The organism is Chitinophagales bacterium, from assembly GCA_040877935.1.
Taxonomy (GTDB): domain Bacteria; phylum Bacteroidota; class Bacteroidia; order Chitinophagales; family CAIOSU01; genus JBBDNB01.
Genome location: JBBDNB010000019.1, coordinates 1 through 57,671 on the forward strand (window position 1 = coordinate 1; position 57,671 = coordinate 57,671).

Below are 57,671 nucleotides of genomic sequence, written 5' to 3' on the forward strand. Positions count from 1 at the left end.
TTTCTTTCAAAGGTACAAAATAAATACGTCATATTATACTTAACTTAACACTAGTTCAACAGTAGAATATTCAGTTGATGCTGGCAGTAACTGGAACAATGCACCTTCAAATTTCAGCATACCTTTGAGCTGGGAAACCAGGGCTATTGATTTCTCGTCTATTCCAGCTGTCAATGACAATCCCGATTTTCAAATACGGATTACTTTAGATGATGCTTCATCCCCAGGTACTGGAAACAACAAGTATGATAATATCAAATTAAATGGCGACCTAATTGTGGCCTGTCCTTCAAGTGATGACTTTTCAATGTCCACTGCAACAGGCACATATGATTCCAGCAGTTTTGTTGGTGTAAGCGGGGTAGAGTGGATTTACAATGATGCACGGGACGAAGGTACTTATGGTATTGATGCTGAAGGCTTAATTCTAAGAAGGGCAGGCAGCAGTTCTATTGAAGCATTTATTCCGGGTGGAATGGGGGTGTTTTCATTTGAGTACCGCAAAGCATTTACCAACAGCAATGAGCGCCAATTGGAGTTATTGGTGGATGGCCAGCAAGTGGCTGTTTCTCCTGAATTTGGGGCTTTTTCTGGTGCTGATGCTACCGTTTATACTTTTTCACATCCCGTAAATACACTGGAAGATGTAAACATAACAATCAAAAATGTTGGGACAACTGCTACTAACAGGCATGTTACCATTGACAACATCAGTTGGGATTGCCCTGTGGTCTATCACTGGCTGCCAACAAGCGGCACACACGATTATAATATTGCTTCCAATTGGGATCCGCCCAGAAATACGCCTGAAAACCACGATATCCTGATTTTTGACAGTGGCGGAAGTTCTGTTGCAAATAATGTAGCTACAGACACTGTAGGTCAGGTGATTGTGGAAAATACTGATATAAGTTTTATGCTTGTTTCCGGCTTTGGAGCACAGGAATATACCATACAGGGTGTTCCGGGGGCTGATGATTTTAAAGTAGATTTAAACAGTGCTTTTACATTCGATTCAGATGTAGATTTTGATTTGCTGATTGCCCAGGGCGCTACTGCCGAAATTTATGGAGACATAACGATGACTTCCTCTGGCAATTCTGCCAATCACCGCTTTTTAACAGAAGATATTGGATCAGTTGTTTTTAAAAACGGGGCCAGTTTTACCCAGGGTCCGCAAAGCGGGGGTAATGTATTCGGTACTTCAGGCGATAACAATGTGGTGGTATTTGAATCCGGATCGGTTTATATTGAGCGATCAGGAGGCAATCCTTTTGGAAAAACACAGCCCGATTCAAAAGTAGAGTTCCAGACAGGCTCAACATACAGGCATGAAAAAGGTGTTATTCCTTCTATTGCAGGCAGGGCTTATGCCAATATGGAATTCAATTTCAATGGTACTTTAGGATTTTTAAGCGGTTCCGTATCGGGTGTTGATTTGACTTGTGATGATTTTACAATTTTACAGGGCGATCTGGATTTTAATTATTCTACAATCAATGCGCCACTTAATCTGAACATCAACGGAGACCTTAGCATAGCTGCCGGCTCCAACCTTTATTTACAGCCCGATGATGTTGCGGCTTCCTCATCTATCAGGCTTATGGGTTCTGCTACCCAAAATATCAGCGGGGCAGGAAACATCCACATTGGCCAATACGGTAAACTGGAAATCGGCAATGACATTAATCTCAATTCACCTTTAAACATTTATGGATTGCTTGAGCTGCAATCGGCTGTAATCAATACCAATAACAACCTGACCATTGCGTCAGACTCTGAATCTACCGGCATAATTGATGATTTTTCTGCCGGATATACGGGTACATTAAATGGAGATGTAACGGTGGAGCGTTACGTAACCAACCCGAATAATGGTTTTCATTTTGTTGGCTCTCCAGTAGCTGCTGCAAATTTGAGCGATTGGGGAGGGGAGTTTAGTATTTCAGCAACAAATGGCGGCAGCAATAATGCCCAGGTAATTCCCGCAGCGGATTGCTCGGATACAGTAATTGCTGCCAATTCGCCCTATGGCGGCCTGTTTGATTATCGTGAAGACCAGGTTACAGATTGTCGTTTTTCAGGTTGGCATGTGCGTACCTCTGGAACGGTACTTAACGCACAGGGTTTTGCCGGAATTATTCCCAGTGGCACAACAATAGATTTAAGCGGACTTGCCAATACAGGTAATATCACTTCTTATGATTTGACCCGGACCAATACAAATACAAGCACCCACCAGGGTTTCAATATGCTGGCGAATCCTTATCCTTCGCCCGTAGAATGGACAGATGTTGCGACAGCCAATACGGGCATTGACGGTACGGCTTATTTATTTGAAACATCGGGGGCATACAATGGTACTTTTCAAACCATCAATGATATAACTGGAGGGACGATTGGTTCTTCACAAGCTTTTCAAGTTGAAGTGCTGAATATTGGCAGCACCAATGTGGATTTTATCAACAATATGCGCAGAACAACCGGTAACAATGATTTTTTAAGGCAATCACAACCTTATGACAGTCGCCTGATCCTTGAATTGCAGGGCAATGGTTTTGCCGATAGAACCATTGTGGCTTATGCCGATGATTTTACTTCCGGCTACGACCGCAGTTTTGATGCTAAAAAATTAAAAAGCAATCACGGACAACCGACCATTTACACCTTTTCAAACCCCGATATTGAAAAACAAAGCATCAATGCCATTGCCAACAGTGATAAGTTTCAGGTATTGCCAATAGGGTTTATTGCAGGTACTTCAGGAAATTATACTATTACAGCATCAGACCTGAATACCTTTGATCCGATGGAAATGCTTTTCATGGAAGACCTGAAGGAAGGTATTGTTCACAATCTGCGGGAAGGGGATTACAATTTTAACGCCAATAAAAATGAGGCTCATCATCGTTTTAATTTGCACTTAATGCCTGCTCCGGAAATTGTTGGTCAAAAAGTGAACTGTGATCTTGAACCCGGAAGTATCCATGTGGATTTTTCAGGTTTTCAAATCAATGGCCAAAATTTTGACTGGGACAAATTGCAATTAAAAGATTCGCTGGGAAATCCGCTTCAGGAAGTTCAAAATCCTGCCAATCTTGTTCAATTCCCGAATTTACAGGCAGGTGAATATGAGTTGTATCTGGAAATGGGCAATTACAATGCGAATAAAATTATAGAAATTGAAGCACTGGCTTTTGTAGAAGCAGATTACAATATGGACAAAACAGTTGCTGAACCCGGAGAAACTGTAGCTTTTACCAATTTAAGTTTCGGGGCGGCTGATTATGAGTGGGATATGGGAGATGGCACTGTGCTTTATAATTCTCTGAATCCTACGCATACTTATTTGGATGAGGGCATTTATACAGTGACTTTAAGTGCAAACTCTGATGATTGTACGGATCAATTCAGTAGTAATATTGAGATCAGGAGTAAAGCAACTTTCATTGCCGACCTGGAAGGAAATGCTGTGCATATTTACAGTTATGCATCTACAATTGTTGTGGAAGGCGAGAACCTGGCTGAAAAGGACATCAGGGTATTCAATATGCTGGGACTGGAAATGAATATCGACTACAATCAGCGGACAGCCAACAGGGCAGAAATACAGATGCCTATGGCTGCAAGTGGTGTGTATTTTGTAAAGGTGCAGGGTAATAGTAAAGTATATTCCTCACAGGTATTTATTGAATCTAATTAATGAAGCCCAAAACAAACAACTTGATGAAAAGCCTTATTATAATTGCCTTATTCTCATTGCTTTGTCCGGCTCTGCTGATGGCAGGTGGGGTAGGGCCACCTCCAAACCCTATGGGCGTTCCGCTTGATGGGGGCGTAAGTGTTATTCTGCTTGCTGCCGGGGCTTATATCGGTTACCGGGCATTGAAGAAGGATGATGAGAAGTGAGGGTTTTCACAATTCAAACAATTTTTAGACAGGCAACTTCTTTGTTTTTACTTCTGCATCTTTTATGAAGTATTAGCGCAATTCCCGATATTGCCCCAAATTTTTGAAAAATGAGCGAATTTACGGCTGAATTAATTGGAACCATGCTACTTGTGCTTTTGGGTTGTAGCGTTGTGGCCAATTGTGTACTTGAGAAGACCAAAGGAAACGGAGGTGGCTGGATTGTAATAACCACAGGCTGGGCATTGGGCGTATTTGTGGGTGTAACGGTAGCGGCCCCATATAGCGGAGCGCACATCAATCCGGCAGTAACGCTCGGCTTGGCTATGATAGGCTCCTTCCCCTGGGAAAGCGTTCCTTTATTTATTTTGGCCCAAATGTTGGGAGCTGCCCTTGGAGCATTTATTGTTTGGCTTTTTTATCAGCAGCATTTTGAAGTTACCGAAGATCATGATACCAAGTTGGCTGTTTTCAGCACTATTCCTGCCATTAGAAATCCAATCAAAAATTTGATAAGTGAAGTGGTAGGCACTTTTGTCTTGGTGTATGCTGTGTTGCACGTAGCAGAGCCTGAAATTAGTACTGAAGTGGGAAAGGTTTCCAAAGTGGGAATGGGTTCGTTGGGGGCTATCCCGGTAACATTGATCGTTTTGGGCATTGGGCTTTCCCTGGGAGGGACAACCGGATATGCCATAAATCCGGCAAGGGATTTAGGTCCGAGGATAATGCACAGCATTTTGCCCATATCGAACAAGGGCAGCAGCGACTGGGCCTACGCTTGGGTGCCGATTGTAGGGCCGCTTTTGGGAGCTGGTGTTGCCGTGGTTTTGACTTTGCTATGTGGGTGATGTTTTTGCAAGAGAAATTATTTATTGCTCAGTATTCCAGAAAATATTGAGATTCGACTGGAAATTACCTGTAAGAAATAACAATTTCATTCAAGACTGTTTTGATTTGGGCCATTTATTGCCCCATTTTTCTTGGCAAATGAAGAAATAAACAATGCATTGAAAAAGGCAAATGCTACCATGCCCATTTGGGTTTCAAAAAGGGATTCTGCCATCATATAGAGTATGATTGTCGCTAAAAAGAGCAAGTATGTTTTGCTTTTATTCTTGAATGCTACATTAAAGCAATAAATGAAAATTAAAAGCAAGCTCAGAAAACCAAAAATTCCCGTTTGTAAAAAGTTTTCTAAAAATTGATTATGACAATTGTATCTGTTTTTAATACCTTTTTTATAATCAATGAGTTTGTAGCGCTTTTCTAATACATTCATTGAATTGCCAACTCCCGTACCAAAAAGCCAATTTTCTTTGATCTGGACTATTGCTTCATGCCATATAATGCTTCTGGGCAGACGATTCTCTATGGATATATTTTCATGATTAGTGATTTGCCATATCAAATTATCAACTTTATTATTCAGGAATGGTACTTGATAATACCCAAACAGGGCATATATTGCTATAATAGACACAACGGTTAATCTTTGTAATTTGCTTTTACAGATAAAAAACACAGCTGTTGCCAAACTTAAGAATAATGCAACATAACCCAATTTGGAACCGAATAGAACCACCATTGATATTAGGACAAAAAGTATAGCCAGGTGTATGTATTGCCAGATTTTGTTTTTGAGTTTATGAAAATTCACAGAAAGGAATATTATTGCCAGATTAAAATAGAGAGAATGTGTGATTGGATTTGCTTTGACATGACTCAGTAAATCACTGTAAAAAAATGCTTCCCAACCTAATTTATGAAATGAGAAAAATGCGTGGTATAGTATATAAATGCTGAATCCAAAACATCCATAGACGTAAGACCGGAGTATAATTTCAGGTTTTATATTGATAATTTTTCTAAGCTCGAAAAACGGCAACCAAAATATTAATATCAGAAATTTTAATGAAAGTGAATTGCCTCCTTTAGTTGGGAAAACTAAATAATGGATGGTGTAATAAATAACCACTAAAAGAACTAGTATCGAGTAAGGATGCTTTAAAAATTTAAGGCTTTCAGATTTAAAAATGATATGGAAATCCTGTCTTTTTCTTATGAAATTACTGATTATCAGCAGGACAAATGAAAACAGGATCAATATTGTAGGGATACTGGTAGATACTCGATGAAAAGGAATGGATATTGCCAGTATAAAGAATGAAAGTGCGAAAAAGAACTCATATACCATTGGATTATTCAGTTCTTCTTTAATTTTTATGGCTTCATTAAATACGGTTTTTTTAGGGAGTTTTTTCCTGTATTGATTAAAAATGAAATAGTCCAGTGCTATGAGTAATGCAATATAGGTAAGGATAATAACAAATACGATTCCCGTATTTCCAATGTTTTGAACGCTAAGTGCAAAAATAATTAATAGTGCACTAAGGCCACTTAGCAATAAACTGATTTGAATATGGGATAAGCCAAGCCTTAGCAGCAAGTGGTGCAGATGGTTCCTGTCGGCCTTGAAAGGAGATTTTTGCAGGTAAAATATTCTTAGTGTGAAAAGCCTTAGAGTGTCCATTATTGGAATAGACATAGCTGCAATTGCTAACCCAAATGGTGAGATCAACTTCAGGGATGTTTCGCTGCCCAAATTTTGGTTGTATTGAATAAAAAGAATAGAAAAATAGGCTATAGAAAGCCCCATTAGCATTGAGCCATTGTCGCCCAAAAAAATCTTTGTGTTGAATAAATTGAACTTTAAAAAAACCAGTATTGAAGCACTCATGGCAAAGCAGATATAGGCATTGTTTTCAAATCCTGCAGCATAAAACCAAACCCCAAAACACATTATAGCTACCACAGAGAGCATTGCCGACAAGCCATTTATGCCATCTATAAGGTTGTAAGCATTGATTATAAAGACGATAAATACCAGGCTAATAATTTTCACGATCTCATCACTAATGGCCAATTGGGTGAAATAAGAAGAGTGGTGTACATCTGCAAAATATACAAGTAATGCAGCAGAGAGTATTTGAAAGAAGAATTTTTTGGCAGCATTCAAGGGTTTGATATCATCGTACAGACCAGTAAGAAACAGCAATGAAAAGGCAAGCAGCACAAAAATTTGAGGTAGAGGATTGCTAGGTTCCCAAAAAAATAAATTGCTTAGAATAAACACAATGTAAATCGGCACCCCCCCGAGCATTGAAATTTCTTTCTTGTGCCTTTTTCTTCCTCCGGCTTTCTCTTTTACATCGAATTTTTTTGAAAACTTTATTATTATTGGGATCAAAAGGAATGTTAAGCCTAATGACAACAGAGGTAGTAGTATATTTATATTGAGATTCAAATCAGTTTATAAAACAGGGGTTTGGAAAAGCACTATTTACTAAAAAAGTATTTATTATATAATAAGACTGTGAAAAAACCGAGAAACATGTTTCCCGATTGAGATTGTAATATAGATTCAATTAATGAAAAAACAAGTGCCATAAGCATGAAGAAAACAAGTGTTTTGTTCTCTTTTTTTATGGCAATAAAGAAATTAAAAACATAGAAAAGCAATAAGATGATAAAGCCTGAAATTCCTGTAGCCAGCCAATTTTCTAAAAACTGGTTGTGTGCATTGTAATGCAAGCGATACCCTTTTCCAAAACCTGACAGGTCGTGTTTGAGCCTTAAATGCACTTCTTTATAATCTCCAGTACCGTAGCCTGTCCAGGGCTTTTCCTTAATCAATGCAATACTGTTTTTCCAAATCATGGCCCTGTCATCAATTTCATATGTTTTAACAGCGGTGGCAGGCATGGTAAAAGATTTAATCATTTTATCAAACCGCTCATTAATAAAATCTACTTTCCATACAATTAGAAAAAGAACAAATGAAATGCCGAGTAAAAGGATCATTTTTTTTACCCCTTTAAAATAATTAAGTACAATACCAACAAAGACTAAAAACAATAGGATTATACCCAGGCGCGATGATAAAAGTATAATGGAAATCGAAAATAAAAATATAATGCTTAGCAATAAATACCATCTTTTACGAAAGATAGAATTGAATTTATTATTCAATAGCCAATAGGCTCCAAATACTATATATACACTTAAATACGTAGGATGGTGTATTGTAAACCATAGCAATTCCTGATTCATTGCTAGAGTACTATTAGCAGCCAGATTATAAGTGAAAATTGCAAGTACAAAAGCAGAAATAATTGTGCAGGAAGCGATATAGGTAGTAAAAATCTTTTCAATTGATTTTTGTGGCAATTCCTGTTTTATACAAAAACAAAGGGGAAGTAATAGTAATGGCAGCTTAATCCTCATGTCATCTATAGCATAGACCTTAAATTCAGATACAAAATATCCCGGGATTAAAATTATGTACATTATAAATACAATCGCTAATAAGTAAAGATATCTGCACGGAATATTTGACAGTTTTCTCTTGCTACCGATTATCGTTCCCAGTAATATCAATGTCAAAGCTATTGTAGTAGCAATCTTATGTAGTGGAATTAAAACGGCCATTAGCAGACACCCTATTAGGAATAATTGGTCGCCTGCGTTGGATATTTTTTTGATTTTTTGGCCGGTCATTAAAGAAGGAATCCAGAATTGAGATTAGTGTTATATTTGCACAAAATTAACCTAAAGTTTATGCAAGATAAAGAACTTGATTTAGGAGATGTAATTAAAATTTCTTCGAATTTTCTTAAAAGCAATATTTGGTATTTTGTGTTTTTTATTGTCTGTGGTGTTGTTTTAGGGGGGGTGAAATACTCCTTTGAGAATGATGCTTATAAAACAGATATATATGCAAAATCAGAGTTCTTGCCTTTAGAGTTGATCAGTGGAGAAATAAGCAGTATCAATGATTTGATCAAAAGCAATGATTACGATAACCTATCGAGTATTTTTAATAATCCTTCTTTAGATAGTATTGAGATAGAAAGTATTTCTTTTAAGACTGTATATGATGAAGATAAGTTTTTCATGATTCAGGTTAAGTCGACTGGTAAGGAGAATTTGAATGACGAAATTGTTTCTTCATTTAAAGAAATTTTAACCGAAAATCTATTCATTGCAGAATTTCTCCAAAACAAAAAAGATAAAACAGAAACACTTTTAGAAAATCACATTCAACAAAAAGAAAACCTCAATAAGATATATCAACAAATTGAAAATGACTTGAAAGTAAACAAACCGAACTCAATTATTATAGAGCCTGGAAGTATTGCCATAGATATTCTGGAAATAGAATCTGAAATTTTTGAATTATCAGCTAAATTAAAAAGAGAGGGAGCATTCAACATAGTGGATATTATTCACTCAATTCAAAAGCCGTCTTTACTAAAGGAAATGGCTTCATCAATTATTATTGTGCTTTTTGCTGGAACAGTTTTGCTCTTAGCTTATAAATTTATCAGACTCTCTTAGTACATCTTGGTATATTGAGTCCATCAATTCTACATTTCTTTTCCAGTCGTATTTTTCCAATACCCGTTTTCGGGCACTTTTCCCCATTTGTTTGGCCAAATTGGGATCTTCAATAATTTTCTCAATAGCTTCCAAAGCAGCAGTTGGGTTTTCAGCGGGTACTACAAAACCAGTGTTTCCCTGGTTAACAACCTCTGGTAAACCTCCTACATTGCTCACAACTACAGGCACTTCGCAAGCCATTGCTTCAATAATTGCGACACCAAAACTTTCTGACCTGCTCAATGCAAGATAAACATCAAATTGACTGATATACTCCGGTATTTTATGATTGGGGATATTCCCGGAAAAGACCACCTTGTCTACAATTTGCTTTTCTTTGGCCATTTTTTTATAAACTTCAGATTTACTGCCATCTCCTGCTATGTAGAGTTTAAAATTAGATTCAGGTCTTTTTTTAATCAACAATTCAAAGGTTTCCAATAAAGTATCAATACCATATTTGTATTCCAATGCTTTTACCGTACCAATTATGATTTCGTTTCCGGGAGGTTTCTCCCTTTTTTTAAAAACATCCGTATCAACACCAAAAGGCGTGATTTCCACTTTTTTATCAGTATATTTTTTGGTTTCAATACCCATTACTTCAGAAGTGGAAAGAATGCGGTCTGCTTTTTTTAAATTGTATTGGATTATCTTTTTAAAGATAAAGTTGTGGTTGGGAAAATCATATATATCACTTCCCCATACGGACAGAATAAATGGGTGAAAACCACAAAGCGCACCTAAAATCCCATAGCTTGATGCATAATGGGCATGGAGTATATCTGGCTTGAAATCATTGATTATTTGTTTTATAGTTGGAAGCGCCTTGATGTATTTAAGCTTCACCAGGGCTCCTTCACCGCTCTTGAAAATTTTATCTTTTAGCTGCAATGTCTTAATACTCAGACTTTCGCTATTTGGATAATTTTCTTTATTGAAACTTTTAAGCGAAAAGACATTGATGGTATATCCCCTGTCCAATAATGCATTTACCCATTTAATGGTATGTACGGAAGAGGCATCTGCTAAAATCAGTAGTTTTTTCATACCAGCCTTATTCACTTGTCAATGTTTTTATTATTGTGTTCACACGTGCTTCCCAGGTAATATCAGAATGTATTTTTTTAATATTGTTTTGTTTTTCTGCAATGCTTTCGGGGTTATTAAGAATAGCATTGAAAGTGCTCTCTATAGCTTTTTCATTATAATCAACCACCCAGCCCACATTGTGTTCATCTACGAATTTTGCTGCACGTGTACCTTTTGAAGCTATAACAGGAATTTGAAAGGATAAATAATAAAAAAGTTTTAATGGTAAAACAAAACTCCAATAATCCGTGGGTTTTACAATAATTGAAGCTAAATCATAATTCGGCATTTTTTTATCCAATTCATCTCCTGATTGGTGTATTAAATGTATATTTTTTGAAGGTTGTAGGATGCTTTCATATTCGCTTTTTACAGCATTCCAATCTTCCTTTCTAGTACAGATACTGAAGTCAATTTTACTAAACGATTGTGCAGCATTAATGAATTCATGTAATTGATAAAGCTTACCTAGTCCACCTACATAAATGATCTTAAGTTGATTCTTAGGATTTTCAAAACTCTTGTGTTCAAATACCTGATCTACTCCTGGCGGCAGCTCTACTATTTTAATATTTTCATCAAGTCCGGGAATATACTTTTTCATCTCATAACTTTGCAAGAATAGAACATCCAATAGCTTATTGTATTTTTTAATGTCAAAATGATAGAAAAAATGGGAATAAGCTTTTTTAATGCCAGAAAGGGGATAGTGGGCAAAATTCCAATGAATGTCTCTATAATATAACCCTACCGGAATTCCATAGCTTTTGCAAAAGCTGAAGAACTCAAAATCCATGAATGGAGCACTTGGCAAATGATGTTTCTCTGTCAATAAAGTAGGGAGTGTAGAACTCTCTGAGTATAGCAGATCATATTTTTTCCCATTTTTAATTTCCCTTTTAATTCTATCAATCTGACTTCTCCTTTCTTTGTTGCCCCCCTTTACTACTTCTACATCATGTCCTAATCCAAGCATAGCATTCAGTATTTTTATTGGTCGAATATTCGTGCCTGAGGCAACATCTGTATTTATGGCAAATGGAATATGGAAAATTATTTTCATTATGTAAGCTTATTGTTTAAATATTTTGAAATGTAAAGTAACGTAGAAAACAGAAAGAAAATAAACAAGAAGCCTATATTGTATATATAATCATTAAAACCACCCTCGACAGCAGAACTATAGCAAAAGTACACGTAAAGCCCTATAATCACAGGTGTTTTAGATGACCTTAGGAAAAAGTAAAAAAGTGTTCCTATTAAAAAACCTATGTAGAATGGTGATAGAATTACTCCAAGTAATCCATAATTGGCCCAGGCTTCGCCTATAAAAAGTGAATTAATCACCCCTGCCGTTCCTGCTTCAACAGCTTGGGGATTTATTGTCTCCATTATTATTCTTGAAGACCTTTCAGAATGTTCAACAGAAAACAATTCCACAAAAGTTGATAAGCTTCTATTACCTATAAATTCATGAATACTTCCAAAATATTCGAAGGAGAAAAATGTGCCGGCAATATTTGAAAAAACAGTTCTTCCTATTACCCCATGGTTGTATGTCAATATCGCCTGTTCAAAATTGATGTTTGTAGTTTCAGAATAAAACATGAGAATTACACTGAAAAATACAATGACCAATAGCATAAAGTATCTGAGCTTGATTCTTCCATGCACATAAGTGAAGTAAAAAATAAAACCGATTAGAAAAAGTGCTGCCGGAGACTTTTGCAGATCATAGGACAAGATTAACAAAGAAGCGATTAACATTATTACAAACCATGCCAGGTCAAGGCTGTTCCTGCTTTTATTGTAATATGCCCAGGAAATAAAGGCTAATATCGGAAGGAGATTGATTGCAAAAATGTTTTTTATATAAACATTTGCATCAAATTCCCTGCCTGCTTCTTGCCTCAGCCGTGCCAGGTTTTCACTGTCGTTTATCATTTCCAGCAGTGGTATGGTTCCAATATGATAAAAAGTATAAATTAGTGAAGCTATCCCGACAAAAGACAGCAAGTACAAAAGTGACTTTAAGATAATTTCATTCTTTGGTAAGTAGTTGACAATTGGCTTTTCAGCTATGTTTGCAAGTACTGATTTCACACTTTTTATTTGAAATAGCTTTTTTGAAAACAACATCCCCAAAGGAACCATAACCATGGAATACATGATTGCCGCCCATCCTACATATCTTGTCTCATCATTTTGTATCTTATTTATAAGGTAATGGTTGTCCAATTCAAGTACTATCATAACAGACCCAATAAAGGACATCAGCAGTAAAGGGACATAAAAAACATAAGTAAGCATATTCAGTCTGAGCAATGAGATATTGCCAGCAGCTTTTTTGAAAAGCAAAAAAGAGCATATTAATACTATAGCACTAATGATTAATATAACTAAACTGCCCAAGTTTATTGTTTCACTGTTAATTTTGAGGTCATAAAAATTCCCAACAAATAGGAAACTGACCTAGAAAGTGCAAATATAATTAAGGCACCGGTAATAGTTTTGAAAATATAATATCCTACAAAAATAGAAACAGTTGAACTGATAAAGAACAGCACTTGCCAGAGAAGTTCCTGTTTCTGTTTCTCTCTAATCAAAAACATATTATTAAATGGAGCTGATACAAACTGAAATAGAAATAAAACAGCTAGGATTTGGGCGTAATTACCAGCTGTTTCCCACTCAGTGCCAAAAACCAGTTTGAACAACCAGGGCGAGAGAAAGAGTAGTATTAAAAAAGGTATAATACCTGCAATCAATAATCCCCAAAATGTTTGTTTATAGATTTTCTTGCAATTTCCATCTTTATTGAGGTCATCTACTGCTTTTTGTCGGAAAACATCACCTACTGACCTAGAAACAATTGATACAGGCAGCATAATAGCCCTTTGGGTAAGACCGAAAAAACCAATTTCAGTTTCATTAAAATAAAAGGCCAAAATAATTGGAGGACTATTGAGCGCAATGGAATTGAGTAAATGCGCTGACATCAAATACTTAGGAAAAAGAATGTATCTTTTGGCCACACTTTTTATTTCATTCAATTTATAGCTTAAAAAATCTGATAGCTTAAAAGTGGAAATTAGAATTATATAGGATACAAACAGGCCGGTAAGTTTTGCAGCTATTAGTCCCAAAGCTTCAAGTTTAAAAAAGCCCAATACAATTTGAAGTGTACCGGAACTTAGGTTACTAGCCACTTTAGAAAAAGACATTCGCTTGTATTTTTCAATTTTATTGGCCCAGTGGTAGGCTGATTGATCAGAGGCCATAAGCAAAACTCCAATGGGTATCAGATAAACGAATGGAATTAAACCCTCAATATTTAAGATTGAAAGTACAGGAGCACCAAAAAAATGAACAATAACAAAGAGGAAAGCAGTGAATAATATAATCAGCGATTGGCTTAAAACGGTAAGTCTTTTGCTGGTTTCTATTTCACTGGGGATGACTATGGCCTTTTCATACCTGCCTGTTGAGATAGTAAGTAATATGGTAATAACGCTGATGTAAATAGCAAAAACACCAAAACTTGCAGGATCATAGAGTCTTGTAATTACCGGGCTAATTAACAGAGGGATGGACTGAGACAGTGCAGTGCCTGAAATCAATATTCCGGCATTTCTGAAAAAAACAGATTTTTTTAAAGAATTTATTCGTTCTTTCAATTAATTGAAATTATTCTAGCAGATAGAAGTTTAAATTTAGAAAGTAAAAATCCGAAAAAATAATTTAGTGTTTTGGGTGAAATATCTTGATGAATTTTTTCAATGTAAATGTAATCTGCAGAACCAAGGTATAGGGCAAAATATTATGTTCTTAAGCTATTTTTAAACTCACCCCAAAGCCTTAATAATCAAGTGATCTACGACTGTGTATAAATGCAGGGGCTTTAATTTACGCCATTTCAGGTCATTCAGGTGCTCATTAAAATTCAGGTGAAAATGAAGTTGATCTTCCTGCATAGCCTCAATTACATGTTTTCGGAAATTAACCATAGCTATCCAGCCACCTTCATCAACGATGTCCTGAAACCATTCTTCATAGTAGCAATCGTCTGAAGCGTGAAAATTCAGTACATTTTCACCTATAAGAATAAAGCGTTGAATGCCTTGCTTTATCATAGGGTCAATAATGTCTCGTTTAAGAAACATAATATCATTGTTCAGGCAGTCATTCCACTCCCCAATCAGCTCTATAATACAAAACTGCTCTTCGTAATTGGCATACAGGATTTTCAAATAAAGGGTATTGGAACCGAAATAATCCCATTGCGGATGAATGTAGAAATTGTAGATCGTATTGGAAAATTCAAATTCACTGTAGGTTCTGCCGTATAGCGGAGAACGATCATCATCTTTAGATTCGTAGTAGTCCAACCATCTGTAATATGGCTCTAATTCGTGCATAAATCATTTATTCTTGTAAGCTGCAATGGCATTGCGTACGCTTTTGTTTTTCAGCAACAAAGCCTTTGCTTCATCATAATGAAGTTTTAAGGATTCAGCCACCATTTTTGTTCCACGATCTACCAATTTTTCATTGCTCAATTGCATATCCACCATTTTATTATCTTCCACGCGTCCCAGCTTAATCATCACGGAAGTGGATATCATGTTCAAGATCAGTTTTTGGGCCGTGCCGGCTTTCATGCGCGTACTGCCAGTAACAAATTCAGGGCCTGTAACGGCCACAACTGGAAAATCAGCATATTGGATGACCTTTGCATTTTCATTGCAGGTAATACATCCCGTTGCAATTCCATTTTTTTGGGCAATTTCCAAAGCCCCAACTACATAGGGCGTAGCGCCAGAAGCTGCAATTCCAATCAAAGAGTCCTTTTCCGAAATATTGTATTCCTGTAAATCTTTCCAGCCTTGGTTTTTGTCATCTTCGGCAAATTCCACGGCCTTTCTAATGGCAGTATCGCCACCGGCCATCAGCCCAATTACAAGTCCGTGATCTACACCAAAAGTAGGTGGGCATTCAGAAGCATCCACTATGCCCAATCTGCCGCTCGTGCCAGCTCCAATATAAAACAGGCGACCACCTGCAAGCATTTTATCACTTATAGCTTCTACTAATGGCTTAATCTCCGGGATACAATTTTTTATAATTTTTGCTACCTTTTGATCTTCTTTATTGATGTTTTTTAGCAATTCCCCTGTATCCATTTTTTCCAGGTGACGATAATTTGAGCTACTCTCAGTTGTTTTGTCCATTTACTGCATCTTTTTAGGAAAAGAAATTGTTATCAAATCAAAAATATTGTTTCATTTTGAGAATTATCCCGGCTTTGTAGAATCATTTATCTTTGCCTGTGAATTTTTAAACTCTATTTCTACCGCTTTCATATGAGTAATAAAAAATACAGCTATTTACTTCCTTTAATTTTCGCGATTATTTTGATTGCGGGAATGCAACTTGGCTATAAGATACGGGGCAAAACCGAAAATAAAATGCCGCTCTTTAATATCAATAAGCAATTCAATAAAATTGATGAAATACTTGATTTTATTGAGGTTAAATATGTTGATTCTGTAGCGCTTAATGATATTGAAGATCAAGTATCAAGAGATTTAATGCGCGAGCTTGATCCCCATTCATTTTATATTTCCCAAAAAGAATTGCAAAGTGTAAATGAAAACCTTGAAGGCAATTTTGATGGTATTGGTATTGAATTCTATATCCTAAAGGATACTATAATTGTAGTTTCTCCAATTACCGGAGGACCATCGGAAACATTGGGTATACAAAGTGGCGATAAAATAATTACCATAGAAGATTCAATTGTTGCAGGAGTAGGTATAAGTAATCGTGAGGTGATACATTTGCTCAGAGGAGAAAAAGGCACAACTGTAAAAGTGGGTTTTATGCGTGGTAGAAATAGCGAAATCATAGAATACGACATTACCCGTGACAAAATTCCTATCACTAGTATTGAGGTGGCTTATATGGTAGATGATGAAGTGGGCTATATTAAAATCACCCGCTTTTCTGCGAATACCTACAAAGAATTTAAGAAAGCCCTTTCAATGCTTAAAGGACAGGGCATGAATGCATTGATCCTAGACCTTAGAAATAATCCCGGAGGCTACCTCAATGCAGCTACAATGATTTCCGATGAGTTTATAGATGGACGGAAATTATTGGTATATACAGAAGGAAAAGCTTATGAACGACAAGAATACACTGCAAGAGTGAGTGGTTTATTTGAAAGTGAAGATCTTGTTATACTTATAGATGAAGGCTCTGCTTCTGCAAGTGAAATTCTGGCAGGAGCTGTTCAGGACTGGGATCGTGGTTTAATTATTGGTAGGCGATCTTTTGGAAAAGGATTGGTACAGGAGCAATATGAACTGGCAGATGGTTCTGCATTGCGGCTTACCGTTGCGCGCTATTACACACCATCCGGTAGAAGTATTCAAAAACCCTATAATGTTGATGACAAGGCCAGCTATCACAGAGAAATAAGCAAGCGATATGAAAATGGAGAAGTTTTTGAAATGACTGATTCGCTTGCTATACAAGCTCAGGATACGGTTAGGTTCTACACATCCAATGGCCGTCCTGTATATAGTGGTGGGGGGATTATGCCGGATATTATTGTGCCAATAGATACAGCAGATTATCTCATTTACTTTTCGGAGATAAGGGGCTATATACCGCAGTTTGTCTATGATTTTTATTCTGACAACCAGGACAGATTTTTGCCATACAGGGACTTAGATTATTTCAATAATAACTTTATGGTTTCTGAAATCATGTATGATCAGTTTATTAATTTTATAGAGAAAGAAGGGCACAGAATCAAAGAAGATGAACTTGAAGTACTCAAGCCCCAGGTCAATATTCTGATTAAGGCACACCTTGCAAGGCAGTTGTGGAAAAATGATGGTTTTTATCCACTATACAATTCTATTGATAATGTTTTTATTAAAGCTTATGAAATTATCAAAGGTGGATTGCAAAGAGAATATTTTATTTCTGAGCTTGGGAATGATAAGGAATCTAAAAACAGTAAGAGATAGAATAATTCAAAGGGATTTGCAGATTTACTTTGAGATAAAAACATGCCACCTAATAACAAGCAACCTTTAATAGAATGCGTCCCCAATTTTAGTGAAGGACGTAATCCCGAAACTATACAAGCCATTGCCACTTCTATCGAACAGGTTCATGGAGTAAAGCTTTTGCATATAGACAGCGGCATAGCTACCAATCGCACCGTAATTACCTTTGCCGGAAGTCCTGAAGCAGTTATTGAAGCAGCATTTCAATCGATCAAGTGTGCTGCGCGGCATATTGATATGAGAGAACAAAAAGGTGTACATCCCCGCTTTGGAGCTACAGATGTATGTCCTTTGATCCCTGTTGCCAATATCAGTATGGAAGAAGTAGTTAAATATTCATTGAAACTGGCTAAAAGGGTGGGCGATGAATTAAAAATTCCAGTGTATTTATACGAAAGGTCTGCAAGTTCCCCTGAAAGAAGTAACCTTGCTAATTTGAGAAAAGACAATTATGAGGCGATCGTCAAAAAAATACATTTACCCGAATGGAAACCTGATTTTGGTCCGCAAAAACTCAATGCGCGCAGTGGAAATATTGCTATCGGTGCACGCTCATTTCTTATTGCCTGTAATATAAATCTCAAGTCAGAAGATATTGCCATTGCAAAAGCAATTGCTCGTGAAATTCGAAGCTCGGGATATATTGATAAAAGCGGAATAGTCCCTGAAAAATGGAAAAGAATGCCCGGTAAATGTACAGCACTCAAGGCCATAGGCTGGTATATACCTGAATATAATTGTGTTCAGGTTTCTATGAATATTACAGATTATACTAAAACAGGAATTCACCATGCATATGAAGCAGTAAAAGCTGCAGCAAAAAAACGAGGGGTGATTGTGAGCGGTACAGAATTAATTGGTTTAGTACCAAAGACAGCTATTTTAGATGCAGGAAAATATTATGCTTCTGCGCAAAAGCATTCTGTTCTTTCAGAACAAGAGTTGATAGAAATTGCAGTTTACAATTTGAGACTGGATATACTGCGCGAATTCAAACCTGAGGAGCGGATATTAGAGTATGTTTTGCAAGGTATGGAATAATAAAAAACCCCAAACTAAAGTTCGGGGTCTTTTTTAACGGTCACATTAAAATTAAGAATTAAACATTCTCACACTGACTTACAGTATCTTTAATGGTATCGTTGTTAACGCTGTACCAGATGGTTTTTCCTTCACGAGTAGTGTTTACAAAACCTTCTTTTCGCAAGATAGCCAAATGTTGAGATGCAACACTTTGCTCAATACGCAGTTTTACATAAATTTCAGTAACATTCATGCGGTTACCGTTTTCTTTGATTTTGGTTAAAATATCCTGTCTTAAAGGATGTAGCAAAGCTCTGATTTTTGCTTTTGCTTGTTTTAACACTTCATTTTCTTTTGTTGTTAAGTAGTTCATAACTAAATGGTTTTAATGATTTGTTTTATTACTAACGCAAATGTACGCATTTAGTTTAAGAAAAAACATAATAATCGATGAACGGCCTTTTTTCAGGGTTAAAAATAGCCATATGTAAGATGTAAAATTTTATGATAATTTGTTAAAGTCTTGTTTACAATATATTATAGGTGATTAAACCTATGTTTGTTTCTGTAAGTAGGTGTTTTCCGTTATGTGCTTTTTACAGGGTGTCCAACTATTTTTATAGTGATTTCACATTCTGAATAATTATTCTTTTTCAACTACAAATGATTAAACAATAGCTTGTTCATAAATTTATTTCATTATCTATTGTGTTGCTTATCAGTATCTTATTATTTTTTAAATGTAAATAGGAAGATAACATTAGTGAGAATGTTCATAATAATGAAGAAAATCCGGTAAAAAAAGATAGCTCAGTACTCTTGTTTTATATACAGGTATACTTTTAAAGGGAATACAATAATAATGCAGTTCTTTGATATAGACTCGGCAGATACTTGTGGATTTCAAGGATTTTAAAAAAATCACACACCTGGTTATGATCAAAATATTTTATTTGTGAGTACCCTGCTCAGCAATTATCGTTTTAAAGAAAAATGTGTTAAGGCTATTCGGTAGACACGATTTTCAAATTGCTTTACAGAGATGTTCTGTGCCTTTTGCATGAAAGCTCTTTGTAAACCGAGAATGGCTGTAGTTAAAATGGTATTAGAAGCAAAAAGTATTAGCAGTACTTTTGAAGAACTCCAATGGGTCATGACCCATTGAAAAAGCAGAACGAAAGCCCAAGCAGAGATGTCATCTTTATTGGAAAGATGTCGTCTCTTGCGCTAAACCGGTTCAATTTTAAACCTTGGTTTTGTGTATAATATGCGATCCCTCCGGGATCGGGCGGTGGTGGGGATCCTTTTTTATAAACATCCGATCCCCCTAGGATCAATTGGCTTTGGTTGAAGAGTTGTCCATTGATTTTTTAATGTTTTCCTTGCCCTATACCGAATTGGATATGCAGCGATGGCAATGCCCCAGCGGGGTCTTACTTTTTGCAGCAATCATCGCTTTAAAGAAAAATGCGTTACAGCCCTGCGGCAAGCAAGATCTTTAAATTGCTTTACGAGATGTTCTGTGCCTTTTGCATAAAAATTCCTTGTAAACCGAGAATGGCTGTACCCTGCTCGTAAAGTCAGCTGCACCAAATTGTAAAGTTTCAGGTTTTGTTTATCAATGCTTATTGAGCAATTGGAGCAAAGATTTTTCGCTGCAATTAAATTCGGGAATACCTCCAATCAACTCGCTTATGGTTGGCATAATACGTTCAGAACTGATAGAGACATCTAATTTTGTACCTGCTTCGATTATTCCATCGGCCTGGATCAGCAGTAAACCATTGTTATTGTCACTAATATTGCTTGAAGAACTGATGACAATAGCTGCAGAATTGTAAAGTCGCGATTCGATTAAACCTTTGAAAAGGCCTGAAAGCATTACGTCCAATTCTTCTACGGCAAATTGATAGGCCTCTGATTTTACATTACCTTCTTTTTTAAAGGCATTTTGCACACCTGAGTAATTTATAAAAAGAAAATTTGGTCTTTCATCGCGCAAGTATTCATAAGCCAATTCAGTAATTTCTACATCGCTGCTTCCTTTTTTTACAAAATCAAGACCAGATAACTGCTTGATTAATTTTTTGTCGCTGCTGAATGCTGCTGTTTTTGCATCTGGATTGTTTTTCTCCAGTGCCTGCATAATGTTTTCACCGTTGCAGGAAAACAACATTGCCTGGTAGTGATCTTTGTTTTCCGGGTTTATTACCTGATAATTTACCAAGCCTTTAGATGCTGTGAATTTTATATTCGGGCAATTGGCGTCAAGCAATCCCTCGTTTGAAAGATCAGGAATATTAATCCAAAGGATATGATTGACAAACTTTTGTTTCTGCTTATCTTCCTGTGCTGTGAGCAAGAAATAAAAAACCGATAATAAAAAGAATAAGAATAAGCGCATTAATTATTTTTTTGCAAAAGTACTCATTGCTGCTTATAATGCGTGCTTAATTCGAGTTATTGTATTTCTAATGCAATAATTGAAATTTTACTGTAAATGAAAAAGATCAAATTGCCTCAATTTCCCCACCCTGATAATGCCAATGAGTATGGGCTATTGGCTATTGGAGGTGATTTGAGTATGGAGCGTTTGTTGGCAGCATACAGCCAGGGGATTTTCCCCTGGTATAGTCCCGGTGAACCTATTTTATGGCACTCTCCCGATCCGAGAATGTTGCTTTTTCCTGAAAATTTGAATGTTTCAAAAAGCATGAGGCGGGTATTTAACCAAAATAAATTTACTTTTACCAGCGATAAGGCATTTGAAGCAGTGATAAAAGCTTGTAGTGAAATCCCCAGGTCGGGGCAGGAGGGGACCTGGATTACACAAGAAATGATGGAAGCCTATATTTCGCTTCACAAAGCAGGTTTTGCCCACTCAGTAGAAGTTTGGTCAGCGGAAAATAAATTGGTAGGTGGTATATATGGGGTTTCAATTGGAAAAGCATTTTTTGGAGAGTCTATGTTTAGTAAAGTTTCAAATGCTTCCAAAGCAGCACTTATAAAATTGACACAAGCCCTCCAAGTACAGGGCTTTGATTTTGTCGATTGCCAAGTGTATACCGAACATCTTGAAAGTATGGGGGCACAATTATATCCAAGGACATTTTTTTTAGAAAAATTAAGTGATTCTATCAAGAAACCCGGTTTGAATGTAGAGAAGTGGGCAGATTTGTTTGCTGAAAATCAATAAATTTTTATTTAAAATTTATTGTAAAATTTAAAAAACTATTCCTTTGAAAGCTTAAAAATGTGTATTTTAAACAGAGAATAAGTAGCTTAATCAACTGATTTGAAATTATGGAAACTGTACTCTTACAAATAAATAGTATAAAGGCATACAAGCTTCTGAAGAATTTGGAAGACCTTCAATTAATTAAGGTGTTGAAAAAAAGTAATCAGTCCGGGAAGAAATTGTCTGATAAATATGCTGGGAAATTACCTTCTGATATAGCAGATGAGCTTCAAAATCATGTAACTAAAAGTCGTGAAGAATGGGGCAAACCAGGTACTTAGTTGATTCTAATGCAGTTATTGATTATTTAGGCAAGAAATTATCAGCTTCGGGTATGGATTTTATGGACAGTATTATTAATGCTGTGCCAAATGTATCTGTGATTTCAAAAATTGAAGTACTTGGTTATAATGCGCCAAGAGAACATTATAAATTGCTTTCAGAGTTTATGGCTGACTCAACTGTAATGGATTTGACTGATAATATAGTTGATAAAACCATTGAGATTCGTAAACAGCATAAGACAAAATTACCTGATGCTATTATTGCTTCAACTGCAATTGTCTATGGTTTAGATTTAATTTCTCGAAATACTTCTGATTTTAAAGACATCAAAGAGTTAACAATAATTGATCCACACAGTTTATAATGAAGATTACGCTTATTTCCCTGCAAAGCATTGTATATGCAAATAAATATTTTTTACAAAAAAACAACTAAATAATAACTATGTATTTGAAACATTTAATTATACTATCTATTGCCTTTATATCAACTATTTCTGTTTTTGCTCAAAATGAATCTGTAAAAGGAGAGTGGTACACTGCTGATAAAGAAGCTAAAATCAAAATATACGAATGCGATAATGATGAAATCTGCGGCAAGGTAGTTTGGTTGAAAGAACCCAATGAAGAAGACGGTTCACCCAAAAAAGATGTTAATAATCCAGATGAAGATAAGCATGACAATCCTATTTTGGGCATGGATTTGCTGAAAGGATTTGAAAAAACTGATGATAAACTTTGGGAAAACGGAACCATTTACGACCCCAACAATGGCAAGACCTACAAATGCAAACTAACACTTGTAGAAGAAGATTTACTTGAAGTAAGAGGCTTTATTGGTTTTTCGTTTTTGGGTAGAACTGAAGAGTGGACCAGGGCAGAATAATTTCAGATCAAATCACCCTTTTAATCAACAACTGATTCAGTGATTCCAGGAAATTTTTCTTGGAGTCTGTACTTTTGATTGCTGAAAGGATTTCCCCTGATTTTGTAAAATAATTGTCTTTCAAAGACTGAGCATAGCTCCGGGCTCCGTATTTTTCAAAAAGATTTTTAATGGCTTTGATTTTTGCCTTGCTTTCTTTTTTATTTCCAGACAGGCTCAACAATTGTGCTTTATCTTCAGCAGATGCATTTTTAAGGGTATGGATAAACAAGATGGTTTTTTTATCATTTAAAATATCACCGCCAATTGTTTTGCCGAAGTTGTCCTTGCCAAAACTGTCCAGCAAATCATCTTGTATTTGAAAAGCCATGCCCATATTGATTCCCAGTTCATAAAGTAATTTTTGTTGTTCAGTGCTTGCCTGGGCGCATATACCGCCCAATTTAAGGCTGCAACCCATCAGTACAGCAGTTTTTAACTCAATCATTTCCAGGTAATCATTCTCCTCAACATCATTGTTGTTTTCAAAACTCATATCCAGCATTTGCCCTTCACAAACTTCCACTGCTGTCTTATTAAAGAGCCTAAAAGCTTTTACCATATTCTTTTCCGGTAGTTTTTCTATCTCTTGATACGCTTTAATTAACATAGTGTCACCGGAAAGAATGGCAAGATTTGAACCATACTTTTTAGGTACAGAATCTTTTCCTCTGCGCAGTGGTGCTGCATCCATAATATCATCATGCATGAGTGTGAAATTGTGAAACACCTCTACGGCATGGGCTGCGGGACAAGCCGCTGTTATATCACCATCAAAAAGATCGCAGGCCGCAAGTACCAATACCGGACGAATTCTTTTACCCCCTAAGCCCAGGATGTATTCTATTGGCTGATATAGCTTTTCGGGCTTTTTCAAAAATGAACTCGCTCCGAGGTAGGATTGATAGTATTCAAAATAATCCTGGTATTCCATGTAATTAATTTTCAGCGAATTTAAAGGATTGTTATTAATCAGCTCCGACACAAGATGATGATTTGAAAGTTTTTTGAGTTTTATAGCTCAAATGAATTAAAAATTGGGTAATAATTGCTGCTTGTAATCAGTTTTTATTTTTAAAATTTTTCAAGGAGCGCCTAAATTAACAATACCAATGATGTTTTACAATGTTGAATTGGCGCAAATTGCAGATGTCGGAATAATCAAAAATTCGAAATGAAAATTAATTGCCTACATTTGATTATCGCATTTTATTCAAAATAAAGAAAAGTATGTTGGGAAAAGGGCTTTTGGATATATTGATAATTGAAGACAATTCAGGGGATATTGTATTGACCAGGGAAGCTTTTGAAGAAGTGGGTTTGTCTGAACGGGTACATATTGCCAAAGATGGTGAAGATGCCCTGCGTTTTTTGTATCATCAGCCGCCATTTGAGAATGCTCCTGTACCCGATATTATTTTGCTGGATTTGAATTTGCCGAAAAAAGATGGCAGGGAAATTCTTCATGAAATTAAGAATGATGAAAAACTAAAGGTTATTCCGGTTATAATTTTAACGACATCAAAATCCGAAAAGGATATTTTGAGCTGTTATCGCAGCCATGCCAATTGTTATATTGAAAAACCTGTTGACTTTGATGAGTACATAAAAATCATCGAAATGATCAAAGACTTTTGGTTAAATCTGGTGAGGTTGCCGGGTGAAAAAAAGAATTAGTGCTCAATTTCATCTTCCGGCACTGTCTCTAAATCAATTTGTCTTTTCTCAATATTTGTTCCAACTACTCTAACTTTCAGGTCTTCCCCGATTTGATATTTATCACCGGTTCTTGTGTCTGTAAGGCAAACTTTTGATTCATCATATTCCATATCTGAATCACTGAGATCGCGGGCAGATATAAAACCTTCGCATTTGTTTTCCACCAGTTCTACAAATATCCCTCTTTGAATCACACCGGAAATTATACCCTCAAAAGATTCGCCAATACGTTCACTGATATATTCTACCTGTTTGTACTTCACTGAATCTCTTTCTGCTTCCATTGCAAAACGCTCCATCATAGAGCTTTTTTTGCAGAGTTCTTCCAGCTCAATTTTGTCGTATGCCGCTTTCTTTTTTTCTAAAACATTAGTAATGATTCGATGTGCCAGTACATCGGGATAGCGCCTGATAGGCGAGGTGAAGTGCGAATAATAATCAAAAGCAAGCCCGTAGTGTCCAATATTATTGGTGCTGTATGCAGCTTTTGACATGGTACGGATGCCAAGTGTTTCGAGTACGTGCTGCTCCTTTTTGCCTTTTATTTTGGCATAAAGTCCGTTCAGCGTGTGGGCTGTTTGTTTTGGATCGTCAAATTTCAGATCATAACCGAATTTCTTGGCAAATACCGCAAAATTTTCAAGCTTGGTACTATCGGGCGTGTCGTGAATACGATAAATCATTGGTACAGGGTTTTTACCTTTTTCGGGTTTTCCAGCAAATAAGGATACATATTTATTGGTCAGCAGCATAAAATCTTCTATCATGCGGTTGGCATCGCGCATAATTTTTATTTCTATGCCAATTGGTTTTTTGTTCTCGTCCAGTTTGAATTTTACTTCCTCGCTTGAAAAATCAATGGAACCATTTTCAAAGCGTTTCTTCCTCAGAATTTTCGCCAGTTGATTGATGGTTTTCACTTCATAGGCAAATCTCTCTTTTTTGTTATTGGTTTCAATTAGCTTTTGCGCATCATCATAAGTAAAGCGCTGGTCGGAGTAAATAATGGTTCGGCCATACCACACATTTTTCACTTCTGCACGGTCGTTCATTTCAAAAACTACTGAATAGCACAGCTTCTCCTCATTGGGGCGCAGCGAGCACAGTTCATTGGAAATTTTCTCGGGGAGCATAGGTAAGACCCTGTCAACAAGATATACACTGGTGCAGCGCTCTTGTGCTTCAATGTCTAAAGGGGTTCCGGGGCGTACATAAAAACTTACATCGGCAATATGCACCCCGATTTTATAATGGCCATTGTCCATTTTCTCAAAAGACAGTGCATCATCAAAGTCCTGGGCATCATCCGGGTCTATTGTGAAAGTGGTGATATTTCTGAAATCTTCCCGTTTTTCATATTCCTCGGCTGGTATTTTAGTGGGTAGTTTTTTCAACTGGTCCATTACCGAAGCAGGAAACTCAAGGTTGAACCCGTTTTCAATCAATATAGACTGCATTTCCACTTCATTGTCACCCGCTTTTCCCAGTCGATTAATTACTTCACCGAGCGGGCTTTTTGTAGGATCATCCCATGAGATCAACTGTACAATTACTTTTTCCCCATCTTTGGCATTCATGATTTTATTCAGCGGCACAAAGAAATCAGACTGAATTTCTTCTTTATCGGGCACTACAAAAGCAAAACTTTTTGAAAGGTGAATAGTCCCGATAAACTGGTCGGTATGCCGTTTTACCACTTCCAGGATTTCACCGTCATTTTTTCCGCTTTTGCGCACATTGGTCAGTAGTACTTTCACAATATCCCTGTGAAAAGCCTTGCCGGTCTTTTGTGGACGCACATAAATATCTTTGTTCAGATCGTCACAAATAATATAAGCTGCTCCACTTCTGGTCATGTCAACCTGCCCAGTATATACATTGGGGTTGTTCTCGTCTATTTCAGACTTGTCAATTTTTTGCAGGCTTTTATATACATTTTCAGTTTTGATGATTTTCCCGCGTGAGGTCAGAAAATCCAGGCTGGAAAATATTTCCTGAGAACTGTTTTCTCTCAAAAACTGCTTAAGGACCTTGTTTTTATCACGGCCTTTGTCGCCAGATTTCTCGATGAATTTTTGAATTTCTTTATTGAGTGCTTTTCTTTTTTCTCCTTTTCCGGAGGATTTCTTTTTATTTTTCGACATATTGTTTTATTAATTCAGTCCTTAAACATGCATTTTTCACCTTCATTATATGGTTTTTTAATCAAAGAGTGAAGGCCTTCTCTTAAATTTTCTGTTAATATTATAGCTTGGTCTGGCTCCTTTTGATTTTAGTAGATACTTCTTTTTGGTTAGGTTGCTGATAATACTTCTGATTTTTCTTTTATAATCGTTGTATTTTTTAACGTCCTCAATTTTTTGGTTTTTTCTGAAATAAAGGAAATCCCCAACTTGAGCTGCATTTATATCCTTAAGGTTTTTTCCATATTTATTAAAATGTAAAATAGTATTGAGTGTATCTTTATAATGAGAACCAAGCTCATCAAATGCTCCTCCAAAAATATTTCTCAATTCATCTGTAAAATCAAACTTATTAAGTGTTTGATCAACTATATAGGTAGGGTATAGTTCAGGACTGTCAGGATGTTTTTTTATTAAACCCCACTTTTCAAGTTCTGCTATCACAAAGAAATGATTATTGTCAGGGGTTAAAGCAATACAATATCGCTCTTGGTAACCCATTCTTTCTGATTTGAAAAAATAAGCCAAGACAGTTGCTTGTTCTTTTGTGAGTTCTCTTCCGTTTGTTTTTCTAAAAATATATCCACCAAAGCTTTTAAGCCACCAATCAATTTCGTCATCCAATATTTTACCTTTTGGGATAAATAATCCTACATCTTGTTCTGCATAAAGAATATAATAGGGGATGTCAATCTTGTTTTCAAGGGCCATATTTGTTAATGAAGACATTCCCCATCCTTTGCCTTCCCAGCGGTCAAATGATTTTAATACATCAGCAAGACGTGGGTTTTGCGCTTTTGGTATAGGAATGATTCGTCTTATAGGTTGTTGTCCATTAATTCGTAAAATTTGTTCTTGCCTGAACTTTCCGGGATTTCTGATTTCTAAATTTTTACCTGGATTGATTGTTATATTGACAAATTTATCTACGCTGTAATCTCTGTGCGCTAAGGCGTTGTTGACAGTTTCTCGGATCAACCTTTCTGGATATTCGAAACTTGTAGTACCTCCTTTGTCTGTATCAATTCCTGTTGAAATGTTGGCATGAATAAACCCAATACTGCTTTCTAAAAGCGGTATAATATTGTCTTTAAAAATCTTTTTATTCCCTGCAATCTGCACAGGGCTTTCTACAAAACCATCTACCTGCGCTCTTCCACCAAGAAAATCATAGGTGTTTTTTCCACAGACCAACATGCCAAGTAGAGTAGGTTGTTTGTTAATAACAAACTTTTTTCTTTCGAGAAAAGATTGAGCTGATTGAATATCTGCTTTTAATGTTTCAACTTTCATTCCTTGGTTAAGACGCTGTATGTATTCATTTAGCTTATCTATATCAATATCTTCAATGTTTGAGCCATTTACCTGCCGAAGTTCTCTTGCAAGTTCCAGTTCGGCACGTAGTTCTTTTTGCTTGGCAACTTCTTCTTGCGATATTTTATGATCACCGGTTAATTTTCTTTCCCAGGCTGTGCCATTAAAAAGCACATATTTTTTGTCTTCGGGAAGTTTTTCAATATACAAAACACAAACTTTCCCATTTAAAAAGTCACGAATTTCGAACAAATCAGGACGAATAAATTCACTAAGATCAATTGATTGCTTGCTATCAGTTGTATATTGTTTAGGAAGTTCTTTTAATTTATCCTCATTGTTGATATTAAAACCAGTGAATTTATATTCTTTTTTTTTCGTGTTTTCATTAACACCAATTATAACTATCCCACCTTGCGTATTTAAGAATGCGCACACAGATTTGTAGAGCTCTTTCCAGTCACTTCCTGATGAGAGATCTTTTAACTCAATTTTATCTGTTTCAATGCTGCTATATGAGCCAGATTCAATAGAAAATTCTAAATTCGATAATATTTTATCAACTACTTTCATTCAAGAGTAATAGTTTTATAGAAAGTTTGAGGGTACTTAAATCTGAATCCCTCTCTCAGTCATTCTGCGCTCAATATCTTCTAAGCGCCCTTTTGGAATGGCATCGATCAGTTTTTTCGTGTATTCACGCTGCGGATTATTGTAAATATCATCTGCATAGCCCAATTCTTCAATTTTTCCCTGGTTCATCACTACCATTCTGTCTGACATAAATTTAACCACTGAAAGGTCATGAGAGATAAAAATATAAGTAAAATCAAATTGTTCCCGCAATTCAATCAACAAATTGAGCACTTGCGCCTGTACCGAAACATCAAGCGCAGAAACTGATTCATCGCAAATGATAAAACTCGGATTCAGCCCAAGAGCACGCGCAATACAAATACGTTGTCGCTGACCACCGGAAAACTCATGTGGATAGCGGTTGTAGTGATCTCCGCTCAGACTTACAGTTTCCAACAACTCTATTACTTTCTCTTTGCGCTGTTTCTCATTCGCTAGAATGCCATGCACATTCATGGGCTCGATAATGGCAGCACCAATGGTCATTCTCGGATTAAGCGAGGAATATGGATCCTGGAAAATAATCTGCATTTCCTTGCGCAGTTCTTTCATATCAGCAGCGGGAAGATCCAATACATTTCTGCCTTTGTAAATCACTTCTCCGTCACGGGCATCAGTCAGGCGTAAAACAGTACGACCCAATGTGGTTTTTCCACAGCCGGACTCGCCCACGAGCCCCATGGTTTCTCCCGGGTAAACATCAAAGCTGACATCATTGACAGCTTTTACATATTCTGTTGTTTTGCCAAAAATGTTCTTTTTTGAAGGAAACCAGGTATGCAGGTTTTTTAATTGCAGTACCGGTTCTTTGGCCTCAAGTTTGGCCATTCTTTCTTTGGTTTGGGTATCGCTTACTTTCACGTTCTCAATCACTTCCTGTACTGAAGTGTCGATTTCTATCAGCTCCCCATTTTCTTCCCGCATAAAATCAGAAACGATGGGCAGTTTGCTGAGCCGGTAATCCAATGGCGGACGACAAGCCAAAAGCCCTTTTGTGTATGGATGTTGGGGATTGGAGAATATTTCGTAAATACTGCCCTGTTCCACGATACTGCCTTTATACATGACCAATACGCGATCTGCAATTTCGGCAATCACACCCAAATCGTGGGTGATGAAGATTACGGACATACCGATTTCATCGCGCAGCTCACGCATAAGGTCCAAAATGGTATCCTGAACCGTTACATCAAGGGCAGTTGTAGGCTCATCTGCAATCAAAATACCGGGATTGCAGGACATGGCCATGGCAATCATTACGCGCTGTTTCTGTCCGCCAGAAATTTGATGCGGATAGGCATCTAAAATACGCTCAGGTGTGGGCAGTTGCACTTTTTTGAACAGTTCAAGTGTTCGTTCACGAGCCTCTTTTTTAGATACTTTCTGATGCAGCATAATGGCTTCTGAAACCTGTGCACCGCATCTGAAAACGGGATTAAGCGAAGTCATGGGCTCCTGGAAGATCATGGAAATTTCATTGCCACGGTATTTGCGCATCTCTTTGTCGCTGAGCTTCAGCAAGTCAATCGAGCCTTTTTCCTTGTGGTGGTAGATAATTTCCCCGCTTACAATTTCACCGGGAGGGTTGGGGATCAGGCGCATTACGGACAATGAACTTACTGATTTACCCGAACCCGATTCTCCTACAATTCCTATGGTTTCACCTCTGTTCAGCGTAAAGCTGATATTATTGACTGCTTTTACAATTCCCGCTTCAGTCTTGAATTGTGTGACCAGGTTTTTTACTTCCAATAGTTTATTTCCGCTCATTGACTTGATTTCAAATTTTCCCTAAAATTACTTTTAAATATGCGAATGTCAAAGGGAAGGAGGAACGACTGCGGTAATCCCAATCCATTTTACACATTTGACAGCGCACATACCACATCAAATATTTGACATTCTTATGGATGACCCTAGCTTTGTCACAAATTAAAAACTATGGAATTTAAGCTTAATGGAAACGATTTTATTCCGCTAAATGCCCTATTGAAAATCGTCAATATTGCGGAAAGTGGGGGACAAGCCAATATGTTTATTACAGAAGGCGAAGTATCCATTGATGGTAAGCTAGAAAGCGCCAAACGTAAAAAAGTACGCGCAGGTCAAGTTGTTACTGTTTTTGATAAAACGGTGAAGGTTGTTGATTAGTAAATGAGTTTATAAGGCATTAGGCAATAGTTGTTGAGTGATGGTTAACTATGAACAATGCCTAATCAGAATTTTTTTCTAAGAGGGCTATTTTAGAATCAATTCATAAAACTCTTGCCACTCTTGCTGTAAAAACTGAAAGTTGGTTTTTATCATGATTTAACAGCTTAGTTCTTCAAATTTTTGTTTCAAATTAATAATTCCTGCTTGATGTTTCTCAGGATTTTTTTCTTTGAGTATCTCAATATTTTTTAGCTTCCATTGCACAGCCGGGAAATCAGAGAAGTTATAAACCGACCAATCGGGTGTAGCGGATTCAAAATTCACCAAAAATTCTTTATCGGATTCGCTTAAATTTTGATGGATGGTTTTGACCAATTTTTCCCGTGTGGCACAAAAGTCTTCATAGGTAAAGTCTTCTAGTGTCATGCCTTTAAATTGGTTGTTATAGGCTTGTTCTTGATTGAGATAATGCGGAAACAACATTTCTAAAAGCGGGCGCTTACTGCATATGAGGCAAAACATAAACCCTGTTTTTATCTCTTTGGTAGATACTTCATTTTCTAGTAAATACTTGATATCAAAAATATCCCTGGGGTGCTGCCTGTCTAAAGCGGCACATATTTTACCACCATAAAGCTGATGAAAAGGCACGCAAGGCATAATGCAAAAGGCATCAAATTCTTCCTGAGCTTTTTCGCAAAGTTCTCGATTCTCAGTTTCTCCTATTAAGCCCCGCATGCCTTGGTTTACTTCTATTTTTATAGATGCGCCAGAGTTTTGTATCTGCAACTTTAATAGATGCGCTTGCACCACCACTTTTATACTCGGGTCTAATTTTTTAAGGCGATGTTCTATGTTTTTTAGACTTTGCTCAATGTTGGCAAATGTGCTGCTTCGGTCTTCTTTAGGGATGTAGGTTAAATCTATATCTACAGACAATCTGGGCATATTGCGCACAAACAAGTTGATGGCTGTACCACCGTGCAGGGCAAAACATTTTTCTTTAGCTATTTCTGGCAACACCTGTAGCAATAAGGCCGCTTGTTCTTGATAGTTAGCCATGTGCTAATGATTTAGGTACGGTTATTTTAAACTCGGGTATGTACGCCCCATTGTCAACAATTTTTCTTTTGCCCTTTCCCAGATATATATTTTCTAAGTTTAAAAAAGCTAACCATTGATGCCCTGCTTTTTTTGCCAGGTATAAAAACAAGCGTTTTACTTTTATGGAAGTGCATTGTTCTAGTAGCTGTTGCACCACCTTTGGACGCAAATTATTAAGCCCTTCCATTATTTCGTAGCATTCTTGCAGGTCTTGATATTGAGGTGCTAAGTACAAACATTCCATCAGGGCCCGTGCAGCACCTGATATTTTGATGGGCAAGCCCATTATTTGCTGCTCTACCATACCTATGCCTGCCGGTAAAAAAGCGCTTTTCACATACTTTAGTTCTTCTTGCCAAGGGTGTTTTTTCACCCAGGCGGGCAAGGTTTCTTTTGAGTTGCCAAACAGGATGTAGCTTTGTTGACCCATTGCCAGATAATGGGCTTTACCTGCCAATTGCAGGGCTGTCTTTGCCGCAGGGTGTACCGATAAACCTGCCTGCTGCTGCAAAGCGAATAGGGCACCGGCTATGGTGGGCTTATCTCCAGCCTTTAACATGGCACCATTGCCTAAAGCCACAATCCACTGGCTTTTTTTGTAGCGGTTGAGCAACTGGGTAGAGTAGCCCTGCTGTTTGAGCCAGGCCGTTAAATACACGGCATTAGGAGGCCATGATTGTAGCAATTGGTTTATTTTATTGTTCTTTTCCAAACTATTCGTTTGCTTTTAGGTAGAAATGTAAACCTAATATACGGCAAGGTTTATTAAAATACAAATAAACAAACTAATAGTTTGCTTTTATAACTTAATTTAAACCAACTCCCCCTTAAAAGCCTTTTGCAATAAGCAGTTAAATAAATCTTCACTTTCTTTTAGCTCTTGTTTGGCTAGTTCTTTTTGTTGTTCGATTAGGGTTATTTTGGATGCTAATTCTTTCTGGATACTAAGAGTAGGTATTGGTAACTTAAGTGAGCCCAGCATTTGTTGGTTCAAGTTTTGAATATAAGCCTCACGACCTCCGTTTCTTAGAAAGTATCCATTGATGGCAAGTTAGAAAGTGCCAAACGTAAAAAAGTACGCGCAGGTCAGGTTGTTACTGTTTTTGATAAAACTGTGAAGGTTGTTGATTAACAAGCCCCCAATCAAAACCGTCATTCCCACTCAGGTGGGAATCTCCATGGATTCAGACGATTTCTCATAGCCACCGCTCGCGTCTCGCGAGTGGATTATTGGACAGCCTCCGGCTGTATGTTGAAATATTTTGCGGGACGCAATTCAAATTCTCACTCGCTAAGTTTATCCCGCCACATTAAGGTCGGGAAAGCGGATCAAGGGCATAAGTAAAAAATTAAGAAAAATCCCTCAAGGGAAATTTGATGTACACCTATTTTATCTGACTTTTGATAAGTCAATTTCTCCATTTTATACTACCTTAGTTAGCCCATGAAGGGTTGTTTTAAAATTTAGTAAACTACCTTTTTGAAACTATTTTTGAATACGAAAGGATTTTATATCTATCTCTTCAAAATTCACTTTTAATGAAACATGTCTCAATTTTCCTAGATGATAATGATTTTGAAAAACTGGCCAAGTTTATAAAATCATTGGGTTCAGCGCATGTCAAAGCAAGCCGTGTGGTAGAGCATGAAGATGAAGGCTTTTTTATACCTCAATGGCAGCAGGATTTGGTTAAGCACAGGATTAAAAATTCCAAACCGGAAGACTACAGTTCTATAGAGGGTTTAGACAAGGAAATTAATTTACAGAAATGAGTAAGCGTAACTTTATGGTTACCAAACTCAATGAAGTAAAGTTGCACGTTTTGGCTGTGGATGAGTTCATCACCGCACAGGCAGAAAAAACAGAGCAATTGCAGCAGTATAAAAAGGGATTGATACAGGGTTTGTTTCCGGAAATTGTCTGAACATGATGGGTAAGATGATTAAGATAGGCAGGATAAAATTGGGTTGGTCAAAAGTGGTGGAATCTGACCACTTTAAATGTGGCAAATTCGCCATAATAAGATTGTAAGCATGGCAAAAACAAAACAAATACAGGTAAAAGAAGTGGCCGTTCGTACGCTTCTTGTGAACGGTGAAGATTATATCAGTATAACAGACATTGCGCGACAAAAAAATGCTGTTGAGCCTAAGGATGTGGTGAAAAATTGGATGCGGCTCAAAAATACCCTCGAATACCTAGGCTTTGGGAGCGACTCAACAACCCTCATTTTAAAGGGGTCGAATTCGACCCTTATTGAGAATTGAAGGAGTTAAGCAACCCCAATTTTAATTACCCCGAATTCGGGGTAATTGAACAGGAATCAGGAGTAAAACGATTCATTTTGTCGCCAGCCTCTGGCTGTTGAAATAGCCAAAATGAGGACTAATATTGTTCACCAACTTAAAGCTTCTGTACGCTTAATTCTTCCATTCTGCCTAAATTATTAAGTCAATTTCTCCATTTTATACTACCTTAGATTTTGGTTTAAAATTTTTACAACAATGGAGATTAGAAACGATTGGACATTAGCCGAAATCAAGGAAATATACAATAGCCCTGTGCTGGAAATGATGTACAGAGCTGCAACAGTTCACCGCGAATATCAAAATACGGGCGAAGTGCAGGTTTGTACCTTGCTTTCCGTAAAAACCGGTGGTTGCCCCGAAGATTGCGCTTATTGCCCACAGGCAGCGCGATATCAAACGGATGTAAATGTGCACCGCCTTTTGGATACCGATGAAGTATTGGAAAAAGCACAACGTGCCAAAGATGGTGGCTCTACCCGCTTTTGTATGGGTGCGGCTTGGCGCGAAGTACGCGACAATCGCGATTTTGATCGTGTGTTGGATATGGTAAAAGGCGTGAACAAGCTCGGATTGGAGGTTTGCTGTACGCTGGGCATGTTGACCGAAGAACAGGCCAAAAAGCTCAAGGAAGCTGGTTTGTACGCCTACAATCACAATCTGGATACTTCCGAAGAACATTATGACGACATCATTTCCACCCGCACTTATGACGATCGTTTGGATACGATTAAAAATGTCAATAAGGCAAATATCAGTGTTTGTAGTGGAGGAATTATTGGTCTGGGAGAAACAGATGAAGACCGCATGAAAATGTTGCATACTTTGGCTACCATGCCTTTTCACCCGGAAAGTGTTCCGGTGAATGCGCTGGTTCCCGTAAAAGGCACGCCACTTGAAGATCAGGAATTGGTATCAGTTTGGGAAATGGTGCGCATGATTGCCACTGCCCGAATTTTGATGCCCAAGGCTATGGTACGCCTTTCTGCAGGAAGGGAGCGCATGAATACGGAAGAACAGGCACTCTGCTTTATGGCGGGCGCCAATTCCATATTTACGGGAGAAAAACTACTGACCACACCCAACCCGGATTTTGATGCCGATAAAAAGATGTTTGAATTGCTTGGGCTCAAGCCCCGTCAGGCATTTAAGGCAGAAGGCACGGAACAGACCATTGAGTGCAAAACCTTCAAGGGCAAAGCGGAAAGCGTGGCTGAGTAATGGAAAGCAATGCCAATCGACAGCTTGAAACTTTGCTGCAAAAGCGCAAGGACAAGTTGCTGTTCAGAAGCTTGAAAGACAGTTCTGGATTAATTGATTTTTGCTCCAATGATTATTTGGGCTTTTCCACACTGGGTATTTTAAAAAATGCCTTGGGCAAACAAGAGGACATTAATTCCGAAAGCAAATTTTACGGAGCCACCGGCAGTCGCCTGATCAGCGGAAATTCAAGGGAGCACGAAGCTTTGGAAGTCTATTTGGCGGAATTTTACCAAAGGGAAGCTGCACTGCTTTTCAATTCGGGCTACGATGCCAATTTGGGACTTTATTCCGCCTTGCCACAAAAAAACGACTTGGTACTTTTTGACGAGCTCTGTCACGCAAGCATTCGCGATGGCTTGAAAATGTGCAGGGGAAAAAGTCTCTCATTTCCTCACAATGACCTGGAAGCATTGGAAACTCATTTGCAATACAACAGTGATAAATACGCGCAAATTTACGTAGCCACCGAAAGTGTTTTTTCCATGGATGGAGATTTTGCGCCACTGAAAGAACTGGTCAAACTCAAAGAAAAATATGCTTTCGAATTGCTTTTGGATGAAGCACATGCCACTGGGATTTTTGGAAAAAACGGAGAGGGTAGGGCAGTGGAACTGAATTTGCATAATGAAATATTTGCAAGCGTTCACACCTTTGGAAAAGCACTTGGCGCACACGGGGCTGTGGTGCTTGGAGGCCAAATTTTAAAACAGTTTTTGATCAATTTTTCTCGCCCCTTTATTTTCACGACCGCATTGCCTTTGAGCAGTGTGAAAGCCATCAAAACAGCCCATGACATTTTGTCAAATGAGGATTGTAAATTAAATGAAATCAGTACTTTAAGAAATTTACTTAAAGTAGAAATAGAAGCTATCCCCAACGCTGAATTGATTCTCTCAGAAAGTCAGATTCAAAGTCTTTTGATCCCCGGAAATGAGCGGGCAAAAGCAGTTGCTTCCGCATTGGAAGAAACGGGAATTTATGCCAAAGCCATTTTATACCCAACGGTGCCAAAAGGCAAAGAACGGATTAGAATATGTTTGCATGAATTCAATACCATTGCAGAAATAAATTTGCTGTGCAAGACATTAAAGGAGGCATTAAAATGAACTTCATCGTAAGCGGAATCGGCACCGAAGTGGGCAAGACAATTGCCTCTGCCATCCTGTGCGAAATTTTGGATGCAGCCTATTGGAAACCCGTTCAAAGTGGTGCAGAAACGGACAGCGACAAAGGGGCGATTAAGTCATTGGTGCCGGGAATTAAAACTTATGAAGAATCTTATGTTTTGCAGGAGCCGGCTTCACCGCATTATGCCGCAGCATTGGAAAACACCACCATTGATTTAGAGCGGATAAAAGCACCAAAACACCAAGGTCACTTGATTATTGAAGGTGCTGGAGGCTTGCTCGTCCCGCTGTCCTTGAAATTTCACTATGCCGATTGGTTTAAGAAAATGCAATGGCCGATTATATTGGTAAGTCGGCACTATTTAGGTTCCATCAACCATACGCTTTTATCGGTCGAGTACTTGAAAAACCACAATATTCCTCTGGCAGGCATTTTGTTTAATGGACCAGAAAACAAATCGACTGAAACAGCCATCAGCAGTTTTTCCAAAGTGCCTATTTTAGGACGTATAAATGAAGCAGATAAGCTAAATGCTGATTTTGTAAAAGCAGAAGCAGAGCGATTGAGAAGTGCTGTAATTAAAGGTCTTGGATTGATTTGATTGTTTAAAAATGTAGATTCGTATTGTTAAATGAATAATAAAGCGTTTTGAAGAGTAGGGGCGCACGGCGGTGCGCCCCTACTTTTGAAAATCAAACTTGCTTGCTACTTATTATTTTGGAATTGCCCTTGATGCTAAAAAACGAAAAGTTATCATAATGGTAACTTTTTTGGCTATATTTGCATTAAATAATTTGAATTGAAGATATTTTCGAGAGGGACTTTACGAGATTTTTGGATTAAGCACGCTGACTGTGAACTTCAATTAAGATCATGGTATCGCGAAACTGAAAAATCAAATTGGAAAACGATAAACGAACTTAAATCTGAATATCCAAATGCGAGTATTTTAAAGGATAACCGAATAGTTTTCAACATAAAAGGTAATGATTATCGATTGATTGTAAAATTCAACTTTGAGTATCAACTCGCTTGGATCCGATTTATTGGAACTCACGCTGAATACGATAAAATAAACGCAAACGAAATTTAAAATGGAAATAAGACCAATAAGAAACGAGGCTGATTACAAAAAAGCTCTTGAACGCTTAGAATTGATTTTCGATGCAAAAAGAGGAACCGAAGAGGGCGATGAACTTGAAATTTTATCGATTTTAATTGATAAATACGAAAGTGAAAAATTCCCAATCGAAATGCCAGACCCAATTTCTGCGATTAATTTCAGAATGGAACAAATGGGATTGAAACAAAAAGATTTGGTGGAAATGATTGGATTTAAAAGTCGTGTAAGCGAAATAATGAATAAAAAACGCAAACTGACTTTAGATATGATTCGCAAGCTAAATACCAGTTTAAAAATCCCAACAGAAGTTTTAATACAAGATTATTGAAAACAAAAAGCGGAAAGCACTAAGGGCAATATCGGTTTCAAGCAATTGGTGTTTAAATATTTAAATGAAAAGAAAGAGCGAGAAATTCCCAACTGCACATAGCCGGAAATCGATCCAAGCAAGTACAGGAAAATTTAAAGACACCATGGGAAAAAGCCTAAAAGCAAAAGACCAGGCCATGATCTGGCATCCTTTTACGCAGATGAAAACGCATGGCGATGCAGTGCCTATCGTGAAAGCCAAAGGTGCGTGGCTTTATGATGAGTCCGGCAATAAAATCCTGGATGCAGTGGCTTCCTGGTGGGTGAATACGCATGGGCACAGCCATCCCTATATTGCAGAGCGATTGGCCAAACAAGCCAATGAACTGGAGCATGTGATTTTTGCAGGATTTACACATCCTCCCGCAGTGGAATTGGCTGAAAAATTACTGCCCAAATTACCCGAAAAACACCAAAAATTATTTTTCTCCGACAATGGCTCCACAGCAGTGGAAGTGGCGCTGAAAATGTCCTTTCAATATTGGTTCAATCAAGAAAAGCCGCGCTACAAAGTACTTGCGCTTAAGGATTCCTATCACGGTGATACTTTTGGAGCTATGTCGGTAAGCGGTCGGACTTCTTACAGCAATCCTTTCGAACCCAATTTGTTTGATGCGCTGTATATCTCTAGCCCTGGCAATACGTCCGAGGCTGAAGTTGTACAGCAAATGGAAAAGATTCTAAAGCAGGAGAAAATTGCAGCATTTATTATAGAACCGTTGGTGCAGGGCGCTGAGGGGATGTTGATGTATTCGCCAGAAACCCTGGACAAATTGATTGCAATGGCTCGAAAAAATGGGGCATTGATCATAGCCGATGAAGTGATGACGGGATTTGGGCGTACGGGTACTTTTTTCGCTTCCGATCAATTGCAAAACAAACCCGACATCATTTGCATGTCCAAAGGCTTGACGGGCGGAACAATGGCTCTGGGATTGACCTCTTGTACCAATGAAATTTACGAGGTGTTTTACAGCAATGACCAATTGAAAACTTTCTTTCACGGGCATTCTTTCACAGCCAATCCACTGGCCTGTACTGCGGCCCTGGCTTCATTGGAATTGTTTGAACGAGAAAACACCATGGAAAAAGTCGCAGGGATTGCTGAATTGCACAGCATATTCGCAGCAGAATTGAAAAAACATCCATCAGTGGAAAATGTGCGCCAATGCGGCAGTATTCTGGCTTTTGATATTTACAAAGCAGGAGAGGAGCGCAATTATTTCCACTCCATGCGCGATACCATTTACAATTATTTTCTCCAAAAAGGCATTTTGCTGCGCCCGCTGGGCAATACGCTCTATATTTTACCGCCTTATTGCATTGCTAAGGAAGAACTGCAATGGCTGTATGGAGAAGTTTTGGAGTTTTTGGATGGGATTTAAGTTAAACCATTTCTTATAAAGACATGTTTTTAAAAATATTTTACTCGATAATCGAGATTTAAACCTGCCCGACTAAGCAGGCGGGTGCTCCGAGGCTTGCCCCGAGGTTGTTTACTCAAAACAGAATAAATGCAAACTGATAAATCTAAAGAAGCGGTAAGGCTCGATGCAGCTTTTTGGAATGAACGCTATGAAAAGAATGAAACGGGTTGGGATTTGAAGCAAGTCTCTCCACCTATAAAGGCATATATAGATCAATTAGAAAACAAAAATATAAGCATCCTGATAGCGGGTTGCGGCAATGCTTATGAAGCAGAATATTTGAATAATTTGGGTTTTGAAAATATTACCCTGATTGATATAGCGCCTTTGTTGGTAGCAGAATTAAAAGAAAAGTTTAAGCAGAGTAGCATCAAAGTATTGGAGCAAAATATATTCGATCACACAGGCAAATATGATTTGATTTTGGAGCAAACACTTTTTTGCGCAATAGATCCTTCGGACAGATCTCGATATGTAGAGAAAATACACAGCTTACTTGCTGAAAAGGGCAAATTTGTTGGTGTTTTATTCAATAAAATATTTGAGCATCAAGGCCCTCCCTTTGGAGGAACAAAAGCAGCGTATGAAAAACTATTCTCTGATTATTTTCAATTCAATACCATAGCACCTTGTTACAATTCAATTGCTCCAAGAATGGGTAATGAATTGTTTATCAATTTTTCTAAAAAATGATTTTAATGTTTAAAACGCACGAACAATCTCCCGTGGTTTTTGCTGTCCTTATCAATGCGGTGATAGCGGGCTTTGATTTCAGGTTTTTGTAAAAAACGCAGTACTCGTTTTTTTAATTGCCCGCTGCCTTTGCCGGGAATGATCTCTACCAGCTTAATGCGTTTTTCCTCTGCTTCCTCAATTATATCCGTTAAAGCACGGTCAATCTCGATGTTTCGATTGTAAATATCGTGCAGATCAAGACTGAGTTTACCCATATATTTACTTGATTATTATTACAATGGAATTACCATTATAATTCAGGTTGGCATTGAAATCACAGGTTCCATCTCCATAATCCAGTGTGGCGAGTTCCTGGTTGTTGACGGTGTATTTAATACTGCCTTTATTCACCCATAGGCAACAGACATCTTTCTGCAGAGGATCAACCACATCCAGACGATAATCCTGCCCATCGCTGGTTACGCCTTCTCCCCAGCCGGTGATCAGGTAAATATCATCGCAAACACCATCTTCCCAACCATGTGTCCAGAATGTAGTGCCTTCGCCTTCTGTCCATTCATTGGTACGCTCCGACTCCCAGGTGATTACTCCTCCACCGGGTTTGATAAAACGCACGTTGTTGTCCTCTACACTGAATGTCAAATTATTATTGCCATTTCGTCCGTTGTTGGTAATGGTTTTGGTGCCTTCAATTTTGTAATCGTTTACATAGTAATCTTCCACACTTACATTTACTTTGGCACCGGCATTTCTGTAATTATCAGTAAATTCTGCAATCACTTTTCCTTTCCGCTCAACCCCATAATAATCAGTACATCCACTTCCAAAATCGATGGTCAATGTCATGGGAAAATTTCCTCCATTGGTATTTATTGTAACTATGGCGCAAGAGTCCTGAACGGATTTGTATTGAACTACGCCCAGGTCGGTTTTGCCAACTTCATCACTGTATTTACCATTTTTAGACTCCTCATCTACCACTTTAAAAAGGTCTTCTGAAAGTTTTTCACTTATTGCCGCATCTTCAGCAAGTGTTTCGTAATTGATATTTTCATTCTTGTCTTTGTCTTTATCGTCTATTTTGTCTTTTTGACAACTACCCAGGCTTAAAGTAAGAATGGCCATAAGCAGAATGCTGGAAATTGAAGTTTTCATGATATTAGGTTTTGGTTGATGTGCAATACAACTGTAAAAGTGCAGATTATATTTTATCTCACCGAAGCCTTGTTTAGAATTTTCGAAAAAAGTCCCGGAAAAAAACGCTTAATATAAACGGCATAGGTTTCTTTTCCCCCCACATAAAACTCTTCTTTCTTTTTGTTCAGGCCTTTAATGATCTTTTGAGCGCAAATATCCGGATGAAGTCCCTTTGCTGTAGCTTCGTCCATAGTCCCAAGTGGGCTGCCGTCACCAGTAAGGGCATTTACTGATACATTGGTAGCAATGTAACCGGGACAGATCAGTGAAACATCGATGTTGAATTCATGCAATTCTGCCCTGAGGCTGTCGAAAAAGCCGTGTAGTGCATGTTTTGAAGCGGAATATCCTGTTCTGTATGGGCTTCCGAATTTCCCGACCAAACTTGTAACCACTGCTATGTGCCCTTTTTTTCTTTCCATAAAATAGGGGAGCAATGCTTTGCTTAAAGCTACCGTACCCAGATAGTTGATTTCCATTAATTTTCGATCCACGTCAATTCCTGTATCGATTGCCAATGAGCGTTGACTGATCCCGGCATTGTTGATAATCAGGTCTATGCCATCGTTCAATTCCCAGGCTTTTTTCACAAGCTCTTCAAAAGTATGGGGCTTAGCAAGGTCAAGCGGAAGTATGGTAACATCTTCAGAATCTGAGCAACTTTCCTTAATTTCCAAAAGCTTTTCTTCCGATCGGGCTGAAATAATGAGTTGTGCACCCGTTTTACAATAGGCTTTTGCGAGTGCGGCTCCAATTCCGGAAGAAGCACCAGTTATCCAGATAACTTTTTTTTGTTCTGACATGTTGCTATTTCTTGATGCTTCTAAGTTAATTTTATTTCTGTAAATGAAAGGATTGTTGTTGATCTTCTATAATCTTTGGGCATACATCAGCTTTTTCCTGTTTGCTGCATTGGGCGTTCCCTGGTATGCTTTTGTTTTGATATTCAAGTTGCCTGAAAAATACTTTTACCTATACAGTAGAATATGGGCAAAAATATGGACCCGCCTGGTTTTCATTCGCTGCAAAATTTATGGAAAGGAAAATATTGAGAAAGGCCAACCCTATATCATTGTTTGCAATCACCAGTCTGTGGCTGATATTTTTATTGTGCCCTATGCGCTTGAAATGGATTATCGCCCCTTGGGCAAAGTAGAATTAAAAAAGATCCCGATCTTGGGATGGCTTTTTGCCAGGGCATTGATTTTTGTGGATCGTTCTGATGAACGAAGTCGCAGGAAGAGCAATGGCCTCTTGAAAGCGGTTTTAAAACAGGGGATTTCCGTATTCATTTTTCCTGAAGGTACGCGCAACAGGACGGGTAAGCCACTGAAGGATTTTTATTCAGGAGCTTTTAGAATTGCTGCAGAAACGGGTGTTCCCATACTGCCAATGGTGATTACCGGGATTTTAAAGTTGACTCCTCAGCATACTTTACTGGGACAACCGGGCAGTATTGATTGTCGCTTTTTTCCACCTATCTCTACCAAGGACAAAAATTTTCAGGAACTTCAAGATGAAGTTTATAAACTAATGTGGGAGTGCGTGGCTGAAAACGATCCGGTTTTGGGGAAATCTCTTGATTAATATAGGGGCTTATCGCTTTTGACTATGCAGATCAATCAAAAAACAGACAACAGTAATTAGAGCTAAATAATCTTCCTTAACTTTACCCAAAACCTAAAAGCACACTTTATGAAATTCTTTATTGATACTGCAAACTTAGATGAAATCAAAGAAGCCCAAGACCTCGGAATATTAGATGGTGTAACTACCAATCCCTCTCTGATGGCCAAAGAAGGTATTTCAGGTGATAACAATATTTTAGGGCATTATGTCAAAATCTGCGAACTGGTAGATGGAGATGTCAGTGCAGAGGTGATTTCAACCGATTACGAAGGTATCATTAAAGAAGGGGAGAGATTGGCCGACTTGCATCCTAATATTGTGGTTAAAGTGCCGATGATTAAGGAAGGAATTAAAGCTATTTCTACTTTTAGCGCTAATGGTATTAAAACCAATTGTACCTTGATATTTTCTGCCGGACAGGCAATATTGGCAGCAAAGGCCGGAGCCACTTATTTGTCTCCTTTTATCGGCAGGATTGACGATATGAACTGGGATGGTTTGGATCTGATTGAGCAAGTTGCCCGTATTTACGACAATTATGGATTTGAAACAGAAATCCTTGCGGCTTCTATTCGCAATCCATTGCATATTGTAAAATGTGCTGAAATTGGTGCCGATGTGGTAACTTGTCCCCTTAAATCCATTACCGGGTTATTTAATCACCCACTTACGGATATCGGGTTGGAGAAATTTCTTTCCGATCACAAAAAGTCCAATGCCTGATTATTCTTTCTAATGAATATTACAGGTTAAAATAGGTAAGTATTTAATCATTTAACTTCAGTACAGCCAGAAATGCAGATTGTGGCACTTCCACTTTTCCGATTTGGCGCATTTTCTTCTTGCCTTTTTTCTGTTTTTCAAGCAATTTTCTTTTACGGGTAATATCACCACCGTAACATTTAGCTGTCACATCTTTTCTTAATGCAGAGATGGTTTCTCTTGCAATAATTTTTGCGCCAACTGCTGCTTGAATAGCAATCATAAATTGCTGACGGGGCAAAAGCTCTTTGAGTTTTGCACATATTTTTTTGCCAAATTCATATGCTTTGTCTTTGTGAATCAGAGAAGAAAGTGCATCTACATTTTCACCATTGAGTTTAATGTCCATTTTCACCAATTCACTGCGCACATATTCAGTTGGGTAATAGTCGAAGGAAGCATAGCCTTTTGAAATGGATTTCAAACGATCGTAAAAATCAAAAACAATTTCTGCCAAAGGCATATGGAAAGTAAGCTCTACACGTGTTTCTGAAAGATAGACCTGGTTTTGTATTTCACCTCTTTTTTCAATACAAAGATTCATAATTGGACCTACATAATCTGGCAGGGTTATGATTTGAGCTTTAATAAAGGGCTCTTCTACATAATTGAGTTCAGAAGCATCGGGCAGATCGCTCGGGTTATTTACGAGTAATTTTTCATCGGGGGTTTTGTTGGTGTAGGCAAAATAGGAAACATTGGGAACTGTAGTGATTACCGACATATCGAACTCGCGCTCCAGTCGTTCTTGTACAATTTCAAGGTGCAGCATGCCCAGGAAACCACAGCGAAACCCAAATCCCAATGCAGCAGAGCTCTCTGGTTCAAAAACCAGTGAAGCATCATTGAGTTGTAATTTTTCCAAAGATTCTCTCAATGCCTCATAATCATCGGATTCTAAAGGATAAATACCCGAAAATACCATTGGTTTCACATCTTCAAACCCTTCAATAGGTTTGGGGCAGGGTGCTGATTTCCTGGTAAGTGTATCGCCCACTTTTATTTCTTTGGAATCTTTGATCCCGGTAATAATGTAGCCTACATTTCCGGCAGACAATTCCTTTTTGGGTACCATTTCTATTTTTAATACACCGATTTCGTCTGCTTCGTATTCTTTTTCGGTGTTGTAAAACTTAACCAGATCACCTTTTTTGATAGTACCATTGAATATGCGGAAATAGGCAATCACGCCTCGATAGGAATTAAATACTGAATCGAAAACCAGTGCCTGCAATGGAGCATCAGGATCTCCTTTGGGCGGAGGAACCCTATTCACAATAGCTGTTAATATTTCTGGTACGCCAATACCTGTTTTTCCACTAGCAGAAATAATATCTTCGCGCTTACAACCCACTAAATCAATGATTTGATCTGCCACTTCTTCAACCATTGCCCCATCCATATCTATTTTATTGATTATGGGGATAATTTCTAAATCTTGTTCAATAGCAAGATACAGGTTGGAAATAGTCTGCGCCTGAATTCCCTGAGTTGCATCAACTAAAAGCAGGGCTCCTTCACAGGCGGCAATTGAGCGGGAAACTTCATAGGAAAAATCCACATGTCCCGGTGTGTCTATCAAGTTGAGTGTGTACTCCTGTCCATCTTGTATATGCAGCATTTGAATAGCGTGGCTTTTAATGGTAATACCACGTTCTCTTTCCAGGTCCATACTGTCGAGAATCTGTTCTTTCATTTCGCGGTCGGCAACAGTATGTGTGCTGCTCAAAAGGCGGTCGGCAAGTGTGCTTTTCCCATGATCGATATGGGCTATTATGCAGAAATTTCTATAGTGTTTCATCTGCGGCAAAGATAATTGAATTTAGTACTTGTTACGAAATATGCTTTTTATTTTCCTGAAAGGAGATAAGATATCCATTTTACTGAATATCCGCACCGAAATGCTAATTTTGCAGCACACTAATTCTCAGGCTTATGAACCACTTAATTGCTCCTTCTATTCTTTCCGCTGATTTTGCAAATTTGGGCAGGGACATTGAATTGATCAATAAAAGCGAGGCAGATTGGATTCACGTAGATGTTATGGACGGTCGCTTTGTACCCAATATTTCTTTTGGACTCCCGGTAATACAGGCAATCAGACCCATTGCAGAGAAGCTGCTGGATGTGCACCTTATGATTGTTGAGCCCGATCATTTATTGACAGATTTTGCCAAAGCAGGCGCTGATTCTATTACGGTTCATTTTGAAGCCTGTACGCATTTACACCGCAGCATTCAGCAAATTAAGTCGCTGGGATGCGAGGCCGGAGTGGCTTTGAATCCGCATATGCCCATACATATGCTCAATGATATAATTGTCGACCTGGATGTAGTTTGCCTGATGTCGGTCAACCCCGGTTTTGGGGGACAGTCATTTATAGAAAATACACTGAACAGAATTGCAGAACTCAAAGAACTTATTCTGCGCAAAAATTCCAAGGCACTGATAGAAATTGATGGGGGGGTAAAACCAGGAAATGCATCGGAACTGGTAGAGAAAGGAGCCAATGTGCTGGTGGCCGGGAGCAGTGTATTTAAAGCCGAAGATCCTTTGCAGGCCATTCATTCATTAAAACATTTGAAGCCATAAAATTTTCACTTTTTTTAACCGTTTCTTTGTCTTAATGCCGCATTCAAAAAAAATTTTTCTCTTATTTATTCTAAGCATTGCCTTTAATACTTTGAGGGCACAGGAAACCGGCAGGGTCAGTGGTATTGTAAAAGATGAATCCGGGTTTGCTGTACCGGGAGTGAGTGTATATCCTATTGAGCTAAAAGGCAGTGGGGTAAGTACTGATGAAAGAGGAAGCTACAGCCTGCCAATCAATGCAGGTGAATTGACGGAAATTGTGTATTCCTCGCTTGGTTATGAAAGCGATACCTTCTCGGTATATGTGGCACCCGAACAAGATTATCAGCTCAATGTAGAATTGAAATCCTCCACTTATGAATTGGATCTGATAGAAATTGAAGACAAACAAAAGCGTGAAACTGCAAGTGTTGTAAAGCTCAATGTGGAAGATGTGGAGAATATCCCCACGCCAATGGGCGGTATTGAAGGGGCTATAGTTACACAGGGATTGGGAGTGAGCAGTACAAGTGAGCTGAGCTCCAATTATTCGGTGCGGGGCGGAAATTACGATGAGAACCTGGTTTATGTCAATGATTTTGAGGTTTATCGTCCCTTTTTGATCCGTTCCGGTCAGCAGGAAGGATTGAGCTTTATTAATCCTGAACTGGTGAGTTCGGTGGAATTTTCCTCTGGAGGCTTTCAGCCGCGCTATGGTGATAAAATGGCTTCGGTGCTGGATGTGACTTATAAAAAGCCCAAAAAATTTGGAGGCTCTGCTTCTGGCAGTTTTCTTGGGGGCACTTTACATCTGGAGGCGGCCGATAAAAACCAACGCTTTACTTTCCTGGGCGGCATTCGCTACAAATCCAATCAGTATTTGCTCAATAGTCTTGAAACCACAGGTGATTACAGCCCTACATTTCTGGATATCCAGTCTTTTATGACCTATAAGATTAATGATAAGTTGGAGCTTGAGTGGATCAACAACTATGCCCGCAATCGCTTTGAGTTTGTGCCCAATGACCGAGAAAGCACTTTTGGTGTGGTCAACCAGGTCTTGCGCCTCACCATGTATTTTGAAGGGCAGGAAAACGACCAGTATGACAGCTACATGAGTGGATTGGCTTTGGTACAAAAGATCAAGCCCAATTTTCAACTGAAATGGATGGCCTCTTATTACCGCACCCGAGAGCAGGAGGCCTTTGATATACTTGGGGAATATTTTATTGGAGAGGTAGAAACTGATTTCTCTGATGATGATTTTGGGCAGGTGCGTTATTCGCTGGGTGCCGGTGCATTGCATCACTATGCCCGAAATGATCTGACGGCAAATATTTACAATGGTGGTTTTAAAGGCAATTGGCAAAAAGGTAAACACTATATACAGTTTGGTGCCCGCTACCAGCGGGAGATGATTCAGGATCGCGTGAATGAATGGGAAAAAACAGACTCTGCTGGTTTTACCATACCTTATTATGAGGATCGGATAGAATTGTCCAGGGTTTTAAAATCCGAGGTAGATTTGAACTCACACCGCATAAACGGCTATTTCCAGGACTCTTGGAATGTAAACGAAAGCAAGCGAATGACTTTTACCTATGGGGCGCGATTCACCTACTGGGATGTGAACCATGAATTTGTGGTGAGTCCCAGGGCGCAGTTTTCCTATAAGCCCGGAACCCGTAGGGATGTGGTTTTCAAATTTGCATCAGGACTCTATGCTCAGCCACCTTTTTACCGCGAATTGAGAAATCTGGATGCAGTGGTTAATAAAAATGTAAAATCGCAGAAATCGGTGCATGTGGTGGCCGGAACCGATTTGAATTTTACCGTTTGGGATCGTCCATTTACTTTTGTTACCGAGGTTTATTACAAATACCTCTACGACCTGGTGCCTTATGAATTTGACAATGTTTTGATCCGTTATTTTGGGGAAAACAAAGCCACCGGGTATGTGGCAGGAGTGGATTTCCGGCTCAATGGCCAGTTTGTAAAAGGGGAGGAGTCCTACATCAGTATGTCGATAATGCAGGCGCAGGAAAACATCGAGGATGAAACCTATATTGATTCAGAGGGCAACGAAGTGGATCCCGGATTTATCCCGCGTCCTACTGATCAGCGTTTTCGATTTAGCATGTTTTTCCAGGATTATTTTCCAAAGAGCAATACCTTTAAAGTACACCTGAATTTTATCTATGCAACAGGACTGCCTTTTGGCCCGCCCGATAATGTGCGCTACAATGATGACCTCCGAATTCCGGCATATCGTAGAGTAGATATTGGCTTTTCAGCAGGAATATACGATAGGAGTAAAGGCAATAAATTGTCTAAAACTAAGCTTTTTGGCAAATTGAAATCCATTTGGGCCACGCTTGAAGTTTACAACTTATTTGGAGTGGAAAACACCATTTCCTACCTCTGGATAAAAGACATTACCAACAGGGTGTATGCCGTGCCCAATACGCTTACCGCCCGCAGGATCAATTTGAGGTTGATTGTGAAGTTTTAGAGTTATGACTTACTCTCGCCCAGCTCAAGGATGCGCTAAAACATATCCTTGTATATATTTCGCTTTTATATAGAGTAGACCACTCCATAAAAAATAATTCCAAAAGCCCATATCGGACTTTTGGAATCACATTCAACCCACACAAAATAAAAGATACTTTTACAATTTGATCAACTTCCCATTGGCAATCACTTTCTCGCTGTTACTCACACGAATCAGGTACATGCCCTTGTCCAGTGAATGAGCCGGAACACTGATTACATCTCCTGTATAATTCCTGTTCAATACCTGTTTGCCTGAAAGGTCAAAAATTTCAATTTGAAATTCCTCACCGTTTGTTGCTCCTTTCAGGTCGATAAAAACCTGGTTATTTGTGGGGTTGGGATAAACATTTATTTGCAGCGATTCATAGATTTCTTCTTCTGCACTCAACCAAACCAAATAATCTTTACCCAGCTCTCCAACTGTATGAAAAGTGGTATTGGTAATTATTGGCGCATTGAAATCAAAGTAAATGGCAGCATTGTTCTCAATGATTGTTCCATTGGGCAGATTGGGTTTTAAATCTACTCTGAACTCCACAAAACCATGACTCTTAGGTTCGTTGACATTACTGTCTGGTAAAAGAATATTTTTAAATCTCCATTCCAATACGCCTTGTCCAAACACCTCAAACTCATAATCGTGACTGGAGGCACCGGAAACCACCGAGCTCACTTTCAAATGTTCTGAAAGTGTATCACGGATTGATACATAAAAGGCCGTATCGTTGCCTGTATTCTGAAAGCGGATTTTGTAGTTCAATGGATCGCTGTTGCTGATGTAGTTTTGATTTCCTACGCCATAAGGAAAACCCTTTTTGTCATTGGGGTCATAGGCACCAATGATCTCATCACAATAAGTATTAACAAACGGGTTTCGGTAGTTCAGTGGCATAATATTGACAAAACCTGTAGAGGTATTTCCATTGCCACAGCCCTCCACCACTTTGGCTACTTTTTGCATAAAGGGATGGAAAGTGTCCTGCTCGGCTTCCAGGCGCCAAGTAGCACCATTGGCCGGCACATTTTTAGTCAGTTGAGCACCACTACCCAATTGATAATTGAAGTTTTGATACATCACATTGTCCTCCACTATGATTATCCCTCTTTGATTGTTCATGTTCCCTGAACCATCATTGATAATGCGAAACTGAACAGAATCAGGAGACTGGCAATCGGCTTCTATCTCAATATTGCTCATGTCCCAAAGTGTAGTGCTGTCAACACAAAAAGTATCGGGGTAGATTTCTGCTGTAGCGCATAGTGCTGTTCCTATGGGAAGTCCACATTTATTGAATACATCCACACTAAAGCTGCCACATTCAGCAATGTTGAGATTTCCAATATCGAAGCGGTAAAGATTGGTATCCTGTGGGCTTTGTTGCCAGGGAATGGAGGAGTTTAAGAAGTTTTGTGCCGGACTTAAGCTTAGCTCAATATAGGCACTGTCAAGTGGAGCGGTGCCATTGTTGCAATAATAAATGTGATAAGTGGAGCTTACGCAAGATCTAAGCAGACTATTGCTATTGATAAACACACTAGGCCCGGCACAGATGTCCTTTGGGGTAAGCGGGATATCAATATTTACAGTAGTGTCAGTACCCAGTAAAAAATCAATGGGATTGGAAAGACAGTTTATATAGTAATTGTCTGAACTGTCCAATTCAATATTCAATTGACTATAACCTTCGTTCACAGGAATAGAATAAAATCCATCGGAATTGCTGCTTAGGTTTCTTGAATTTAGACTATCTGTGAAAGTAGCATGGATATTAGGCAGCAAAACATCATTTGAATCTTTTACGCAGTTGTTGTTAAGGTCTAAGAATACTGTGGCATTGATTTGGTTGTGATAGACATTTCCGTTTGAGTCAGCAGCAAAAAGTGCTGGGTTTTGAGAGGAATTATTTAAATACCCACACCAATAAATCAAGTTGTTTCTGGTTAATATGTCATAAGCATACAAATTAATAGAAGTATCGGGCGTAAAATATGAATAATCCTTTTCCCATAAGATATTCCCCTGCTGATTAATTTTTGTCAAACGTACTGGGATGTTTTCACAAATAAGGATATTGTTATTCTCAGTGCCTGTCACTAAATCAATATTCCTGCCTGGTAAACTAATACTTGATAGTGAGTCACCTGTTTTATCCAATAGAGTAATAAAGTTATTTGAACTTAAAACATAAAAAGAATCAGTATGGGTCATTGAATTACTATATTGTCTGGAAAATGTTTTCGTCCAGATTGTATCCATATTTTGATCTAACTTTAACAATACACCCCTTTGGGTATTGGAGCCACTAGGGATGTATAGTCCATTTGTGAAAAAATTAGATGAGTCGGATTCAATTATCTCATAAAGCCAGCCGCTCGTATTTAAATAATTTATAGAAGAAAGTAGGTTTCCAACAGAATCAATAATTATATTGTTAAAACGTGAAGAGCCTTGAGTAAAATTTCCAACAGTAGAAAATCTATTTCCAGGTAATTCTATTATATCATTTGGGCTAGCATTATCAAAAAAATGGTTTTTTGACCATGATAGATTTCCTAAAGCATCAAGCTTGAAGATTGTTAAATGCCTTTGAGATAAAGACTGGACATAAAACCCAATTCCTAAATATTCATTATCTTTAGTCTGTAATAATTTGGTAAATAATAACAATTCAGGAAAAATATATTCCCACTGTTTATTACCTCTATCGTCATATTTAATGATTTTTGAACCAGTTATAATCGCCTCCCCTCCATCAACTGTTGTAATTACATCTGTCGCAGGTGATGTGCTAGTGTCAACAACATGCCACCCCTGTCCGGCAGCATTAAAGGAGATTAATAATAAGATTTGTAGGCTTAGAATAATTTTTAAAAGTTTCATGGCTTTAGGTTTTAATAGTTTAATTCAAGAAGCAATATTCGGCAAAGCCATTCTAACAATAAAATACATTATTTTTTGATTGTCCAAAATATTATGTTTAACTATGAAAATGAATGATTGATATTATTGGGTTATAAATAAAAATTTGTCCAAAATAATGCTGGAAACAAAGCTTGTAAAACTTTTAAAATCATTCAATAAGCAGGATTTGCGACAGGCAAAGGATTTTGTTTATGCGCCTTTTTTCAATAAAAATGAAAATGTACGGCTTTTATTTGATATTGTTAAAAAACACCATCCCAACTATACTATCTCCAAAGCAAAAGTCTATTCTAAGCTCTTTCCCAGGAAAAAATACGATGACCTGAAACTGAGGCACCTAATGAGTATGCTCTATAAAGTATTGGAAGATTTCCTGGCGGTTAGACATTTTTATGAAGATGGAAAACAGAAAAATCTATCGTTATTGGAAAGCCTGTACAATCTAAAACTCCCATCTCAATTCAAAAAAACAGAGAAGAGAGTCGGCCCTGCACTTAAACAAAATACCCCTGCTGATTCAGGGAATCATTATTATGCCTTTCGCTATGCTTTGTTAAAGGAAGATTTTGAGCAAATCCACCGGGAGCGCAGAAAAACGACCCGTCTTCAGGATGTGGGGCAGCATTTGGATGATTTTTACATTATCAACAAGTTGAAAAATGCCTGTGCCATGCTCAGCTATCAAAATGTTTACCAGCAGGAATACGATTACACTTTATTGGATACTTTATTGCAGTACCTGGAAAAGCATCCTCCAAAAAACAAACTGATTCAACTATACCTGGCGGGTTTGTTTTGCATTAAGGAAAGTGAAAACCTAAAGCATTTTGTACAATTGAAAAAACTGCTGCAATCTTCCAAAGATATTGCCCTGGACGAACTGCAGCAATTGCACGCCATTGCCAGAAATTACTGTATCAAACAGGTAAACACCGGAAACACTGCTTTTTTCAGGGATTTGTTCGAACTGTACCAATTGGGATTGAAAGATAAAATTCTGCTCGATGCAGAGGGGTATATGTCCCCGGCAGCATTTAAAAACATCCTGACTGTTGCGCTAAAGGTAGAAGCATTTGACTGGACCTACCAGTTTATAAAAGAGGAAATGCATTTGCTGAAAGTAGCTGAAAGGGAAAGTTTATATCACTATGGCCTGGGCAAACTCTATTTTCAGAAAAAGGAATACGACAAAGTAGTGCAAGCATTGATGCAGGTAGAATATACTGATGTTTTTGTAATGCTGGATTCCAAGACCTTGTTGCTCAAAACTTTTTACGAGCTGGATGAAATGGAATCTTTAGCTGCATTACTTCACAGCTTCAAGCAATTGCTACAGCGCAAAACTATCTTGGCCTATCACCAAGAGAACTATAAAAACCTGGTGCGCTTTACCAAGCAGATGATCAATTTGCCACCTTACAATAAAAAAAGAAGAGAGGCACTGATCCAAAAAGTAAAAGCGGCAAAAATACTGACGGAAAGGGAGTGGCTATTAGAGAATTTAGAGTAGGCTGGAAAATGTTTTTATCAATTTTTGTACCTTTAATAAAAGCCAATATCAGATATCATGAGCGAGCTAAAAACCAAAGTCAATGATGCGGATGTCTCTGCTTTTATAGATAAAGTGGCTGATGAGCAAAAGCGAAAGGACAGCTACCAATTAATTGAATTGATGAGTAAGGTCAGCGGGGCTCCGCCAAAAATGTGGGGAGAGAGTATTGTGGGTTTTGGTTCCTATCACTACAAATACAAAAGTGGGAGAGAGGGCGACTGGATGCTCTGTGGTTTTTCGCCCCGAAAAGCCAATATCAGTGTCTATACCATGTGCGATATCGAAAAGAACAAGGACTTGCTCTCGAAACTCGGCAAATACAAAAGCGGAAAATCCTGTCTTTACATCAAGCGACTTTCAGATATTGACGAAAAAGTACTGGAACAATTGGTGAGGGATTCCATTGAGCAGACGAAGGAAATGTATTCCTAAAAACTATCCTTTCTTCTCTTCAATCCAGGTTTTGAATTTTAATGCCTGATCTAAAGTTTCATTCCAATCTCCTTTAAAACAAATGGCACGATCATCTATAAATAGATCGGCCATGGGCTTGCCAAAAGTCCAGATTTTATCATAGGGGATTTCGTGTTTTTCCAACCAGGCTTTCATGGCTTTGTCCTGGTCTACTTTGTCTTTTTTATGGAAAATTTTATTGCTGCGCGTGCTAAAGATGTAAATTTTATGTCCCGCTTCTTTCATGGCTTCTATTGCTTCTTTGGTGCCGCTTACTGGAGGATCATAAATGTCACCACCGTTCCAGCCTTTGGAATAGCCGTGTATTACTCCGTCAAAATCAATTGCTATGGTCATTTTGTTTTGTTTTTTTAGGTACAGGATCATGTCCGTGTCCGCCCCATGGGTGACAGGACAAAATTCGTTTTACAGCCAAATAACTCCCCTTAATGCTGCCCCATTCGCCAATGGCCTCTACGGCATATTGCGAACAAGTGGGCGTATATCTGCAACTAGCTGGAAATATGGGGGAGATTATCAACTGATACAAACGAATGACAAAGATAAAAAGCTTGGAAATCAAAACACCTTATTTATATGAATTGATTGCGGTCTAATTTGAGCCAATCCATTGTATTTTGGCAAAATATTTTTTCTTGAGTACTGCTGCTCAAATCCATTTTTTCTATAAAAGCACCAATTTCCAAATCGCCCAGTGGAAAAGGATAATCAGAGCCCAAGGTAACTTTATCAATACCCACATGCTCAATAATATATTTCAAAAGTGCGGGATCGTGCGTAATGCAATCCACCCAAAATTTCCCGAGATATTCCCTGGGGGTCACATTATTGTTGATGGCTACCAAATCAGGACGACAATTGTAACCGTGTTCTATCCTGCCAATGGTGGGAATAAAACTTCCTCCTGCATGGGCGAAATTTACTCGTAAGTCAGGTAAGCGTTCAAACACGCCACCGAAAATCATGGAACAAATGGCACGTGCCGTTTCAGCAGGCATTCCAACCAACCAAGGTAGCCAGTATTTTTCCATTTTTGCTTTGCCCATCATATTCCAGGGATGGACGAATACGGCCATGTCCAAAGCTTCACAGGCTTCAAAAATGGGAAACAACCCAGGGTCGTCCAGGTTTTTATCATTTATGTTTGAGCCAATTTGTACTCCTGGAAAACCAATGCTTTTCAAATATTCCAATTCTTTAATAGCCAAATCGGAATCTTGCATGGGAAGTGAGCCCAATGCAACATAGTTTTTGGGGAAATCTGCCAGTCTTTTCGCCAAATCATTATTTAAAAAGCGGGCTACTTTTGCCCCGTGCTCTGGTTTTGCAAAATAGGCGAAAAGCACGGGAATGGTACAAACTACTTGAACCTGCGTATTATGTGTTTCGTAATCTTTAATCCGAACAGCCGGATCCCAGCAGTTTTCGGCAATTTCTCGGAAAAAAGTCTCGCCCTGCATCATTCTGGCAAAACCTTTACGATGGTGCTCTAAGTGGATAAAACCCTCGTAACCAAACTCTTTGGCAAATGGCGGCATTTCCCGGGGCATAATATGCGTGTGCATATCAATTCTCAACATAGACTATTATTTTTTCCAAAGTTGCGAAAAAATTAAATACTGTTATTGTTTACTGGAGAAATCAAACGCAATTATTAACGACAATAATGGATGAGTTAAAATAGTCAAATCATTGCGGTGTGGGCATTCAAAAAACAAATGCCGGACATCCAATGGGTCATGACCCATTGTGTTAAAATTTGTCGTTTGTTGTGTACACTTTCAAATTCCAGTACATTATAAAACTAAAATTTTATTAAGCATTATTCATGCTAAAAAAGAGCTAATCTCTAAGCATTTATTTGTTTAAAATCCGCTTCCTCCATTTCCAATTCCAAGCCCAATAAATGGCTGGAAAAATTTTTGCCCAAAGTGTCCATCCTCAAAGACCGGGATGCTCCGCCATCCAGGGCTTCATGACAAACAAAATTCAGTCCTTCTATGGCATCCCATTCAAAGCGCTCCACTTTTCCTTTGATCAGTCCTTTGAAATATTTCTTAACCATATCAGCGTGTAGGTATTTTTTTAACAGTGGATAGTGTTCTGGTTTGCGTGCAAGTACACCAATATTGCAGATGTCGTTTTTATCGCCCGAGCGGGCGGAGGCTATGTTGATCAGTTTTATTTTTTCCATGGAATAAAAGTAACCAAAATCCTCTACAACCTTCACTTTTTCAAAATGCCATTAATCATTTTACCGTAACTATTTAAGTGATAATACGTAACACAAGCTGCAAACCAAACCGCATATCAATGAATAATACTGGTAAAAATCCATTACACAATAGTGGCTATCGTCCAAACAATAGGGTTTCCATTGCAGCTACAGTACTCTTTTTTGCAGTGGTTTCATTTTTCTTTTTCAATTTTGGCCCGCGATCGGGAGATCACCCTTCAGGTTATACTTATTACAGGGGGATTACCATTGATCATACCAAAGTTTCGGGCAGTACTGATTTAGAGGGATTTCCTGTTTTAATCAGTATCCAGGACAATGATTACAGCTCGATTTCCAATGGTGGTAATGTTGAAAGTGAGAACGGCTACGATATCATTTTCACGGATGATGGGGGCAATCAGCTTGCACATCAGATAGAGCGTTATGATGCCTCGTCTGGAGAAATTTTGGCCTGGGTAAGAGTAACAAATTTAAGTGCTTCGGAAAACACTATTCTCAGGATTTATTATGGCAATAAAAATATAAATTCAGAGCAATCCACTTCAATCACCTGGAAATCTGATTATAAAACAGCTTTTCATTTTGAAAACAACCCTCTTATATCTGCTCCGCAATTGACAGATGGCACATCAAATGCTGTTAGTGCCACTAAATTCGGAACTACTGACAGTTTAAACTTTGTGGATGGTATAGTAGGAAATGCCTGGTATTTTGACGGCAACGATGATTATTTGAATTGTTCACAGGATTTGGGCATTTGGTTGGGAAAAACTGCTACTTTCTCAGCATGGATAAAAACAAATAACCAACCTGAACAAAGCAATTATAAGTCAATGCCGGGAATAACGGGAGTTTCAGCCTTACTGCTTAGTACTAATGAAATCTTTTATGGCATAATTGACGATAATGGAAAAATTGGAGGGCAAGCCGGCAATACTTCAGGTGCCTTCTCTTCACAATCGGTAGTGGACGACAACTGGCACCATGTTGTTATAACCCGTGAATCAGCAGATGGTAAAATTCGTGTGTATATAGATGGAAGTCTTTCTGATAGCGCATCATCATCAAGTGGAAGTATAAGTAATGCCTTTTATGACATAGGAAGGGTTATAGGCAACCTCAGTTCTTCAAATTATTTTAAAGGAACAATTGACGAGTTGAGAATTTATGATGGCATCCTGAACGAACACTGGATAGCAACAGAATACAACAATATCCAAAACCCCTTTGCCTTTTACGAAGTTTCTCAGCGCTACAGCGTGATTGATACTACAATAGAAGAATCAGTTGACAACAGCAATATTGAATTTCTTCCAAATTATTGCAAACGAATTCATATCAGAATTAAAGGCA

General features: G+C 38.2%; 55 protein-coding genes (1 of these 55 running past the window's edge). 29 read left to right on the top strand and 26 right to left on the bottom strand.

The features are described 5' to 3' along the window. The first annotated feature begins 124 nt into the window (after positions 1-124). The 3 genes from WD048_04400 (at position 125) to WD048_04410 (ending at position 4,757) form a co-directional block, all read left to right on the top strand. A complete protein-coding gene (locus WD048_04400; protein ID MEX0811435.1) occupies positions 125-3,703 on the top strand; it encodes a PKD domain-containing protein in 3,579 nt (1,192 codons plus the stop codon). Beyond that, positions 3,703-3,909: a hypothetical protein gene (locus WD048_04405; GenBank protein MEX0811436.1), complete on the top strand. Its 207-nt coding sequence runs from the start codon at positions 3,703-3,705 to the stop codon at positions 3,907-3,909. Before WD048_04400 ends, WD048_04405 begins: the two co-directional genes overlap by 1 nt. Positions 3,910-4,019: 110 nt before the next feature. Further along, positions 4,020-4,757 (top strand): MIP/aquaporin family protein, encoded by a 738-nt coding sequence (locus WD048_04410; protein ID MEX0811437.1) that lies wholly within the window; start codon positions 4,020-4,022, stop codon positions 4,755-4,757. 86 nt (positions 4,758-4,843) lie between these two features. Here WD048_04410 and WD048_04415 read toward each other — a convergent pair whose 3' ends face one another. Both WD048_04415 and WD048_04420 read right to left on the bottom strand, forming a co-directional pair. Further along, on the bottom strand, positions 4,844-7,156 hold the full coding sequence (locus tag WD048_04415; GenBank protein MEX0811438.1) for an O-antigen ligase family protein: 2,313 nt from the start codon (positions 7,154-7,156) through the stop codon (positions 4,844-4,846). Between the two features lie 89 nt (positions 7,157-7,245). Further along, positions 7,246-8,466, bottom strand: coding sequence for an O-antigen ligase family protein (locus WD048_04420; GenBank protein ID MEX0811439.1), 1,221 nt, complete (start codon positions 8,464-8,466; stop codon positions 7,246-7,248). Positions 8,467-8,526: 60 nt separating this feature from the next. Here WD048_04420 and WD048_04425 point away from each other — a divergent pair, with 60 nt between their 5' ends. Then, the gene (locus tag WD048_04425) at positions 8,527-9,306 is read left to right on the top strand and encodes a hypothetical protein (GenBank protein MEX0811440.1); all 780 of its coding nucleotides are present in this window, start codon (positions 8,527-8,529) and stop codon (positions 9,304-9,306) included. On the opposite strand, the gene WD048_04430 is transcribed toward WD048_04425, so the two are convergent. From WD048_04430 to murQ, 6 genes are all read right to left on the bottom strand, one after another. After that, a complete protein-coding gene (locus WD048_04430) occupies positions 9,277-10,398 on the bottom strand; it encodes a glycosyltransferase (GenBank protein MEX0811441.1) in 1,122 nt (373 codons plus the stop codon). The genes WD048_04425 and WD048_04430 overlap by 30 nt on opposite strands. Before the next feature lie 7 nt (positions 10,399-10,405). After that, positions 10,406-11,503, bottom strand: a complete 1,098-nt coding sequence (locus tag WD048_04435; protein ID MEX0811442.1) for a glycosyltransferase — start codon at positions 11,501-11,503, stop codon at positions 10,406-10,408. Continuing rightward, complete coding sequence (locus WD048_04440) at positions 11,503-12,798, bottom strand: O-antigen polymerase (GenBank protein MEX0811443.1); 1,296 nt, start codon at positions 12,796-12,798, stop codon at positions 11,503-11,505. Before WD048_04440 ends, WD048_04435 begins: the two co-directional genes overlap by 1 nt. Positions 12,799-12,854: 56 nt before the next feature. Further along, positions 12,855-14,117, bottom strand: a complete 1,263-nt coding sequence (locus tag WD048_04445) for an oligosaccharide flippase family protein (GenBank protein ID MEX0811444.1) — start codon at positions 14,115-14,117, stop codon at positions 12,855-12,857. Between the two features lie 168 nt (positions 14,118-14,285). Beyond that, a complete protein-coding gene (locus WD048_04450) occupies positions 14,286-14,858 on the bottom strand; it encodes a hypothetical protein (protein ID MEX0811445.1) in 573 nt (190 codons plus the stop codon). Positions 14,859-14,861: 3 nt separating this feature from the next. Then, on the bottom strand, positions 14,862-15,671 hold the full coding sequence (murQ, locus tag WD048_04455; GenBank protein ID MEX0811446.1) for an N-acetylmuramic acid 6-phosphate etherase: 810 nt from the start codon (positions 15,669-15,671) through the stop codon (positions 14,862-14,864). A gap of 132 nt (positions 15,672-15,803) precedes the next feature. Here murQ and WD048_04460 point away from each other — a divergent pair, with 132 nt between their 5' ends. After that, positions 15,804-17,480 carry a S41 family peptidase gene (locus WD048_04460; protein MEX0811447.1) on the top strand — a complete coding sequence of 559 codons (1,677 nt, stop codon included), beginning with the start codon at positions 15,804-15,806 and terminating at the stop codon, positions 17,478-17,480. A 42-nt stretch (positions 17,481-17,522) separates the two neighbouring features. Beyond that, positions 17,523-18,563, top strand: a complete 1,041-nt coding sequence (ftcD, locus tag WD048_04465; protein MEX0811448.1) for a glutamate formimidoyltransferase — start codon at positions 17,523-17,525, stop codon at positions 18,561-18,563. 58 nt (positions 18,564-18,621) lie between these two features. Here ftcD and WD048_04470 read toward each other — a convergent pair whose 3' ends face one another. Both WD048_04470 and WD048_04475 read right to left on the bottom strand, forming a co-directional pair. Further along, positions 18,622-18,918 carry a metalloregulator ArsR/SmtB family transcription factor gene (locus tag WD048_04470; GenBank protein ID MEX0811449.1) on the bottom strand — a complete coding sequence of 99 codons (297 nt, stop codon included), beginning with the start codon at positions 18,916-18,918 and terminating at the stop codon, positions 18,622-18,624. Between the two features lie 1,245 nt (positions 18,919-20,163). Next, entirely contained in the window at positions 20,164-20,949 is a 786-nt protein-coding gene (locus tag WD048_04475) for a hypothetical protein (GenBank protein MEX0811450.1), read from the bottom strand. Between the two features lie 96 nt (positions 20,950-21,045). Between WD048_04475 and aat the strand changes: the two genes are divergently transcribed. The 4 genes from aat (at position 21,046) to WD048_04495 (ending at position 22,953) form a co-directional block, all read left to right on the top strand. Beyond that, positions 21,046-21,741, top strand: a complete 696-nt coding sequence (gene aat / locus WD048_04480) for a leucyl/phenylalanyl-tRNA--protein transferase (protein ID MEX0811451.1) — start codon at positions 21,046-21,048, stop codon at positions 21,739-21,741. 107 nt (positions 21,742-21,848) lie between these two features. Next, complete coding sequence (locus WD048_04485; GenBank protein MEX0811452.1) at positions 21,849-22,064, top strand: hypothetical protein; 216 nt, start codon at positions 21,849-21,851, stop codon at positions 22,062-22,064. Beyond that, entirely contained in the window at positions 22,043-22,432 is a 390-nt protein-coding gene (locus WD048_04490) for a type II toxin-antitoxin system VapC family toxin (protein ID MEX0811453.1), read from the top strand. Before WD048_04485 ends, WD048_04490 begins: the two co-directional genes overlap by 22 nt. 80 nt (positions 22,433-22,512) lie before the next feature. Then, entirely contained in the window at positions 22,513-22,953 is a 441-nt protein-coding gene (locus WD048_04495) for a DUF2147 domain-containing protein (protein MEX0811454.1), read from the top strand. A 7-nt stretch (positions 22,954-22,960) separates the two neighbouring features. Here WD048_04495 and WD048_04500 read toward each other — a convergent pair whose 3' ends face one another. Beyond that, on the bottom strand, positions 22,961-23,926 hold the full coding sequence (locus WD048_04500; protein MEX0811455.1) for a polyprenyl synthetase family protein: 966 nt from the start codon (positions 23,924-23,926) through the stop codon (positions 22,961-22,963). Between the two features lie 296 nt (positions 23,927-24,222). Here WD048_04500 and WD048_04505 point away from each other — a divergent pair, with 296 nt between their 5' ends. After that, positions 24,223-24,669, top strand: coding sequence for a response regulator (locus WD048_04505; GenBank protein ID MEX0811456.1), 447 nt, complete (start codon positions 24,223-24,225; stop codon positions 24,667-24,669). Here the strand turns inward: WD048_04505 and rnr are convergent. From rnr to WD048_04520, 3 genes are read right to left on the bottom strand one after another with little or no spacing between them, the layout of a single operon-like run. After that, positions 24,666-26,855 carry a ribonuclease R gene (gene rnr, locus WD048_04510; protein MEX0811457.1) on the bottom strand — a complete coding sequence of 730 codons (2,190 nt, stop codon included), beginning with the start codon at positions 26,853-26,855 and terminating at the stop codon, positions 24,666-24,668. The two genes, WD048_04505 and rnr, sit on opposite strands and share 4 nt — an antisense overlap. A 57-nt stretch (positions 26,856-26,912) precedes the next feature. Continuing rightward, entirely contained in the window at positions 26,913-28,781 is a 1,869-nt protein-coding gene (locus WD048_04515; GenBank protein MEX0811458.1) for an RNA-binding domain-containing protein, read from the bottom strand. A 36-nt stretch (positions 28,782-28,817) separates the two neighbouring features. Further along, the gene (locus WD048_04520; GenBank protein MEX0811459.1) at positions 28,818-30,614 is read right to left on the bottom strand and encodes an ABC transporter ATP-binding protein; all 1,797 of its coding nucleotides are present in this window, start codon (positions 30,612-30,614) and stop codon (positions 28,818-28,820) included. A gap of 171 nt (positions 30,615-30,785) precedes the next feature. Here WD048_04520 and WD048_04525 point away from each other — a divergent pair, with 171 nt between their 5' ends. Next, positions 30,786-30,995 (top strand): RNA-binding S4 domain-containing protein, encoded by a 210-nt coding sequence (locus tag WD048_04525; GenBank protein MEX0811460.1) that lies wholly within the window; start codon positions 30,786-30,788, stop codon positions 30,993-30,995. A 159-nt stretch (positions 30,996-31,154) separates the two neighbouring features. Here WD048_04525 and WD048_04530 read toward each other — a convergent pair whose 3' ends face one another. From WD048_04530 to WD048_04540, 3 genes are all read right to left on the bottom strand, one after another. Continuing rightward, a complete protein-coding gene (locus WD048_04530) occupies positions 31,155-32,060 on the bottom strand; it encodes a nucleotidyl transferase AbiEii/AbiGii toxin family protein (GenBank protein ID MEX0811461.1) in 906 nt (301 codons plus the stop codon). After that, positions 32,053-32,814 (bottom strand): type IV toxin-antitoxin system AbiEi family antitoxin domain-containing protein, encoded by a 762-nt coding sequence (locus WD048_04535; GenBank protein ID MEX0811462.1) that lies wholly within the window; start codon positions 32,812-32,814, stop codon positions 32,053-32,055. Before WD048_04535 ends, WD048_04530 begins: the two co-directional genes overlap by 8 nt. 99 nt (positions 32,815-32,913) lie before the next feature. Beyond that, positions 32,914-33,096: a hypothetical protein gene (locus WD048_04540; protein ID MEX0811463.1), complete on the bottom strand. Its 183-nt coding sequence runs from the start codon at positions 33,094-33,096 to the stop codon at positions 32,914-32,916. A gap of 545 nt (positions 33,097-33,641) precedes the next feature. Between WD048_04540 and WD048_04545 the strand changes: the two genes are divergently transcribed. From WD048_04545 to WD048_04590, 10 genes are all read left to right on the top strand, one after another. Further along, positions 33,642-33,875, top strand: a complete 234-nt coding sequence (locus WD048_04545) for a hypothetical protein (GenBank protein ID MEX0811464.1) — start codon at positions 33,642-33,644, stop codon at positions 33,873-33,875. Beyond that, entirely contained in the window at positions 33,872-34,027 is a 156-nt protein-coding gene (locus WD048_04550; protein MEX0811465.1) for a hypothetical protein, read from the top strand. Before WD048_04545 ends, WD048_04550 begins: the two co-directional genes overlap by 4 nt. Positions 34,028-34,136: 109 nt before the next feature. Next, a complete protein-coding gene (locus WD048_04555) occupies positions 34,137-34,370 on the top strand; it encodes a hypothetical protein (protein ID MEX0811466.1) in 234 nt (77 codons plus the stop codon). 237 nt (positions 34,371-34,607) lie between these two features. Continuing rightward, positions 34,608-35,630, top strand: coding sequence for a biotin synthase BioB (bioB, locus tag WD048_04560; GenBank protein ID MEX0811467.1), 1,023 nt, complete (start codon positions 34,608-34,610; stop codon positions 35,628-35,630). Further along, positions 35,630-36,778 (top strand): pyridoxal phosphate-dependent aminotransferase family protein, encoded by a 1,149-nt coding sequence (locus tag WD048_04565; GenBank protein ID MEX0811468.1) that lies wholly within the window; start codon positions 35,630-35,632, stop codon positions 36,776-36,778. Before bioB ends, WD048_04565 begins: the two co-directional genes overlap by 1 nt. Further along, the gene (gene bioD / locus WD048_04570; GenBank protein MEX0811469.1) at positions 36,748-37,401 is read left to right on the top strand and encodes a dethiobiotin synthase; all 654 of its coding nucleotides are present in this window, start codon (positions 36,748-36,750) and stop codon (positions 37,399-37,401) included. The genes WD048_04565 and bioD overlap by 31 nt, the downstream gene beginning before the upstream one ends. A gap of 198 nt (positions 37,402-37,599) precedes the next feature. After that, positions 37,600-37,893: a type II toxin-antitoxin system HigB family toxin gene (locus tag WD048_04575; GenBank protein ID MEX0811470.1), complete on the top strand. Its 294-nt coding sequence runs from the start codon at positions 37,600-37,602 to the stop codon at positions 37,891-37,893. A 1-nt stretch (position 37,894) separates the two neighbouring features. Further along, on the top strand, positions 37,895-38,251 hold the full coding sequence (locus tag WD048_04580; protein ID MEX0811471.1) for a helix-turn-helix domain-containing protein: 357 nt from the start codon (positions 37,895-37,897) through the stop codon (positions 38,249-38,251). 64 nt (positions 38,252-38,315) lie between these two features. After that, a complete protein-coding gene (gene bioA / locus WD048_04585; protein ID MEX0811472.1) occupies positions 38,316-39,677 on the top strand; it encodes an adenosylmethionine--8-amino-7-oxononanoate transaminase in 1,362 nt (453 codons plus the stop codon). Positions 39,678-39,806: 129 nt separating this feature from the next. Continuing rightward, complete coding sequence (locus WD048_04590) at positions 39,807-40,412, top strand: methyltransferase domain-containing protein (protein MEX0811473.1); 606 nt, start codon at positions 39,807-39,809, stop codon at positions 40,410-40,412. A gap of 2 nt (positions 40,413-40,414) precedes the next feature. On the opposite strand, the gene WD048_04595 is transcribed toward WD048_04590, so the two are convergent. Genes WD048_04595 through WD048_04605 form a run of 3 tightly spaced genes read right to left on the bottom strand, consistent with a single transcriptional unit; the run spans position 40,415 to position 42,415 of the window. Then, positions 40,415-40,669, bottom strand: a complete 255-nt coding sequence (locus WD048_04595; protein MEX0811474.1) for a Smr/MutS family protein — start codon at positions 40,667-40,669, stop codon at positions 40,415-40,417. A gap of 4 nt (positions 40,670-40,673) precedes the next feature. Then, the gene (locus WD048_04600) at positions 40,674-41,570 is read right to left on the bottom strand and encodes a hypothetical protein (protein ID MEX0811475.1); all 897 of its coding nucleotides are present in this window, start codon (positions 41,568-41,570) and stop codon (positions 40,674-40,676) included. 53 nt (positions 41,571-41,623) lie between these two features. Further along, positions 41,624-42,415: an SDR family oxidoreductase gene (locus WD048_04605; GenBank protein ID MEX0811476.1), complete on the bottom strand. Its 792-nt coding sequence runs from the start codon at positions 42,413-42,415 to the stop codon at positions 41,624-41,626. 43 nt (positions 42,416-42,458) lie between these two features. On the opposite strand from WD048_04605, the gene WD048_04610 reads away from it, so the two are divergent. Then, complete coding sequence (locus WD048_04610; GenBank protein ID MEX0811477.1) at positions 42,459-43,199, top strand: lysophospholipid acyltransferase family protein; 741 nt, start codon at positions 42,459-42,461, stop codon at positions 43,197-43,199. A gap of 108 nt (positions 43,200-43,307) precedes the next feature. Further along, positions 43,308-43,964 carry a fructose-6-phosphate aldolase gene (gene fsa / locus WD048_04615; protein MEX0811478.1) on the top strand — a complete coding sequence of 219 codons (657 nt, stop codon included), beginning with the start codon at positions 43,308-43,310 and terminating at the stop codon, positions 43,962-43,964. Between the two features lie 43 nt (positions 43,965-44,007). Here the strand turns inward: fsa and lepA are convergent, their stop codons facing one another. Further along, positions 44,008-45,804: a translation elongation factor 4 gene (lepA, locus tag WD048_04620; protein ID MEX0811479.1), complete on the bottom strand. Its 1,797-nt coding sequence runs from the start codon at positions 45,802-45,804 to the stop codon at positions 44,008-44,010. A gap of 134 nt (positions 45,805-45,938) precedes the next feature. Here lepA and rpe point away from each other — a divergent pair, with 134 nt between their 5' ends. Beyond that, on the top strand, positions 45,939-46,595 hold the full coding sequence (gene rpe, locus WD048_04625) for a ribulose-phosphate 3-epimerase (GenBank protein MEX0811480.1): 657 nt from the start codon (positions 45,939-45,941) through the stop codon (positions 46,593-46,595). Between the two features lie 34 nt (positions 46,596-46,629). After that, a complete protein-coding gene (locus WD048_04630; GenBank protein ID MEX0811481.1) occupies positions 46,630-49,086 on the top strand; it encodes a TonB-dependent receptor in 2,457 nt (818 codons plus the stop codon). Between the two features lie 159 nt (positions 49,087-49,245). On the opposite strand, the gene WD048_04635 is transcribed toward WD048_04630, so the two are convergent. Continuing rightward, complete coding sequence (locus WD048_04635; GenBank protein MEX0811482.1) at positions 49,246-52,011, bottom strand: T9SS type A sorting domain-containing protein; 2,766 nt, start codon at positions 52,009-52,011, stop codon at positions 49,246-49,248. Between the two features lie 157 nt (positions 52,012-52,168). Here WD048_04635 and WD048_04640 point away from each other — a divergent pair, with 157 nt between their 5' ends. Both WD048_04640 and WD048_04645 read left to right on the top strand, forming a co-directional pair. Then, a complete protein-coding gene (locus WD048_04640) occupies positions 52,169-53,563 on the top strand; it encodes a hypothetical protein (GenBank protein ID MEX0811483.1) in 1,395 nt (464 codons plus the stop codon). 57 nt (positions 53,564-53,620) lie between these two features. Further along, complete coding sequence (locus tag WD048_04645) at positions 53,621-54,037, top strand: DUF1801 domain-containing protein (GenBank protein ID MEX0811484.1); 417 nt, start codon at positions 53,621-53,623, stop codon at positions 54,035-54,037. A gap of 3 nt (positions 54,038-54,040) precedes the next feature. Here WD048_04645 and WD048_04650 read toward each other — a convergent pair whose 3' ends face one another. The 4 genes from WD048_04650 to WD048_04665 form a co-directional block, all read right to left on the bottom strand. Further along, the gene (locus WD048_04650; GenBank protein MEX0811485.1) at positions 54,041-54,415 is read right to left on the bottom strand and encodes a hypothetical protein; all 375 of its coding nucleotides are present in this window, start codon (positions 54,413-54,415) and stop codon (positions 54,041-54,043) included. Next, complete coding sequence (gene yidD, locus WD048_04655; GenBank protein MEX0811486.1) at positions 54,399-54,641, bottom strand: membrane protein insertion efficiency factor YidD; 243 nt, start codon at positions 54,639-54,641, stop codon at positions 54,399-54,401. The genes WD048_04650 and yidD overlap by 17 nt, the downstream gene beginning before the upstream one ends. A gap of 10 nt (positions 54,642-54,651) precedes the next feature. Next, positions 54,652-55,659 (bottom strand): amidohydrolase family protein, encoded by a 1,008-nt coding sequence (locus WD048_04660; protein ID MEX0811487.1) that lies wholly within the window; start codon positions 55,657-55,659, stop codon positions 54,652-54,654. Between the two features lie 269 nt (positions 55,660-55,928). Further along, entirely contained in the window at positions 55,929-56,273 is a 345-nt protein-coding gene (locus tag WD048_04665) for a hypothetical protein (GenBank protein MEX0811488.1), read from the bottom strand. Between the two features lie 119 nt (positions 56,274-56,392). Between WD048_04665 and WD048_04670 the strand changes: the two genes are divergently transcribed. Next, positions 56,393-57,671: the start of a DUF2341 domain-containing protein gene (locus WD048_04670; GenBank protein MEX0811489.1), read on the top strand. 2,579 nt of this gene lie beyond the right edge of the window; 1,279 of the gene's 3,858 nt are visible here — the first part of the coding sequence; it begins with the start codon at positions 56,393-56,395; its stop codon lies beyond the right edge, outside the window.

Bases quoted from the DNA above. Each gene is read 5' to 3' on its own strand.
- WD048_04495 (MEX0811454.1), top strand. From the start codon at position 22,513: ATGTATTTGAAACATTTAATTATACTATCTATTGCCTTTATATCAACT.
- fsa (MEX0811478.1), top strand. From the start codon at position 43,308: ATGAAATTCTTTATTGATACTGCAAACTTAGATGAAATCAAAGAAGCC.
- WD048_04425 (MEX0811440.1), top strand. From the start codon at position 8,527: ATGCAAGATAAAGAACTTGATTTAGGAGATGTAATTAAAATTTCTTCG.
- WD048_04590 (MEX0811473.1), top strand. From the start codon at position 39,807: ATGCAAACTGATAAATCTAAAGAAGCGGTAAGGCTCGATGCAGCTTTT.
- WD048_04470 (MEX0811449.1), bottom strand. From the start codon at position 18,918: ATGAACTACTTAACAACAAAAGAAAATGAAGTGTTAAAACAAGCAAAA.
- WD048_04450 (MEX0811445.1), bottom strand. From the start codon at position 14,858: ATGCACGAATTAGAGCCATATTACAGATGGTTGGACTACTACGAATCT.
- WD048_04565 (MEX0811468.1), top strand. From the start codon at position 35,630: ATGGAAAGCAATGCCAATCGACAGCTTGAAACTTTGCTGCAAAAGCGC.
- WD048_04500 (MEX0811455.1), bottom strand. From the start codon at position 23,926: ATGGAATACCAGGATTATTTTGAATACTATCAATCCTACCTCGGAGCG.
- WD048_04605 (MEX0811476.1), bottom strand. From the start codon at position 42,415: ATGTCAGAACAAAAAAAAGTTATCTGGATAACTGGTGCTTCTTCCGGA.
- WD048_04520 (MEX0811459.1), bottom strand. From the start codon at position 30,614: ATGAGCGGAAATAAACTATTGGAAGTAAAAAACCTGGTCACACAATTC.
- bioB (MEX0811467.1), top strand. From the start codon at position 34,608: ATGGAGATTAGAAACGATTGGACATTAGCCGAAATCAAGGAAATATAC.
- rnr (MEX0811457.1), bottom strand. From the start codon at position 26,855: ATGTCGAAAAATAAAAAGAAATCCTCCGGAAAAGGAGAAAAAAGAAAA.
- WD048_04555 (MEX0811466.1), top strand. From the start codon at position 34,137: ATGGCAAAAACAAAACAAATACAGGTAAAAGAAGTGGCCGTTCGTACG.
- aat (MEX0811451.1), top strand. From the start codon at position 21,046: ATGAAAAAGATCAAATTGCCTCAATTTCCCCACCCTGATAATGCCAAT.
- WD048_04650 (MEX0811485.1), bottom strand. From the start codon at position 54,415: ATGACCATAGCAATTGATTTTGACGGAGTAATACACGGCTATTCCAAA.
- WD048_04505 (MEX0811456.1), top strand. From the start codon at position 24,223: ATGTTGGGAAAAGGGCTTTTGGATATATTGATAATTGAAGACAATTCA.
- WD048_04660 (MEX0811487.1), bottom strand. From the start codon at position 55,659: ATGTTGAGAATTGATATGCACACGCATATTATGCCCCGGGAAATGCCG.
- WD048_04580 (MEX0811471.1), top strand. From the start codon at position 37,895: ATGGAAATAAGACCAATAAGAAACGAGGCTGATTACAAAAAAGCTCTT.
- WD048_04525 (MEX0811460.1), top strand. From the start codon at position 30,786: ATGGAATTTAAGCTTAATGGAAACGATTTTATTCCGCTAAATGCCCTA.
- WD048_04600 (MEX0811475.1), bottom strand. From the start codon at position 41,570: ATGAAAACTTCAATTTCCAGCATTCTGCTTATGGCCATTCTTACTTTA.
- WD048_04410 (MEX0811437.1), top strand. From the start codon at position 4,020: ATGAGCGAATTTACGGCTGAATTAATTGGAACCATGCTACTTGTGCTT.
- WD048_04595 (MEX0811474.1), bottom strand. From the start codon at position 40,669: ATGGGTAAACTCAGTCTTGATCTGCACGATATTTACAATCGAAACATC.
- WD048_04435 (MEX0811442.1), bottom strand. From the start codon at position 11,503: ATGAAAATAATTTTCCATATTCCATTTGCCATAAATACAGATGTTGCC.
- rpe (MEX0811480.1), top strand. From the start codon at position 45,939: ATGAACCACTTAATTGCTCCTTCTATTCTTTCCGCTGATTTTGCAAAT.
- WD048_04515 (MEX0811458.1), bottom strand. From the start codon at position 28,781: ATGAAAGTAGTTGATAAAATATTATCGAATTTAGAATTTTCTATTGAA.
- WD048_04430 (MEX0811441.1), bottom strand. From the start codon at position 10,398: ATGAAAAAACTACTGATTTTAGCAGATGCCTCTTCCGTACATACCATT.
- WD048_04475 (MEX0811450.1), bottom strand. From the start codon at position 20,949: ATGCGCTTATTCTTATTCTTTTTATTATCGGTTTTTTATTTCTTGCTC.
- murQ (MEX0811446.1), bottom strand. From the start codon at position 15,671: ATGGACAAAACAACTGAGAGTAGCTCAAATTATCGTCACCTGGAAAAA.
- WD048_04545 (MEX0811464.1), top strand. From the start codon at position 33,642: ATGAAACATGTCTCAATTTTCCTAGATGATAATGATTTTGAAAAACTG.
- WD048_04610 (MEX0811477.1), top strand. From the start codon at position 42,459: ATGAAAGGATTGTTGTTGATCTTCTATAATCTTTGGGCATACATCAGC.
- ftcD (MEX0811448.1), top strand. From the start codon at position 17,523: ATGCCACCTAATAACAAGCAACCTTTAATAGAATGCGTCCCCAATTTT.
- WD048_04485 (MEX0811452.1), top strand. From the start codon at position 21,849: ATGGAAACTGTACTCTTACAAATAAATAGTATAAAGGCATACAAGCTT.
- WD048_04635 (MEX0811482.1), bottom strand. From the start codon at position 52,011: ATGAAACTTTTAAAAATTATTCTAAGCCTACAAATCTTATTATTAATC.
- bioA (MEX0811472.1), top strand. From the start codon at position 38,316: ATGAAAAGAAAGAGCGAGAAATTCCCAACTGCACATAGCCGGAAATCG.
- WD048_04640 (MEX0811483.1), top strand. From the start codon at position 52,169: ATGCTGGAAACAAAGCTTGTAAAACTTTTAAAATCATTCAATAAGCAG.
- WD048_04420 (MEX0811439.1), bottom strand. From the start codon at position 8,466: ATGACCGGCCAAAAAATCAAAAAAATATCCAACGCAGGCGACCAATTA.
- WD048_04630 (MEX0811481.1), top strand. From the start codon at position 46,630: ATGCCGCATTCAAAAAAAATTTTTCTCTTATTTATTCTAAGCATTGCC.
- WD048_04550 (MEX0811465.1), top strand. From the start codon at position 33,872: ATGAGTAAGCGTAACTTTATGGTTACCAAACTCAATGAAGTAAAGTTG.
- WD048_04530 (MEX0811461.1), bottom strand. From the start codon at position 32,060: ATGGCTAACTATCAAGAACAAGCGGCCTTATTGCTACAGGTGTTGCCA.
- WD048_04490 (MEX0811453.1), top strand. From the start codon at position 22,043: ATGGGGCAAACCAGGTACTTAGTTGATTCTAATGCAGTTATTGATTAT.
- lepA (MEX0811479.1), bottom strand. From the start codon at position 45,804: ATGAAACACTATAGAAATTTCTGCATAATAGCCCATATCGATCATGGG.
- WD048_04405 (MEX0811436.1), top strand. From the start codon at position 3,703: ATGAAGCCCAAAACAAACAACTTGATGAAAAGCCTTATTATAATTGCC.
- WD048_04665 (MEX0811488.1), bottom strand. From the start codon at position 56,273: ATGGAAAAAATAAAACTGATCAACATAGCCTCCGCCCGCTCGGGCGAT.
- WD048_04460 (MEX0811447.1), top strand. From the start codon at position 15,804: ATGAGTAATAAAAAATACAGCTATTTACTTCCTTTAATTTTCGCGATT.
- WD048_04645 (MEX0811484.1), top strand. From the start codon at position 53,621: ATGAGCGAGCTAAAAACCAAAGTCAATGATGCGGATGTCTCTGCTTTT.